The organism is Confluentibacter sediminis (assembly GCF_003258355.1).
In the GTDB taxonomy this organism is placed as follows: Bacteria; Bacteroidota; Bacteroidia; order Flavobacteriales; family Flavobacteriaceae; genus Confluentibacter; species Confluentibacter sediminis.
Genome location: NZ_QKPO01000016.1, coordinates 1 through 57,671 on the forward strand (window position 1 = coordinate 1; position 57,671 = coordinate 57,671).

The 57,671-nt window shown below is 32.3% G+C and carries 50 protein-coding genes and 2 tRNA genes (1 of these 52 running past the window's edge); 23 read left to right on the top strand and 29 right to left on the bottom strand.

Features of this window, described 5'->3' with window-relative positions; all coding sequences use genetic code 11:
* Window positions 1-121: 121 nt before the first annotated feature.
* The 3 genes from DKT72_RS14335 to DKT72_RS14345 form a co-directional block, all read right to left on the bottom strand.
* Window positions 122-196 (bottom strand) — tRNA-Pro (locus tag DKT72_RS14335).
* 22 nt (window positions 197-218) lie between these two features.
* Window positions 219-302 (bottom strand) — tRNA-Ser (locus DKT72_RS14340).
* A gap of 92 nt (window positions 303-394) precedes the next feature.
* Complete coding sequence (locus DKT72_RS14345; RefSeq protein ID WP_111309435.1) at window positions 395-2,443, bottom strand: HD family phosphohydrolase; 2,049 nt, start codon at window positions 2,441-2,443, stop codon at window positions 395-397.
* Between the two features lie 205 nt (window positions 2,444-2,648).
* Between DKT72_RS14345 and DKT72_RS14350 the strand changes: the two genes are divergently transcribed.
* Window positions 2,649-3,824 carry an acetyl-CoA C-acyltransferase gene (locus tag DKT72_RS14350; RefSeq protein WP_111309436.1) on the top strand — a complete coding sequence of 392 codons (1,176 nt, stop codon included), beginning with the start codon at window positions 2,649-2,651 and terminating at the stop codon, window positions 3,822-3,824.
* A gap of 118 nt (window positions 3,825-3,942) precedes the next feature.
* Window positions 3,943-4,692 carry a C40 family peptidase gene (locus tag DKT72_RS14355; RefSeq protein WP_111309437.1) on the top strand — a complete coding sequence of 250 codons (750 nt, stop codon included), beginning with the start codon at window positions 3,943-3,945 and terminating at the stop codon, window positions 4,690-4,692.
* A 6-nt stretch (window positions 4,693-4,698) separates the two neighbouring features.
* Here DKT72_RS14355 and nudK read toward each other — a convergent pair whose 3' ends face one another.
* Complete coding sequence (nudK, locus tag DKT72_RS14360) at window positions 4,699-5,283, bottom strand: GDP-mannose pyrophosphatase NudK (protein ID WP_111309438.1); 585 nt, start codon at window positions 5,281-5,283, stop codon at window positions 4,699-4,701.
* A gap of 206 nt (window positions 5,284-5,489) precedes the next feature.
* Between nudK and DKT72_RS14365 the strand changes: the two genes are divergently transcribed.
* Window positions 5,490-5,723, top strand: a complete 234-nt coding sequence (locus DKT72_RS14365; RefSeq protein WP_111309439.1) for a hypothetical protein — start codon at window positions 5,490-5,492, stop codon at window positions 5,721-5,723.
* 62 nt (window positions 5,724-5,785) lie between these two features.
* Here the strand turns inward: DKT72_RS14365 and ettA are convergent, their stop codons facing one another.
* Both ettA and DKT72_RS14375 read right to left on the bottom strand, forming a co-directional pair.
* Window positions 5,786-7,477, bottom strand: a complete 1,692-nt coding sequence (gene ettA, locus DKT72_RS14370) for an energy-dependent translational throttle protein EttA (protein ID WP_111309440.1) — start codon at window positions 7,475-7,477, stop codon at window positions 5,786-5,788.
* 34 nt (window positions 7,478-7,511) lie between these two features.
* Complete coding sequence (locus tag DKT72_RS14375; protein WP_111309441.1) at window positions 7,512-7,694, bottom strand: CAL67264 family membrane protein; 183 nt, start codon at window positions 7,692-7,694, stop codon at window positions 7,512-7,514.
* Between the two features lie 276 nt (window positions 7,695-7,970).
* On the opposite strand from DKT72_RS14375, the gene DKT72_RS18280 reads away from it, so the two are divergent.
* Window positions 7,971-8,114, top strand: coding sequence for a hypothetical protein (locus tag DKT72_RS18280; RefSeq protein WP_162623320.1), 144 nt, complete (start codon window positions 7,971-7,973; stop codon window positions 8,112-8,114).
* 114 nt (window positions 8,115-8,228) lie between these two features.
* Here DKT72_RS18280 and DKT72_RS14380 read toward each other — a convergent pair whose 3' ends face one another.
* From DKT72_RS14380 to DKT72_RS14395, 4 genes are all read right to left on the bottom strand, one after another.
* Window positions 8,229-8,951: a pirin family protein gene (locus DKT72_RS14380; RefSeq protein ID WP_111309442.1), complete on the bottom strand. Its 723-nt coding sequence runs from the start codon at window positions 8,949-8,951 to the stop codon at window positions 8,229-8,231.
* An 89-nt stretch (window positions 8,952-9,040) separates the two neighbouring features.
* Entirely contained in the window at window positions 9,041-9,478 is a 438-nt protein-coding gene (locus DKT72_RS14385; protein ID WP_111309443.1) for a MarR family winged helix-turn-helix transcriptional regulator, read from the bottom strand.
* 5 nt (window positions 9,479-9,483) lie between these two features.
* Entirely contained in the window at window positions 9,484-9,768 is a 285-nt protein-coding gene (locus tag DKT72_RS14390; protein WP_111309444.1) for a GNAT family N-acetyltransferase, read from the bottom strand.
* A gap of 2 nt (window positions 9,769-9,770) precedes the next feature.
* Window positions 9,771-10,301 carry an NADPH-dependent FMN reductase gene (locus DKT72_RS14395; protein ID WP_111309445.1) on the bottom strand — a complete coding sequence of 177 codons (531 nt, stop codon included), beginning with the start codon at window positions 10,299-10,301 and terminating at the stop codon, window positions 9,771-9,773.
* Window positions 10,302-10,481: 180 nt separating this feature from the next.
* On the opposite strand from DKT72_RS14395, the gene DKT72_RS14400 reads away from it, so the two are divergent.
* Window positions 10,482-12,110, top strand: a complete 1,629-nt coding sequence (locus DKT72_RS14400; RefSeq protein ID WP_111309446.1) for an acyl-CoA carboxylase subunit beta — start codon at window positions 10,482-10,484, stop codon at window positions 12,108-12,110.
* A 260-nt stretch (window positions 12,111-12,370) separates the two neighbouring features.
* Here DKT72_RS14400 and DKT72_RS14405 read toward each other — a convergent pair whose 3' ends face one another.
* Window positions 12,371-15,196, bottom strand: a complete 2,826-nt coding sequence (locus DKT72_RS14405; protein ID WP_111309447.1) for a TonB-dependent receptor — start codon at window positions 15,194-15,196, stop codon at window positions 12,371-12,373.
* Window positions 15,197-15,273: 77 nt separating this feature from the next.
* On the opposite strand from DKT72_RS14405, the gene DKT72_RS14410 reads away from it, so the two are divergent.
* On the top strand, window positions 15,274-15,657 hold the full coding sequence (locus DKT72_RS14410) for a transmembrane 220 family protein (RefSeq protein ID WP_111309448.1): 384 nt from the start codon (window positions 15,274-15,276) through the stop codon (window positions 15,655-15,657).
* Between the two features lie 31 nt (window positions 15,658-15,688).
* Here the strand turns inward: DKT72_RS14410 and DKT72_RS14415 are convergent, their stop codons facing one another.
* Window positions 15,689-18,031, bottom strand: a complete 2,343-nt coding sequence (locus tag DKT72_RS14415; RefSeq protein WP_111309449.1) for a VWA domain-containing protein — start codon at window positions 18,029-18,031, stop codon at window positions 15,689-15,691.
* 150 nt (window positions 18,032-18,181) lie between these two features.
* Complete coding sequence (locus tag DKT72_RS14420; RefSeq protein WP_111309450.1) at window positions 18,182-18,706, bottom strand: DUF8685 domain-containing protein; 525 nt, start codon at window positions 18,704-18,706, stop codon at window positions 18,182-18,184.
* 403 nt (window positions 18,707-19,109) lie between these two features.
* On the opposite strand from DKT72_RS14420, the gene DKT72_RS14425 reads away from it, so the two are divergent.
* From DKT72_RS14425 to DKT72_RS14460, 8 genes are all read left to right on the top strand, one after another.
* Window positions 19,110-19,478 carry a hypothetical protein gene (locus tag DKT72_RS14425; RefSeq protein WP_111309451.1) on the top strand — a complete coding sequence of 123 codons (369 nt, stop codon included), beginning with the start codon at window positions 19,110-19,112 and terminating at the stop codon, window positions 19,476-19,478.
* A gap of 168 nt (window positions 19,479-19,646) precedes the next feature.
* Entirely contained in the window at window positions 19,647-20,129 is a 483-nt protein-coding gene (locus tag DKT72_RS14430; protein ID WP_235841721.1) for a septal ring lytic transglycosylase RlpA family protein, read from the top strand.
* A 100-nt stretch (window positions 20,130-20,229) separates the two neighbouring features.
* Window positions 20,230-23,061, top strand: coding sequence for an excinuclease ABC subunit UvrA (uvrA, locus tag DKT72_RS14435; RefSeq protein ID WP_111309452.1), 2,832 nt, complete (start codon window positions 20,230-20,232; stop codon window positions 23,059-23,061).
* A gap of 43 nt (window positions 23,062-23,104) precedes the next feature.
* Window positions 23,105-23,794 (top strand): LOG family protein, encoded by a 690-nt coding sequence (locus tag DKT72_RS14440; RefSeq protein WP_111309453.1) that lies wholly within the window; start codon window positions 23,105-23,107, stop codon window positions 23,792-23,794.
* Between the two features lie 137 nt (window positions 23,795-23,931).
* On the top strand, window positions 23,932-26,760 hold the full coding sequence (locus tag DKT72_RS14445; protein WP_111309454.1) for a gluzincin family metallopeptidase: 2,829 nt from the start codon (window positions 23,932-23,934) through the stop codon (window positions 26,758-26,760).
* 170 nt (window positions 26,761-26,930) lie between these two features.
* Window positions 26,931-29,342 (top strand): alpha-ketoacid dehydrogenase subunit alpha/beta, encoded by a 2,412-nt coding sequence (locus DKT72_RS14450; protein ID WP_111309455.1) that lies wholly within the window; start codon window positions 26,931-26,933, stop codon window positions 29,340-29,342.
* Between the two features lie 80 nt (window positions 29,343-29,422).
* A complete protein-coding gene (locus DKT72_RS14455) occupies window positions 29,423-29,803 on the top strand; it encodes a DoxX family protein (RefSeq protein WP_111309456.1) in 381 nt (126 codons plus the stop codon).
* A 29-nt stretch (window positions 29,804-29,832) separates the two neighbouring features.
* Complete coding sequence (locus DKT72_RS14460; RefSeq protein WP_111309457.1) at window positions 29,833-30,303, top strand: hypothetical protein; 471 nt, start codon at window positions 29,833-29,835, stop codon at window positions 30,301-30,303.
* Here the strand turns inward: DKT72_RS14460 and DKT72_RS14465 are convergent.
* The 8 genes from DKT72_RS14465 to ung all read right to left on the bottom strand — a co-directional run bounded on the left by DKT72_RS14465 (window position 30,298) and on the right by ung (window position 38,405).
* On the bottom strand, window positions 30,298-31,386 hold the full coding sequence (locus DKT72_RS14465) for an AMP-binding protein (protein ID WP_317048444.1): 1,089 nt from the start codon (window positions 31,384-31,386) through the stop codon (window positions 30,298-30,300). The genes DKT72_RS14460 and DKT72_RS14465 overlap by 6 nt on opposite strands.
* Window positions 31,358-32,329, bottom strand: a complete 972-nt coding sequence (locus DKT72_RS14470; RefSeq protein ID WP_111309459.1) for a CPBP family intramembrane glutamic endopeptidase — start codon at window positions 32,327-32,329, stop codon at window positions 31,358-31,360. Before DKT72_RS14470 ends, DKT72_RS14465 begins: the two co-directional genes overlap by 29 nt.
* 5 nt (window positions 32,330-32,334) lie before the next feature.
* Window positions 32,335-33,372, bottom strand: a complete 1,038-nt coding sequence (locus DKT72_RS14475; RefSeq protein WP_111309460.1) for an o-succinylbenzoate synthase — start codon at window positions 33,370-33,372, stop codon at window positions 32,335-32,337.
* A complete protein-coding gene (locus tag DKT72_RS14480) occupies window positions 33,373-34,050 on the bottom strand; it encodes a metal-dependent hydrolase (protein ID WP_111309461.1) in 678 nt (225 codons plus the stop codon). It abuts the gene before it with no gap.
* 8 nt (window positions 34,051-34,058) lie between these two features.
* A complete protein-coding gene (locus tag DKT72_RS14485) occupies window positions 34,059-35,549 on the bottom strand; it encodes a hypothetical protein (RefSeq protein ID WP_111309462.1) in 1,491 nt (496 codons plus the stop codon).
* Window positions 35,550-35,561: 12 nt separating this feature from the next.
* Entirely contained in the window at window positions 35,562-36,470 is a 909-nt protein-coding gene (gene menA, locus DKT72_RS14490; protein WP_220628133.1) for a 1,4-dihydroxy-2-naphthoate octaprenyltransferase, read from the bottom strand.
* Window positions 36,471-37,310 (bottom strand): 1,4-dihydroxy-2-naphthoyl-CoA synthase, encoded by an 840-nt coding sequence (locus tag DKT72_RS14495; RefSeq protein ID WP_111309463.1) that lies wholly within the window; start codon window positions 37,308-37,310, stop codon window positions 36,471-36,473.
* 429 nt (window positions 37,311-37,739) lie between these two features.
* Window positions 37,740-38,405 (bottom strand): uracil-DNA glycosylase, encoded by a 666-nt coding sequence (ung, locus tag DKT72_RS14500; protein ID WP_111309464.1) that lies wholly within the window; start codon window positions 38,403-38,405, stop codon window positions 37,740-37,742.
* A gap of 63 nt (window positions 38,406-38,468) precedes the next feature.
* Between ung and DKT72_RS14505 the strand changes: the two genes are divergently transcribed.
* Both DKT72_RS14505 and DKT72_RS14510 read left to right on the top strand, forming a co-directional pair.
* Window positions 38,469-39,962 carry a YfcC family protein gene (locus DKT72_RS14505; protein WP_111309465.1) on the top strand — a complete coding sequence of 498 codons (1,494 nt, stop codon included), beginning with the start codon at window positions 38,469-38,471 and terminating at the stop codon, window positions 39,960-39,962.
* A gap of 10 nt (window positions 39,963-39,972) precedes the next feature.
* Complete coding sequence (locus DKT72_RS14510) at window positions 39,973-41,145, top strand: DUF418 domain-containing protein (RefSeq protein WP_111309466.1); 1,173 nt, start codon at window positions 39,973-39,975, stop codon at window positions 41,143-41,145.
* A 16-nt stretch (window positions 41,146-41,161) separates the two neighbouring features.
* Here DKT72_RS14510 and DKT72_RS14515 read toward each other — a convergent pair whose 3' ends face one another.
* A complete protein-coding gene (locus DKT72_RS14515; RefSeq protein ID WP_111309467.1) occupies window positions 41,162-42,043 on the bottom strand; it encodes an SMP-30/gluconolactonase/LRE family protein in 882 nt (293 codons plus the stop codon).
* A gap of 21 nt (window positions 42,044-42,064) precedes the next feature.
* Window positions 42,065-43,069, bottom strand: coding sequence for a DNA polymerase III subunit delta (holA, locus tag DKT72_RS14520; RefSeq protein ID WP_111309468.1), 1,005 nt, complete (start codon window positions 43,067-43,069; stop codon window positions 42,065-42,067).
* A gap of 106 nt (window positions 43,070-43,175) precedes the next feature.
* Here holA and DKT72_RS14525 point away from each other — a divergent pair, with 106 nt between their 5' ends.
* From DKT72_RS14525 to DKT72_RS14535, 3 genes are all read left to right on the top strand, one after another.
* Window positions 43,176-43,622 (top strand): type I restriction enzyme HsdR N-terminal domain-containing protein, encoded by a 447-nt coding sequence (locus DKT72_RS14525; protein WP_111309548.1) that lies wholly within the window; start codon window positions 43,176-43,178, stop codon window positions 43,620-43,622.
* On the top strand, window positions 43,619-44,617 hold the full coding sequence (locus DKT72_RS14530) for a glycosyltransferase family 2 protein (protein ID WP_111309469.1): 999 nt from the start codon (window positions 43,619-43,621) through the stop codon (window positions 44,615-44,617). The genes DKT72_RS14525 and DKT72_RS14530 overlap by 4 nt, the downstream gene beginning before the upstream one ends.
* Window positions 44,618-44,704: 87 nt before the next feature.
* Window positions 44,705-45,541 (top strand): OmpA/MotB family protein, encoded by an 837-nt coding sequence (locus DKT72_RS14535; RefSeq protein ID WP_111309470.1) that lies wholly within the window; start codon window positions 44,705-44,707, stop codon window positions 45,539-45,541.
* Between the two features lie 245 nt (window positions 45,542-45,786).
* Here the strand turns inward: DKT72_RS14535 and DKT72_RS18550 are convergent, their stop codons facing one another.
* Genes DKT72_RS18550 through DKT72_RS14550 form a run of 3 tightly spaced genes read right to left on the bottom strand, consistent with a single transcriptional unit; the run spans window position 45,787 to window position 48,905 of the window.
* Window positions 45,787-45,933: a VOC family protein gene (locus DKT72_RS18550; protein WP_235841723.1), complete on the bottom strand. Its 147-nt coding sequence runs from the start codon at window positions 45,931-45,933 to the stop codon at window positions 45,787-45,789.
* A gap of 18 nt (window positions 45,934-45,951) precedes the next feature.
* Window positions 45,952-46,572: an L-threonylcarbamoyladenylate synthase gene (locus DKT72_RS14545; RefSeq protein WP_111309471.1), complete on the bottom strand. Its 621-nt coding sequence runs from the start codon at window positions 46,570-46,572 to the stop codon at window positions 45,952-45,954.
* Window positions 46,572-48,905 (bottom strand): ATP-dependent helicase, encoded by a 2,334-nt coding sequence (locus DKT72_RS14550; protein WP_111309549.1) that lies wholly within the window; start codon window positions 48,903-48,905, stop codon window positions 46,572-46,574. The genes DKT72_RS14545 and DKT72_RS14550 overlap by 1 nt, the downstream gene beginning before the upstream one ends.
* Window positions 48,906-49,040: 135 nt before the next feature.
* On the opposite strand from DKT72_RS14550, the gene DKT72_RS14555 reads away from it, so the two are divergent.
* A complete protein-coding gene (locus tag DKT72_RS14555) occupies window positions 49,041-50,315 on the top strand; it encodes an amidohydrolase (protein ID WP_111309472.1) in 1,275 nt (424 codons plus the stop codon).
* 3 nt (window positions 50,316-50,318) lie between these two features.
* Here DKT72_RS14555 and DKT72_RS14560 read toward each other — a convergent pair whose 3' ends face one another.
* Complete coding sequence (locus DKT72_RS14560) at window positions 50,319-51,893, bottom strand: AsmA family protein (protein WP_111309473.1); 1,575 nt, start codon at window positions 51,891-51,893, stop codon at window positions 50,319-50,321.
* Between the two features lie 72 nt (window positions 51,894-51,965).
* Here DKT72_RS14560 and DKT72_RS14565 point away from each other — a divergent pair, with 72 nt between their 5' ends.
* Both DKT72_RS14565 and DKT72_RS14570 read left to right on the top strand, forming a co-directional pair.
* Window positions 51,966-53,525 (top strand): FMN-binding glutamate synthase family protein, encoded by a 1,560-nt coding sequence (locus DKT72_RS14565; RefSeq protein WP_111309474.1) that lies wholly within the window; start codon window positions 51,966-51,968, stop codon window positions 53,523-53,525.
* A 32-nt stretch (window positions 53,526-53,557) separates the two neighbouring features.
* Complete coding sequence (locus tag DKT72_RS14570) at window positions 53,558-54,079, top strand: DUF7935 family protein (protein WP_111309475.1); 522 nt, start codon at window positions 53,558-53,560, stop codon at window positions 54,077-54,079.
* On the opposite strand, the gene DKT72_RS14575 is transcribed toward DKT72_RS14570, so the two are convergent.
* Entirely contained in the window at window positions 54,076-54,993 is a 918-nt protein-coding gene (locus DKT72_RS14575; RefSeq protein WP_111309476.1) for a patatin-like phospholipase family protein, read from the bottom strand. The genes DKT72_RS14570 and DKT72_RS14575 overlap by 4 nt on opposite strands.
* Window positions 54,990-55,898, bottom strand: coding sequence for a patatin-like phospholipase family protein (locus DKT72_RS14580; RefSeq protein WP_111309477.1), 909 nt, complete (start codon window positions 55,896-55,898; stop codon window positions 54,990-54,992). Before DKT72_RS14580 ends, DKT72_RS14575 begins: the two co-directional genes overlap by 4 nt.
* A 170-nt stretch (window positions 55,899-56,068) precedes the next feature.
* On the opposite strand from DKT72_RS14580, the gene DKT72_RS14585 reads away from it, so the two are divergent.
* Window positions 56,069-57,671: the 5' end (the start) of a PKD domain-containing protein gene (locus DKT72_RS14585; protein WP_111309478.1), read on the top strand. 2,786 nt of this gene lie beyond the right edge of the window; only the first 1,603 of its 4,389 coding nucleotides appear in the window; its start codon is at window positions 56,069-56,071; the stop codon falls past the right edge of the window.

Here is a 57,671-nt window from a genome sequence, read left to right on the forward strand (position 1 = left end):
TTCACCGATTTGCACACCTTTTATATGATTTTAATTGGTTTCATTTGAAACCCTTAAAAACAAAAAAACACTGATAATCATACGATTAACAGTGTTTTAATACTTCCTATTTCTAGGTTCGTCGGGGTGGCAGGATTCGAACCTGCGACCTCCTGCTCCCAAAGCAGGCGCGATAACCGGGCTACGCTACACCCCGAAAATGATTATCTTCTTTTTTGCGGAGAGACAGGGACTCGAACCCTGGCGACACTTACGCGTCGACAGATTAGCAATCTGCTCCATTACCACTCTGGCACCTCTCCTAATATAAAAGAACTTCTGCAATAAAATTGCGGTTGCAAATGTAACGCATCATCTTTTACAACGCAACTATTTTTATTCTTTTTTTATACATCTATTCTGGATATTCAATTCGCAAATGATAAATGTTTGCTAACTTGTGCTTTAGCACTTTTTTTATAGATTCAATTTCTTTAAAAGTAATGTTTGCGTTCAAAAATTGATCGTCTTCAATTTGTTTATTAATAATGCTTTCAACAAAACTATCAATTTTAATGGATGTTGGATTCTTTAAACTTTTTGAAGCCGCTTCTACACTATCACACATCATTAGTATAGCTGTTTCTTTACTAAATGGTTTTGGTCCTGGATAACAAAAATCTGCTCTCTCTGCATGGTCGTTTATCTCTTTTTCTTTCATATAAAAATAATAAACAACACTAGTACCATGATGGGTTCTTATAAAATCCATAACCCTATCTGGAAGATTATACTTTCTGGCTATTTCTATACCATTTATAATATGATCGACTATCATTTGGGCACTTTCTTTTGGAGACAACTCATCATGTGGGTTAATCCCTGTAGTTTGATTTTCAGTAAAATATGTTGGATTTTTCATCTTACCTATATCATGGTACAATGCACCTACCCTAACCAACATGGCATTAGCTCCTATTTCACTAGCCGATGCTTCAGCCAAATTCGCAACACTTAAAGAATGATGGAAGGTCCCAGGAGCAACATTTGATAATTCTTTCAATAATTTTGAATTAGTATCAGACAATTCTAAAAGTGAAACATCTGAAACCAAACCAAATATTTTTTCATAAGCGTAAATGAGTGGTTGCACAAACAATGTAGCTAGTCCACATAAAATAAACCAAATAAATGTTTCCCAATTAATCGTTTCCACACTGCCTTCATGGATTACAAAAAAGGCAAAGTAGGCAATGATATAAATAAGTGTTATCTGTGCTACCGAAATAAATAAATTAGCACGCTTATATAATTCAGAAACCGTTAAAATAGTTACAATACCGGCAATAATTTGAAGAAACATATACTCATAACTATTGGGAACAATAGACCCTAATAGTAAAACTGTAATAACATGGGCAAACATACCCAATCTAGCATCAAAAAAAGCCTTGAAAACTAAGGGTAAAATACAAATAGGTACAACGTAAATATATTTAGAATTATAATTAACAACCATTGTGGTGAGCAATACCATTAAAAATATATTGAAAAAGATGAAGGTAACTTTTGTATTGTTTTCAAATATATCCAGTCTGTATTTTCTTAAAAACAAGAGCAACATTAAAAGTGCCAGCGAAACTAATAATGTGTAAGCAAATAGAATCCAGTTATAGTTGGATTTGGTCCATACTTGCGATTCGAACTCTGACTTTAAAGATTTTAGTATTTGGTATTTATCTCCTTCTATAACTTCTCCTTTGGAAATAATTAAAGTTTCTTTTTCTATACTACCTCTTGAATACGATATTTTATCAAGGTCATCTTTCAATGCTTTATCAGTGAAAGATTCATTAAAAGTTAAATTTGGTTCAACAAGATCAAAAAACAATGACACAAATACTGTTTTATAGGCATCTAAATTATGTTCTGAAAGTATTTTGCTTATAACAGATTTTACTTCGTCTTGCGTAATTAAATTTGAAAACTGTGTATTGTGCTTTTTAACCTGACCTTCTAGAATAACAGTAACTCTATCATCAGGGAAATTATAATTTTCATTTAAAATTCCAAAATGATATAATTCTTTAATAATTTCATTTCCTGCATTATATAAACTTTTTAACTTCGATTTTGATAAAGAATCTGAAATCGTTTTTTTAAATTCTACCTCAAATAAATCAACTACTTTCTTTTCAATAGCGGGATCTTCATTAAAATAAACAATGGAATGATCGATGATATTTTGCTTTTCAGTAGCTATTTCTTCATCGGATTTTTTAACAGCAAAATTGAATGGTGCATATAAATTTTCTGATTGCCACGGTTTTCCTTTTTCAAAATTATATTTAAATTTTCCACTTTTCGGAAAGAAATAAACAATTAAAAACGTAGTACATATAAATAATAATGCTTTGTAAATTAAAGAATGATTTCTGTATAATTTATTTATGAAGTCTTGCATTATAATTGTTAAGGTTTTTGTCTGTCACATATGACTTTATAATTGTCACACAGAATTCGCATAGCAAACATATAGCTTTTATAATTAAGCTCATTTCAAATGTAATAAATTCTAAGGCTTCTTTTAACTTTTATAATAGAGTAATCCATCTTATTTCTACTAAAAAATGATTAATTTCGTACTTGATAAGCTAAAAATTTGAATAATGATTAAAGATGTGGTTATTGTATCCGCTGTCAGAACACCAATTGGTAGTTTTATGGGGGCTTTATCGACTATTCCCGCTACGCAACTGGGCGCTATTGCTATAAAGGGAGCTTTAAATAAAATAAATTTAAAGCCAGAATTAATTGACGAAGTTTTAATGGGCAATGTGGTTCAGGCGGGCAATGGACAAGCTCCTGCTAGGCAAGCTGCTATACATGCTGGTATCCCAAATACAGTACCTTGCACTACTGTAAATAAAGTATGTGCTTCTGGCATGAAAGCCGTGATGCAAGCTGCACAAAGCATCGCCATAGGAGATAATAATATTGTTGTTGCAGGAGGCATGGAAAACATGAGTTTAATTCCACATTATTTATACGCTAGGACAGGCACCAAATTTGGACCGACATCTTTAATTGATGGCATGCAAAAAGACGGTTTGGTTGATGCCTACGACCAAAATGCCATGGGCGTTTGTGCAGATGCTTGCGCTATAAAATATGGATTTTCTCGGGAAGACCAAGATGCTTATGCCATACAATCTTATAAGCGATCTACTGACGCCTGGGAAGCAGGAAAATTTGATAATGAAATTGTGCACGTTGAAGTGCCTCAACGCCGAGGCGAACCTATAATTGTAAGCCAAGATGAAGAATTTACTAATGTTAGTTTAGATAAAATTCCATTATTACGCCCTGCATTTTCAAAAGATGGAACGGTTACAGCTGCCAATGCTTCAACAATAAATGACGGTGCTGGCGCCATGATTTTAATGAGTAAAGACAAAGCTAATGAGTTGGGTATTAAAATTTTAGCAACCATAAAAGGCTATACAGATGCTGCACATGAGCCAGAATGGTTTACAACGGCTCCCGCAAAAGCACTACCAAAAGCTTTAGATAAAGCTGGAATTACGATAAACGATGTAGATTTTTTTGAATTTAATGAAGCGTTTTCTGTAGTGGGTTTAGCCAACATGAAACTTTTAGGTCTTAACGATAAAAATGTTAATGTCAATGGTGGTGCTGTATCGTTAGGCCACCCGTTGGGATGTTCTGGGGTTAGAATTTTAATTACTTTACTAAATATATTAGAGCAAAATAATGCAAAAATTGGAGCTGCAGCGATTTGTAATGGTGGCGGTGGTGCTTCTGCTGTTATTATTGAGCGTTAATAATTTCTTTTTAATGATATACTTTTTAACACAATCTATGCTTTTTTCAAAATTAAATTTTCAAATTGCGCTGTCGTATCTAATAATCAATAATAAAATAGTTAATCGATATTAGTAAATGCAATACGGAGTTTGTAATTTAAGTGTAGTACCTTTAAGATTAGAACCTACAGATAAAAGCGAATTGGTTTCTCAATTGTTATATGGTGATTTTTTTAAGGTTTTGGAGCAACGTAAATTCTGGAGCAAAATTAGAGTTGCCTTTGATAATTATGAAGGTTGGATAGATAATAAACAATATAAAGATATTGATGAAAGTCAGTATACGTTTCTAAATACATCTGAACCCAAATTATCTATTGATTTGGTTGAATTCATTCAAGACGAAAATCATCAATTACATCCTATTTTACTAGGATCTTCATTAAATGGTTTATCTATTTTAAACCATAGCCATGATGGCAATACAATTGATGGTATTCTTTCAAAAAACAATTTAATTGAAACGGCCTTTTTATATTTAAATAGTCCGTATTTATGGGGTGGAAAAACACCTTTCGGGATAGATTGTTCTGGTTTTACACAAATGGTATACAAACTCAATGGCTACAAACTTTTACGAGATGCTTCTCAACAAGCGACACAAGGTGAAGCCTTAAGTTTTATTGAAGAAAGCGAACCTGGTGATTTAGCTTTTTTTGACAATAATGACGGTTTAATTGTTCATGTAGGCATTATTATGAATGACAATTACATCATCCATGCTCATGGTAAAGTAAGAATAGATCGCTTAGACCATTATGGCATTTATAATGTTGACAAAAAAGAACATACCCATAAATTAAGAGTTATTAAAAAGATTATTTAATTAATCTTATTCTAAAAGTTTGTGAAGCTGTGCATATTGTAATAAAACAATGGTTCTTGTATCAAATATCTCACCATGGTTTAGCATATCAATGGCTTTTTTAAAAGGCATTTCAAGCACTTCAATATCTTCATGCTCACTATCTAAACCTCCTCCTTCACTGACTTTCATAGCATCTGTATATTCACCAACAAAAAAATACATTTTTTCAGTCATAACACCAGGAGAACTGTAGGCTTCAAATACTTTTTTAACTTCTTTTATTCTATAGCCAACTTCTTCTTCAGTTTCTCTGATTATACATGCCTCTGGGTCATCTTTATCTAGCATACCGGCACAAACTTCAATGAGCATACCATCCTCATTATCATTCATATAAGTTGGCATTCTAAATTGCTTAATCAATATAATGGTTTGTTTTTCTTTATTATAAAGTAAAATACCTGCACCATCGCCTCTGTTATATACTTCTCTAGCTTGAGTTACCCACTTACCATTGCGTAGTTTATAATCGAAAGTTATTTTTTTTAAGATATAATAATTGTCGGAAAGTAATTTGCTTACTATATTTTTAATTCGTTTTGTAATCATTTAAAATTCCTGCTTTAGGGCTTTATAATTTTATTAGAATCCATTTATCACAAAAAATAAAAGAATGCTATTTTCCATTTTTAAATTTCGATAAAAATACCAAATCTAAAATTTGTAGGCTTAAAATCTCTCATTTAAATTCTTCCAACAACATATAAAAAAAGCATTATATTTGATTAATTATTATTGCAATTAATTTTTAACTCATGCGACATTATCACCAAATATCCTTTTTATTAATAGATGACAAGCAAATAGTTACTGTATTATCTATTGTTGTTGTGTTTTTTGCTATTGTATTGATTTTAGGAATTAGAAAATCATATAAGCTGAAAAAGGAAAATGAACAGCTTGATAAATTAAGTGAAGAATTAGCAAAGCAAGAAGAAAAATATAAAGATTTTACAGAAGGTCATATGTATGGCGGAGATGACAAATAAAGCTCTATAACAAAAAAGCCTGCAAAAAGCAGGCTTTTTTGTTGGTCAAATATAATTTATTTCTAACGAACCAATTTTTTATATTTAATGCGTGTCGGCATCAAATCGCCACCTAAACGTTTCTTTTTATTTTCTTCATATTCAGAAAAACCCCCTTCAAAAAAATACACTTGACTATCACCTTCAAATGCCAATATATGGGTGCATATTCTATCTAAAAACCAACGGTCGTGACTAATAACAACTGCACAACCTGCAAAGTTTTCCAATCCTTCTTCTAAAGCACGTAACGTATTCACATCAAGATCATTAGTAGGCTCGTCTAAAAGCAATACATTCCCTTCTTCCTTAAGTGTCATGGCTAAGTGCAATCGGTTACGTTCACCTCCAGAAAGCAATTTTACTTTTTTGTTTTGTTCACCTCCAGAAAAGTTAAACCTACTTAAATAAGCTCTTGAATTGACTTCTTTTCCTCCCATTAAAACGAGCTCTTGACCATCACTAAAGTTTTCCCAAATAGATTTTTCAGGATCTATATTAGAATGCTTTTGATCTACATAAGCTAGCTTGGCTGTTTCCCCTACTTTAAATTCACCTTTATCTGCAACTTCTTCTCCCATAATCATTCTGAAAATGGTCGTTTTACCTGCACCATTCGGACCAATAACACCAACTATTCCTGCTTGCGGTAATTTAAAGTTTAAATTTTCGTATAATAATTTATCATCATATGCCTTGCTGACGCCAATAGCTTCAATAACATTAGTACCTAGTCTTGGACCATTCGGAATATAAATCTCCAGTTTTTCGTCTAACTGTTTTTGGTCTTGGCTTAATAATTTGTCATAATTATTCAAACGTGCTTTTTGCTTGGTTTGTCTGCCTTTCGCACCTTGTCGAACCCATTCCAACTCACGCTCTAATGTTTTTTGACGCTTGGATGCCGTTTTACTTTCCTGAGCCAATCGTTTTGATTTTTGGTCTAACCAAGATGAATAATTCCCTTTCCAAGGAATGCCTTCTCCTCTATCTAATTCTAAAATCCAGCCAGCTACATTATCCAAAAAGTATCTATCGTGGGTCACAGCTATAACGGTTCCTTTGTATTCAGCTAGGTGTTGTTCTAACCAATGTACCGATTCTGCATCTAAATGGTTGGTTGGCTCATCTAACAATAATACATCTGGTTGTTGTAATAACAAACGACATAATGCAACTCGACGACGCTCACCACCAGATAAAACACCTATTTTTTTATCACCATCTGGAGTGCGCAATGCATCCATTGCTATTTCTAACTTAGTATCCAATTCCCAGGCACCAGCAGCATCAATTTGGTCTTGAAGTTCTGCTTGTCTGTTCATTAGTTTTTCCATTTTATCTGGGTTGGAATACACTTCTTCCAGACCAAACATATCATTTATTTTATTGTATTCATCAAGGATAGCAACCGTTTCAGCTGCTCCCTCACGAACTATTTCCATAACGGTTTTATTGTCATCTAATTTTGGTTCTTGCTCTAAATAACCAACGGTGTAATTAGGAAGAAAGGTGACATCTCCTTGATAATTTTTATCAATGCCAGCAATAATTTTTAGTAAAGTAGATTTTCCAGAACCATTTAGACCTAAAATCCCAATCTTAGCTCCATAAAAAAAACTTAGATAAATGTTTTTTAAAACTGGTGTATTAGCACCTTGAAAAGTCTTTGTAAGACCTGTCATTGAAAAGATTACTTTCTTATCGTCACTCATATTTGAATGTTATTTTATTTCGTTATTAATAGAATTATACTCTGCCTTTTAGAGCATTAAAAACCCATGCAATTGCAAAAAAACCTAACCCTACAGCAGCAAACCCCCAACCCGCAACATCATCATACCTAAAAGCTCCCATGCCTATAAGTAATAAACCAACCAAAATCATAATTGTTGTAGCCCAAGCAAGGACTGTATTTTTATTCATTGACATAATCAGATAATTAAAATTATAAAGAAGTTACAAATATCGTATTTTTAAACAAAAAAGCATCCTGTGAGGATGCTTAATTATAAGATTTTAAAATTGTCTATATTTGATGATTAACTATTTTAAATTCAGAGCTTCTATTCTCCCTATGTTTAATTTTAGAACATTTTGTGTTATTGTCGTATTCATTCACTAACTTTTATTCCCCTAAACCTTTCCTGTAATTCTATTGGTTTCCAAGCCATTTTTGAACACGTAATCAATCGTACTTTTTAATCTTTGCTCAGACAAAGCTATGGTTATAATAGTGATACCCCTCTAGAATCTGCATGGAAATTAATCTCTAGTTCTAACTTGGAATATTCGTTTATTAAGGATGAAGATGTAATAGATGATGAGTCTAATGAGTTTATTTCATCCTGAATCTCCGGCTTTTCTTTGTTTCTAGTTTCTTATTTTTTCCTTTATATCATTAAAACACACTGTGTGAAACAAAATAAAACAAAAGCATCCTGTTTAAGGATGCTTATAAATATTTTAAAATGTCATTGGCACTTCAATAAATAATAAGCTTGAGGCTTCTGATGCTTTGATTTCAAATGATTCTGTGTCTGAAATCCCTATAGCGTCTCTAGTTCCTAAAACATTTCCATTTATTAAAACATCTCCAAAAACCGTCATAACGTAAACCCCTTGGTTTTGACTTTTTAATGAGTATGTAAATGATGTATCTTTATCTAAATCTATTATAGATATAACGACGTTTTGATGTATTTTCAAACTTCCTTCATGGTTTTCGTCAATGGATGTAACCAAAGTTTGAAGCTTATTTTTTCTATCTTTTACATCGAACGATTTTTGGTCGTAACGCGGTTTAACATCTTGTTTATTGGGCATAATCCAAATTTGGAATAGTCCTAGATGTTCCTCAATTGAACCATTAATTTCTGAATGTTGAACACCTGTACCTGCACTCATAACTTGAACTTCTCCTGGTTTTACAGGTATCCATTCATCTGCCATGTTATCTTTATGCTTTAAGATACCTTTTAATGGAATGGTAATAATTTCCATATTATCATGGGGATGTGTACCAAACCCCATTTTGGGTGCAATAATATCATCATTTAGTACTCTTAATGCCCCAAAGTGCACTTTTTCAGGGTTATAAAAATTCGCAAAGCTAAATGAATGATTTGCTTGTAACCAACCATGATTTGCATAACCCCTACTATCTGCCCTATGAATTACTGTTTTCATTTTATTATTTTATTTTCTTTATTTCTACAAAAGTGGCCACCTATTTATTAATTGCTATTGCAATTATAGATTCCTGATTTCCTAAGAATTTATCGCATTTTATCAAGTAAATTACTTAACTGCTCTCCTTCTTCTTCACTTAAATTTTTGAGCAATTCTTTACTGAAATCTTCTGGAATAGATTCTAATAAATATTTGCCTTCATTTGTAATGGCTATTTTAACTACACGCCTGTCTCCAGAACAAGCTAATCTTTCAATATAATTTTTAGCACAAAGCTTATCCATTAAACGCGTGACGTTTGGTGAACGCTCTACCATTCTATCTTTTATAGTTTGAACATTTAAAGGCTCATTTGCTCCTTTTAATATTCTAAGGATGTTGTATTGCTGCGGAGAAATACCAAATGATTTAAAAAACTCATTTTGATAACTATTTATCCAGTTTGCTGTATATAAAATATTTAACAATGCTTTTGATCTGTTATTCTTGAATTTTGAATTAATATCTTTTGCTAAATCTCCCATGATTATTATTTATATAATACATCTGAATATTGTTGTGATTTCTTTTTGAATACTGCATTAGCAAAAGGACATAACGGATTAATTTTTATTCCTTTTATCCTAGCAAAATCAACTGCCGCATCAACAAGCTTATAACCAACACCTTGCCCTTTTAAAGCATCATTAACTTCTGTATGCTCAATAATAATATTTTGACCATCATTAACATATGTCATCAATGCTTCCTGTTTTCCGTCCACTTCAACAAAAAACTTTCCTTGTTTGCCGTTATCTTGTTGAGAAATTTGCATGCTTAAAGGGCTTTTTGAAATTGTTCTACAGCATTTTTTAATTGAGTATTGAAATCTTCGTTAGTAATCTTTCCGTTTGAAAAATTATTACTAAAAAAAGGTAGGGAAAAAGATTCAATAATATTGCCATCATGAAAAGGAAATCTACCCTTAGCTATTGCCAATGCCGTTGAACCTCCCATCCCTCCTGGTGATGTCGCCATTAAAAGCATGGGTTTATTATAAAACATTTTTCCTTCTATCCTTGTTAACCAATCAAATAAATTTTTAAATACCGTAGAATAGGTACCATTGTGTTCTGCTAAAGACAAAATAATACCGTCGGTATTTTTTAATATATCAAGAAACTTATAAGCATCATCCGGAATACCCTTTTCATTTTCTAAATCGATTCCATACAAAGGTAAATCGTAATCATTTAAATCTAGTATTGAAACGTTTACATTTTCAACCAAGCTAGATGCGTAAGTTGCTAAGTCCTTATTAATTGATTTTTTGCTGTTAGAACCAGCAAAAGCTATTATATTTTTCATATTTATTTATTTTAAATTCTGATACAAAGATAAAAATAATAATTTTATATTCCAAGGAATATATTTCCATGTAATATATTTTGAAGTTTTATTAAGAGCATAAAACATTATCTTTAAATAAAAGTTTGGTATTTCATAGGAAAAACAACTTTTGTACTTTAGCCACAAACAAACGAATACATGAATATAGACTTCAACAAAAACGAAGACCATAACAAACTTTTAGTGTCAGAACTTAACAATAGACTTACTAAAGTACATTTAGGTGGTGGAAAAGCTGCTTTAGAAAAGCAACATGAAAAAGGTAAAATGACGGTTCATGAGCGTGTTAATTATTTATTGGATTCTAATGCTAAATCTATAGAAATTGCTGCTTTTGCTGGTGAAGCTATGTATGAAGAACATGGCGGTTGTCCCTCTGGTGGTGTGGTTGTTAAAATAGGGTACATTAAAGGCAAACAATGTATTGTTGTCGCCAATGATGCTTCTGTAAAAGCGGGTGCTTGGTTTCCTATAACGGCAAAAAAAAATCTTCGTGCCCAAGAAATTGCTATAGAAAATAAATTACCTATTATTTATTTAGTGGATAGTGCTGGTGTTTATCTACCCATGCAAGAAGATATTTTTGCCGATAAAGAGCATTTTGGTCGTGTTTTTAGAAACAATGCTATTATGAGTAGCATGGGTATTACGCAAATTGCCGCCGTTATGGGCAGTTGTGTTGCTGGTGGAGCTTATTTACCTATAATGAGTGATGAAGCTCTGATTGTTGACAAAACAGGTAGTATTTTTTTAGCAGGAAGCTATTTAGTGAAAGCTGCCATAGGTGAACATATAGATAATGAAACATTAGGTGGTGCTACGACACATTGCGAGATTTCGGGGGTTACGGATTATAAAGCCAAAGATGATGCCGAAGCATTAGACACCATTAAGAATATCATTGATAAAATTGGGGATTATGACAAAGCTGGTTTTAATAGAGTTCATCCAGAAAAGCCTAAAGAAAACCCCGAAGATATTTATGGCATTTTACCGAAAAGCCGTGTGGAGCAATACGATATGTATGAAATCATAAAACGCTTAGTTGATAACTCTGAATTTGATGAATACAAAGCTGGCTACGGAAAAACGATTATAACATGTTATGCAAGAATGGATGGCTGGGCGGTTGGTATTGTTGCCAATCAGCGAAAACTTGTAAAAACCAAACAAGGCGAAATGCAATTTGGTGGTGTTATATATAATGATAGTGCCGACAAAGCAACGCGCTTTATAGCCAATTGCAATCAGAAAAAAATTCCATTAGTGTTTTTGCAAGATGTTACAGGTTTTATGGTTGGTAGCAAAAGTGAACATAGCGGAATTATTAAAGATGGCGCTAAAATGGTAAATGCTGTTAGTAATAGTGTCGTCCCAAAATTCACGATTATTATTGGAAATAGTTATGGCGCTGGTAATTATGCCATGTGTGGAAAAGCCTATGATCCAAGACTTATTGTGGCTTGGCCAAGTGCCGAACTGGCAGTAATGAGTGGGAATTCTGCAGCAAAAGTGTTGCTTCAAATTGAAAAAGCCTCACTTGATAAAAAAGGAGAAAAAATTACTCCCGAGAAAGAAGAAAAACTTTTTAATAAAATAAAAGATAGATATGATAATCAAGTATCCCCCTATTATGCTGCCGCCAGAATATGGACCGATGCCATTATTGATCCGCTAAACACCAGAAAATGGATTAGTATGGGTATTGAAGCTGCCAATCACGCTCCTATTGAAAAACCATTTAATTTAGGAGTATTGCAGGTGTAAAATAATAATTTGAATAAACAATAAAGGACGCCATAGGCGTCCTTTATTGTTTATAGTTGTTTTTACTCTCATCGTTTGGTAATGTCCAGGGAAAGCACAAACAATCCAGTATGTTCCTTAAGTACTTGGTGCTTGGAAATAAATTTTTCAGAGCTTTCCATACCTAAGATTCATGACTAGAATAACACTAAATCCGTACCTTATCCACATGGCTTTTTAGATGGTGCCTTTCATAAAAAACGACGTTAGATTATAGTCTGTTAAAATATATAATTGATTTTTAAAATAGCGCCTCTAGGCAATATAGGAACTACAACAAAACTAGCATCTGGGTTTGATTGAATAAATTCAGAAGTCACACCATTTGCATTGGCACCGAAACTATTAGCACCAAAGAAGTTTGCTAAGCCATCTGAATTAAACAAATTGGTTACCAGCACATTTGCCGACCAGTGTTTATTAATCTCATATCCTGTACCTAAATTAAAAACACTATAGGCTGGTAATTGAAACGCATTGGCCACATTACCTTCTCTCTGCCCCATAAACTGCCATTTTATAAATGCTGAAACTTTGTCTTTTTGATACTCACTACTTACATTCAACATAAGTTTTGGATTGAAAGCAAGCTGATTTCCCGAAAAATCTTGAATACCATCATCTGCAACATCAACAGTTCCTGAAGCATCATAAACAGTCCATTTAGTTGCTTTTGGATCTTGAATCACGCCATTAAAGCGAACGGTTAAATTATTAAATACTTGATACGCACTTTCCCATTCAATACCGATGGTTCGCGAAGTGTTTAATTGAATAGGGGTGTAAAATATAGTGCCATTATCTGAATCAAACTCAAAGTTAGTAACTCCAATATTTTTAAGTTGACTCCAAAAAACGGTACTTGTAAATGAAAAATCTTTTAAGCTGGATTTTAAACCTAATTCTAATTGATTGATCTTTTGAATTTCACCCTTACCATTAATTGGCACATTTGAGAAATTATTGAAATAATAATTTAACTCTGGGGCTTTATTTCCATGAGATATACGAGCAAAAAGAGACGAATTATCATGTATTTTATAATTTGCTCCCACTGAATAGGATGCATAATTGTAATTATAATCAAAAGTGTCTTGCTCTCCTGTGGATGCTAAAACCCCATTATCGTAAGCGGTATTGGTATCTCCATCAACTCCACCCGTTTGCGTAAATGGCGCAAATCTATCTTTACTACCGTTGTGATTTAAACGCTCTAAACGAAAACCTAAATCTATATGAAGTTTATCAGTAACTTTCCACTTATCATTAAAAAATGTAGCCAACTGGCTTACTTTAGCTTTCGAATTAACAAAGAATAAACCTCCATAATTACTAACACCATTAGCATCAGATAGCGCAATAATAGGCTCATTAGGATTTTCAAGGGTTACCTGTAACATTCTGGGATTAGGTTCATAAGTTACATAAGCGAAACTACCTTGAGTAAACAATGAAGTATCTGAGAAGCCTAACGCAAAGCCGGTTGTAAAATCATGCTTATCCCATTGTTTACGAAGTGTAAATTCATTCATAAACTCATCTGCCTTATTATCTTTAAACCAAGGAGAGGTTCCCATTATGGCATCATTAGGCAATCTTCCCTCTCCAATATATTGAACAGGGTCGCCCGACAAAATACCACTATTATCCAGTCTTGCTACTTCGGCACCAGATTGTGCATCACGAAATACTACTTGACCAATTGGAAACGTTGATCCACTCGTATCACTTATAAAATAGGCGGTTGGATCGTTTAAAGACACAAAGGCATTACTAATAGATGTTTGCCAATTCGCTTCTTTTAAAGATAATTTCATGTTGTTTTTAATAGACCAATCATTCCCTAAATCTTGTAATAACTCAAATCCAAAAGCCAAATCTTTCGCGTGAACGCCTTTTGAAGGGTCAAAACTATTGCTTCCCCCATTAGCAAGATTTCTACCATCTGGAATACTAGCACCAAATGCTGGCATCAATAATGATGTTGATCTGAAATCTTGACCAAAGGCTGCTTGTGGATTATCCCAATTAGTAGCTGCAACACCCGTCCAACGATTGGTGTAATCATCCAAAAACTTACCATAAAATTTAAAATAACCATGGCTGTTTTCTTTAATGACATTGTACTTAAACTGTCCTCCTTTACTGAAGGTGAAATCTGAGTTTCTCGCACCATCATCATACCTATAATGTCCACCAGCATTAAAAAACCAATTATTTCCTAAAGGTCCTCCCATAGTAGCATCAACTCTATATAATGGATTTCCTTCCCCTTGAATACCGCTTTGCAATTGAATTTCTCCACCAAATTCATTGCTTATCCCATGCGAAATAAAATTATAAATACCCCCTGGAGCATTCATTGCCGTTATAGATGCACTTCCACCTCTAATAGCTTCTATTCTTTTTGTAGTAAGATCTAACCGATGAAAAAGATCTGGTGAATAATAGGAATGTTGGATCAGACTAACAGGCAACCCATCTTCTTCTAATGAAATATAATACCATCCTGTATCATCTTCAGCTGACGCTGAAATACCTCTGCTATAAACTTTTGTAAATACTTCACCAGCGGAAGCATCAACAAAAGTTCCTGGAATAAGTTGTAGAGCATCCGCAGTACCTCTAGGAAAAATTTGATGTATTGTTTTTGAATCTATAGTTGAAACAGAGGTACTGGATTCTATTTTAGTCCGAGGTTCAAAATTACCCGTAACTACAACGGTTTGTAATTCCAATAGATCTTCCTGAAACGAATAATTTAGCGATACGTTTTCTTTACCAACTTCAATTTTATCCATTATTGATTTAAATCCAATATGGGTAAAGGTCACACTATAAGTACCCTCAGGTATTTTATCAAAAATAAAACCTCCTTTTTTATTTGTTGAAGTCGTATGGTTTCCTGGATTTAAAACGACGTTAACACCTTCTAAAACATGACCATTATTATCTTTAATAATACCATGTAGGCTAACTTGAGCAAAAACCGAGTTAACAATGAAAAACACAAAAATCCCTTGTAAAAAACTATAAATTCTAATCATTTAATAAAAATTGCAAATTAAAAATTGTAAAAATATATTTATTATATTTAAAACTTGCAATAATAAAAAAAATAGGTATGAAGGTCGCTACAAAGAGAAATAAATCTATAAAAATTAACATTATCCTATTTGTTATTTTCTTCCTGTTTGCTATCGTTCAATTAAATGATCCAGACCCTATTATTTGGTTTTCAATTTATGGCATTGTAGCTCTTGTATGCTTGGTTGCCAATTACAAAAAGATTTCTAAAATTTTATTATGGATATTAATTATTGGGTTATTGATATATTCTGTAAGCTACTTTCATTATTTTAAAGACTGGTTCAATATAGATCATAAAGAAGAGCTTTTTGGCGAAATGGTTTATGAAAAACCCTATTTGGAAGGCACTAGAGAATTTCTTGGATTATTAATGGCTATTGGAGCATTGGTATATCAGTTAAAAAGACCTTTAAAATAATAAAAAACGACCGTTTCAGGTCGCTTTTTTACTATAAATTTTCGTAAGAGGACACCAGCCGTATAAATTCTGCCCGATATCCATCTTTATCTTTACCTCTACCTAACTTTGCTAAAGAAATAACATCTTCAATTTTTGAATTATTGTGGTATTTTGATTGTCTTAATTGCATTCCAAACAAAGCAACTGCAGAAGCGAACCCTAAATCTTCTGAAGGAAGTCCAACTTCATCTTTTTGTATATGTATCATTTCTATACTTTTATCACCATCTGGTTTTTTGTATCTAAATTTAACGGTAAACAATTCATCAGAATAATTTTGAGTAACTTCTGGTTTGGTATATTTTAAATCTGCAACATCTTTTAGATAGCTGCTTTCAACACCTACAGGAATTATTTCATAAAGTGCTGTTACAGTATGTCCACTACCTAATTCGCCTGCATCTTTTGTGTCATCTATAAAATCTTCATCTTCTAACATTCTATTTTCATAACCAATAAGTCTGTATGCCTGTACTTTATTTGGGTTAAATTCTATTTGAATTTTTACATCTTTGGCAATAGTAAACAAAGTCCCACCGAATTCTTTTCCAAACACCTTTTGGGCTTCCTGCATATTGTCAATATACGCATGGTTACCATTTCCTTTATCTGCCAATGTTTCTAGCTTTGAATCTTTATAATTTCCATATCCAAACCCTAAAACAGATAAAAACACCCCAGACTTACGCTTTTCTTCGATTAACTTTTCCATGTCTTTGTCACTTGATACGCCCACATTAAAATCCCCATCTGTTGCAAGAATAACACGGTTATTACCATTCTTTTTAAAATTTTCTTCAGCTAGTTTATATGCCAAATTAATACCTGCACCACCAGCAGTTGAGCCACCAGCATTTAAATTATCTAAAGCCGATAGAATTTTCTCTTTGTTTTTTCCTGATGTTGGTTCTAAAACTACGCCTGCAGCACCAGCATACACTACAATGGACACTTTATCTTGTTCTCGAAGTTGATTGACCAACAATTTGAAAGCCGATTTTAATAATGGCAGTTTGTTTTGAGAGTCCATAGACCCAGAAACATCAATCAAAAATGTTAAGTTTGATGGTGGTAATTCATCCTTATCATAGGTTTTGCCTTGTAAACCAATCTTGACAATTTTTGTTGCAGCATTCCAAGGAGTTTTGGCAATTTCTGTATTAATTGAAAATGGATGTTCATCAGTGGGTTGTGGATAGTTATATTCGAAATAATTAATCATTTCTTCAATTTTAACTGCGCCTGGTTCGATGGTTTCTCCATTATTAATCATACGCCTTAAATTACTGTATGCAGCTTTATCTACATCAATAGAAAAGGTTGATAAGGGTGACAAGGACGTTCTTTCAAAATTATTTTCCTCTATAACAGCATAGCTTTCATCATTGTTTAATCTAAAATTCCCTTGATGTGTTGTAATTACAATACAACCATTATTTGCTATTTTTCCAAACTTTTGCTTTGCTTCTGTATTATCATATACAACTTTTCTATCAATATCTACTTCTGGTAAATTTTCAATTATATAATTGTTTTCTTTCTTTATTGGTGCTCCATCAACAATATATAATATTTCATTGTTAATATTTTTAGAATTATTTTTAGTAGAAATAAGTATGACACCACTTGCTGCTCTACTCCCATAAATTGAAGTAGCTGATGCATCTTTTAACACGTTTATATTTTGAATATTTTTTGGGTTTATTTTATCTAAATTATTATAAGGTGTAATAATGCCATCAACTACAACCAGTGGAGTTTGGTTATTATTTATAGAAGCCTGCCCTCTAATTAATATTTTATTGTTTTTGTTCTCATTAGCGTTGTTATTAGTAATATTTACACCGGCCACTCTTCCCTGCAAAGCATTAGTAACTGGTATTGTTGTTTGTATTTGTCCTGCTAATTGATTATGATAGGCTTTTTGCTTTTGGCTTTTCATTTGAGAAGCTGATTCTGCTCTGACCGATGTTACAGAACCAGTAAGATAACTTCTTCTTTGTGTTCCATAACCAACCACAACGACTTCATCTAAAGCTTGTTTAGAAGGCTCCAGAGAAACATTTATAGTATTAAGTTTTTCAACTTTTTTTTCTTTGGTTTCATAACCTAGACTGGAAAATACCAAAATATCGGAGTCTTTTGCTTTGATTTGATACAAACCATCAAAATTTGTAGTAGTACCTGTTGAAGTTCCTTTGATAACGACATTAACTCCTGGAAATGGTGTTCCATCCGTAGAATCTGTTACTCTTCCAACAATCAATTGTTCTTGAGCTGTTATTTGTAATGAAGAAATCAAAACAAATAAAAATGTGAATAATGTTTTCATAATAGTCGATTTAAAATGTTTAGCGTAAAACTAAATCCATCAACCTTATTATAAAACCAATAATGAGTGAAGTGCTCTTTTGGATGAGTAAAGCATAAAAAAAGGCTAAATTCAAATTCAGCCTTCATGATTCATCTTGTTATTAAAATTTTAACTTCCCTTCTGCCCAACAAATTGTTGGTTTTTAGATTTAAACAGAATATTAAAACTGGTTAAACTCCCATAAATTCTGGTAATATATTGCTGTAAATCTATTTTACTTTGTTCATCTAAATCACTGGCATTAATTCGCTGTTCCATAACTCGCAATCTGTCTCGAACCATCGTGATTTTATGAAAAAAAGTATCAATAGGCAGTTCGTAAGATTTTAAACTGGTATCTGCTGGTTCTAAAATCAGTTTTCCTCCTTTATATTTATCAGCAATGGTAACGACTTCACTAACATCACTCCATTTTTTAAGAATATCTACCAAACTACTTTCTATATCAAAAAAGCTCACGGTGTCTACATCGCCATCAGCGGCTTCAATCACTTCAAATTCACTATCTAAATCAATAGTTTCCAATCCATTTTCAATAAATGTCACCCAATAATGTTGAGCTGTTACATTGGTTACAACACCTTTTCCGTGTTCTGAATGGTTTATTCTAGAACCTATTCCTAATAATTTCATATTATTTCTTGTTAATCTGTCCTTTGCTTTATTAAAAGCACAATTATAATAAAACTTTAACTATTAATCATTTTTAATGAAATCAATTCTTAAAATAACTTGATGACACCTATAAATAATTCTTAATTTTCTGTTAAATACACCTCTTAAAAAAAAGATACAACCCCCTGTTTTTAATAGGGTATTATATAACTATTCACAAATAAAAAATACGTATGCTATTTTTAAAATACCACGGTAAAACAGATTAACAATTAAAGAGCAAATCATACCCCAAAACAGATGGGGTAAATCAAAATTCATATACAAATAATGTAAAAGTTAATTAATCTTAACGAAGTTGCCAATATCCTATATAGCATCTATTTTTATAGAAGAACAAACATTTTAAAACCTATAAATTATGAGAAAATTATGCTACTTATTATTTTTTGCTTTTGGACTTTCATTTGCAAATAATCAGCCATTAGAAAATCAAAACGAACCGAAGGTTGGTGACGTATTAATTATAAATCAACCCTCTGGAAGTAAATACAACTACATTTTTTTTCCAAAGTTAAATTTTATAGTTAAAAAAGGAGGTTTATCCAATTACAAAAGTGTACACGGAAATCATGTCATTGTAAAAGAAGTGGAAACAAAACCTAATGGCAAAACGTATGTTCATTTAGAGAAAAAAGACAATACAGATTTTTTCGGGTTTTTAAAAACGGTCAAAGCTAATTATGAAAAATCATTACATGCTGGTGAAATTTCCATAGTAAATGAATAATATTATTTTAATCAAATACTTATAGAAGCTACATGAACTATGTAGCTTCTTTTGTTTTAATATATAAAACCAAACATATAATAAAAAGATGAAGGCTTCGTTTTTAACCTAGTTTCGAACAATTTAAATATATTTAGCATTATTTTATCAATGAGTAAAATTAAAAACATGAGCTTTATTCTATTATTAATTAGACCAATAGGCTTTTTATGCTTACTTATTTTCACAACCAGTTTTTCTAGTGTATCCTCTAAAATAAACAAAATCAAAATATCGCAGTATGATACCATTATGAAAGATACTGTATTAATTGATACTATCGTTGTTGACTCCTCACTCACTAGATACACACCGTATAAGGAAAATGTGCATGCCTCTTACTACCACGACAAATTTAATGGGAGAAAAACGGCTAGTGGGGAAAAATTTGACAATAATTTATATACTGCTTCCCATAAAACATTAAAATTTGGAACTAAAATCAAGGTAACAAATACTGCTAATAACGAGTTTGTAATTGTCACGATAAACGATAGGGGACCTTTTATTAAAAATAGGGAAATTGATTTATCAAAAAAAGCCTTTATGGAAATTACAAAAAACAAATTAACTGGCTTTTTAATTGTAAATCTTGAAGTTTTGGAAGACTAACTCCTTTTTCTTGTTAGAAATAAATCTTCATATAAATTTAATAACTAAAATTGTACCTTTGCATTCCTGTCTACCGAACAGGCAGGTTTGCCTATAATTTATGAGCCAATTTGAGGATTTTATTGAAGTAAAAGGTGCTAGAGTACACAATCTTAAAAATATTGATGTATCCATTCCGCGCGAAAAATTGGTAGTTATTACCGGCTTATCTGGTAGTGGAAAATCGTCTCTGGCTTTTGACACTATTTATGCTGAAGGACAAAGACGTTATATAGAAACCTTCTCCGCTTATGCCAGACAGTTTCTGGGTGGTTTAGAACGTCCGGATGTTGATAAAATTGATGGTTTATCTCCCGTAATTGCCATCGAGCAAAAAACAACTAGTAAATCGCCACGTTCTACCGTTGGGACTATTACAGAGATTTACGATTTTCTTCGTTTATTATTTGCTCGTGCCAGTGATGCTTATAGTTATAACACGGGTGATAAAATGATAAGTTATACAGATGAGCAGATTAAAGAACTCATAGTCAATGATTTTAAAGATAAACGAATCAATATTTTGGCGCCTGTGGTTCGTTCCAGAAAAGGACATTACCGTGAATTATTTGAGCAAATAGCCAAACAAGGCTTTGTAAAAGTAAGAACAGATGGGGAAATAAAAGATATTACCAAAGGCATGATGCTTGATCGCTATAAAACGCATGATGTTGAAATTGTTATTGATAGATTAAAAATTGATGACTCCATAGATAACGACAAACGCCTAACAGAAAGCATCAATACAGCCATGTATCATGGTGAAGATGTTTTGATGGTGATAGACCAAGATACTAACGACGTCCGCTATTTTAGTAGAAATTTGATGTGTCCATCTTCTGGTATTTCATACCCCAATCCTGAGCCTAATAATTTTTCATTTAATTCCCCAAAAGGTGCTTGCGACCATTGTAATGGCATTGGTGAATTATATCAAGTGAACAGTCAAAAAATTATTCCAGATGACACTCTTTCTATCAAAAATGGTGCGCTAGCTCCCCATGGCCCAGAAAAAAACAGCTGGATATTTAAGCAATTGGAAATCATTGCCCAACGCTATAATTTTAAATTAAGTGATGCTTATAAAGACATTCCTCAACAAGCAAAACAAATTATTTTATATGGCGGAAACGAAAAGTTTTCAGTAGACAGTAAAACACTCGGGGTAACTCGCGATTATAAAATTGATTTTGAAGGTGTTGCTAATTTTATCGAAAACCAATACAAAACTGCAGAATCCACATCTTTAAAACGTTGGGCAAAAGAGTATATGGATAAAATTGTATGTCCAGTTTGTGAAGGTTCTAGATTAAAAAAAGAATCCCTTTATTTTAAAATAAATAATAAAAACATTGCTGAATTAGCAAATACAGACATCGTTGAATTAACAAGTTGGTTTAACGATTTACACCATCATCTGTCTGAAAAACAATTAAAAATTTCAGAAGAGGTTATTAAAGAAATTAAATCCAGACTGCAATTTTTACTAGATGTTGGCTTAGATTATTTATCGTTGAACAGAAGTTCCAAATCCTTATCTGGTGGTGAAGCCCAACGTATTCGTCTTGCCACCCAAATTGGTTCACAATTGGTTGGCGTACTTTACATTTTAGATGAGCCTAGTATTGGATTACATCAACGAGATAATGAGAAATTAATTAGTTCATTAGTAGCATTAAGAGATTTAGGAAATTCGGTTATTGTAGTCGAGCATGATAAAGATATGATTGAGCGTGCCGATTATGTGATTGATATTGGTCCCAAAGCTGGAAAATTTGGTGGAGAGATAATCAGTATTGGTACACCTAAAGAATTGTTAACACATCACACCCTTACTGCCGATTATTTAAATGGTACCAAACAAATAGAAATCCCTAAAAAAAGACGGGAAGGCAATGGGAAATTTATTGAACTAAAAGGATGCACAGGAAATAATTTAAAAAACATTTCAGTTAAATTCCCTTTGGGAAAAATGATTGGAGTTACGGGAGTTTCTGGTAGCGGAAAATCCACATTAATAAATGAAACCCTCTATCCTATTCTCAATGCACATTATTTTAATGGCGTAAAAAAACCCATGCCTTACAAAAGCATTAGTGGATTAGAGCATATTGATAAAGTGATTGACATCAACCAATCGCCTATTGGAAGAACCCCTAGAAGTAATCCTGTGACTTATACGGGCACTTTTAGTGAAATAAGAGCCCTTTTTGCTAAAGTACCCGAAGCCATGATTCGTGGGTATAAAGCGGGTCGTTTCAGTTTTAACGTCGCTGGCGGTCGTTGTGAAACGTGCCAAGGTGGCGGATTACGGGTTATTGAAATGAATTTCCTACCTGATGTTTATGTAGAATGTGAAACGTGCCAAGGCAAACGTTTTAATAGGGAAACTTTGGAGATTCGATATAAGGGGAAATCTATTAGTGATGTATTGAACATGACCATAAATGAAGCTGTTGATTTTTTTGAAAATATTCCTAAAATTCATAATAAACTTAAAACCATCAAAGATGTAGGATTAGGCTATATTACTTTAGGACAACAAAGTACCACGCTTTCAGGTGGAGAGGCTCAACGTATAAAACTGGCAACCGAGTTAAGTAAACGCGATACAGGAAATACTTTTTATATATTGGATGAACCCACAACGGGACTTCATTTTGAAGATATTAGAGTGTTAATGATTGTCCTTAACAAATTAGCCAATAAAGGAAATACGGTACTTATTATTGAGCATAATTTAGATGTTATTAAAACTGTTGACCATATTATAGATGTTGGTTATGAAGGTGGAAAAGGGGGCGGACAAATAATTGTGGAAGGCAAACCTGAAGACGTTGCTAAGCATAAAAAAAGTTATACAGCGAAATTTCTCAAAAAAGAATTAAATTAATCTTTATAGAACACAAAAGTTCAATAAATTAAACACCTATGATATGATAGAAGAAGGACATCATAAAAGATGGAATGAAATAAAAACAAACGACTCTTGGGCTATTTTTAAAATAATGGGAGAGTTTGTATCTGGTTTTGAAAAAATGAGTAAAATTGGGCCTTGTGTTTCCATTTTCGGTTCTGCAAGAACTAAATCTGAGAACCCGTATTACAAATTAGCAGAAAATATTGCAAAGCGAATTGTTGAAGCTGGTTATGGTGTCATTACCGGTGGTGGCCCCGGAATTATGGAAGCTGGTAATAAAGGAGCCCATCTGGCTGGTGGCACATCTGTTGGATTAAATATAGAACTCCCTTTTGAACAACATGACAATCCTTATATTGACTCTGATAAAAGCTTAGACTTCGATTATTTTTTTGTTCGTAAAGTGATGTTTGTAAAATATTCTCAAGGCTTTGTGGTGATGCCAGGTGGTTTTGGAACTTTAGATGAACTTTTTGAAGCCATTACTCTTATACAAACCCATAAAATTGAAAAATTTCCAATTATTTTAGTAGGAACAGAATTTTGGAAAGGATTATTTGATTGGATTAAGACAACCATTTTAGATGCTTTCGCAAACATAAGTGTGAAAGATTTAGATTTAATTCACTTGGTAGATACGGAGGATGAAGTAATAGCTATATTAGATAACTTTTATAAAGAATATAATTTAAGTCCTAACTTCTAAACCCTTTAATAACCTTTACATTTGCTTCTTACCTAAGCAAAACAATCAAGCAATATGAATTACAATGGTTTAATCAAGTAATTTACTATATTGCTGCGCCTATTTAAATACAAATCTTTTAATGTTGTTGCTATAAATTGAAATTACGTTTTTTAAGTTTTCTTTTTTCCATTTCATGTTTAACGGTTTTTGGTCAAAATAAGATTGATCTAAAAGCTGATTTTGATATGGAAATTGGTCAAATAAAAATATCGCAAACCATAACGTATCAGAACACCTCGCAAGACACCTTACAAAGTATTTATTTAAACGATTGGAATAAAAGCTATTCAACAAAAAAAACGGCTTTGGCAGAACGCTTGGCAGATGAATATATTAATGATTTTCATTTGGCCAAAAATGAAGAAAGAGGCTTTTCCGTAATAACATCCATTAAACAAAACAATCAAGATGTAGTTTATAATGAACTTAAAAATCAAATTGATGTTATAAAAGTTGATTTAATTTCCCCTTTAAAACCGAACGAAGCCTATACTATAACCCTTCAATATATTGTAAAAATCCCTAGTGATAAATTTACTAGTTATGGCATGACGCCTACTGGCGATGCAAACCTAAGATATTGGTATATAACACCTGCTGTTTATGATGGCAAATGGCATTATTATAGTAATAAAAACTTAGATGATTTATATATTCCAAAATCTGATATTACTTTAGAAATTGATTACCCAAAAGGCTATTATTTGACTTCAGAATTAGATGAATATGAAGTATCCCAAACTTCTGATAGACAAAAAGTTAAACTAAAAGGGCAAGATAGAATCAATAATAAACTATTTTTAAATAAACATAAGGTTTTTGAAACTATTGAAAATGAAAATTTGGGCTTAGTTACTAGCATCAATGACGAAGGTTTAAATCTTATTGAGAAGGTGTTAACCATAGAACGAGTTTCAAAATTTATTTTGAATAATCTGGGAGATTACCCTCATAAAAAACTTCTAATATCCGACATTGACATTCAAAAAGAACCTGTATATGGGCTAAATTTTTTACCAAATTTTATTCATCCCTATCCAGAAAGGTTTAATTATGAATTAAAATTATTAAAAATAGGCCTTCAAAATTATTTAGAAAATACATTATTAATTAACCCAAGAGAAGACCAATGGCTTTTAGATGGTGTCCAAATGTATTACATGATTAATTATATGGACGAAAATTACCCAGACATGAAATTTTTGGGTTCCATTGCTAATATTTGGGGTATTAGATCCTTTCATGCAGCCGATTTAAAATATAACGATAAATATAATTTAGCCTATATGCTTATGGCTAGAACCAATAGAGACCAGCCATTAACTATGGCTAAAGATTCGCTATTAAAATTCAACAAAAACATTGCCAACAAATACAAAGCGGGTATAGGCTTTAAATACCTTGATGATTTTGTAAATCATGATATTATAGATAATGCATTAAAATATTATTTAGCTAACACAAAACTCCAACCGACATCTCCGAAAGATTTTGAAACGTTTATAAAATCTAAAACCTCAAAAAATGTTGATTGGTTTTTTAATGATTATATAAATACTCGCGAAAAGGTTGATTATAAAATAAAAAATATACAAAAAAACAAAGATTCAGTCCAACTGACTATTAAAAACAAGAGGCATAACAATATGCCTATCTCATTATATGCCTTAAAGAATGACAGTATTATATCTAAAACTTGGGTTGAAAATATTGATAAAGAAAAAACCATTACCATACCAAGAAACGAAGCCAATAAATTAGTTTTAAATTATAATCAGGTGATTCCGGAATATAATTTAAGGGATAATTGGAAATCTTTAAAAGGTTTCTTTTTTAATAACAAACCTCTACAATTAAGGCTTTTTAAAGATATTGAAGACCCAAACTACAACCAGGTTTTTTTTATGCCATTATTAGAATTTAATAATATTTATGATGGCGTCACATTGGGTACTAAAGTATATAATGGCACATTATTAAGAAAATCATTTAATTACAAATTACAACCCAAGTATTCATTTAATTCTCAAGCCTTCACAGGTTCCGGATCGGTTTTTTATATTCATAATATCGAAAATAGCGACTTATACTATATGAGTTTTGGTTTAAGTGGTGCTTATAGCTCCTACGCTAATAATCTATTTGTTAGACAATTAATGCCAGCCATCTCTTTCTTTTTTAGAGAAGATGATGATTTTCGTTCAAACAAGAAAAAATCGCTGAAATTCAGATATATTGATATCCAAAGAGATAAAGACACTTCTAATTTGTTAAATGTTACCAAACCTAACTACAGCGTTTTTAATATTAATTTCATTAGTTCAAACGACAATTTAATTAATTTTAATAAATGGGTCGCTGATTTACAAATAGCAAAAACCTTTAGTAAAGTCTCATTTAATTATGAATATAGAAAGCTATTTGAAAGCAATCGTCAGCTTAATTTACGTTTTTATACGGGTGCTTTTATCAAGAACAAAAATGACAGTAACTCAAACTATTTTAGTTTCGCATTGGACAGACCTACAGATTATTTATTTGATTATAATTATTTAGGACGATCGGAAGCTACCGGTATTTTTAGTCAGCAATATATTGATGCCGAAGGTGGTTTTAAATCTAAATTAGACCCTGCTTTTGCAAATCAATGGATTTCAACAGTAAACACAAGTACAACGCTTTGGAAATACATTCTAGCTTATGGCGATTTAGGGGTTGTAAAGAATAAGTATCGCAGTGCTAAGTTTGTTTACGATTCTGGTATTAGAATTAATTTAGTCACCGATTATTTTGAAATTTATTTACCGGTATACTCTAATTTGGGTTGGGAAATTTCAGAACCTAATTATTCTCAAAGAATCAGATTTAAGTTTACAGTAGACCCGCAATCTTTACTTGGGCTATTTAGAAGACGCTGGTATTAAGTTTGTTAAAATTTTATTGATTTTTAAACAAATCAATTCATTTGATGAATTGTTTAACACCTTTTCAACATTTCATTATTTTTTTTAATAGAATCGATACTAAAGAAAGATTTTAGAATTGTTAGTGCCACAAAAATTAGTTAAATTCGCAGAAGCGAAATTTCACTCATATGGATACCATTCCAGATTTAAAAAATAATATATCCTTCGACGATTTTAAAACTGAAGTTTTAAATGATTACAAAATAGCGGTAACCAGTAGAGAATGTAGTTTACTGGGGAGGAGAGAAGTATTAACAGGTAAAGCTAAATTTGGGATTTTTGGAGATGGTAAAGAAGTGCCACAATTGGCAATGGCAAAAGCCTTTAAAAAAGGGGATTGGCGTTCTGGTTACTATCGTGACCAAACGTTTATGATGGCTTTAGGCGAATTATCCATAGAACAATTTTTTGCTGGCCTATATGCCAACACCAATTTAGAATTGGAGCCTATGTCTGCCGGCCGTCAAATGGGAGGACACTTTGTAACCCATAGTATTGATGAAAATGGAAATTGGAAAGATCTTACAAAACAATACAATTCCAGTGCAGATATTTCACCAACTGCTGCGCAAATGCCAAGGTTACTTGGTTTAGCTCAAGCTTCAAAAATTTACAAAGAGCTTAAAGATATTAATGCTACCAATTTCTCTGTAAATGGAAATGAAGTCGCTTGGGGAACCATTGGAAATGCTAGTACAAGCGAAGGTCTCTTTTTTGAAACTATAAATGCCGCTGGAGTTTTACAAGTTCCTATGGTAATAAGTGTATGGGATGATGAATATGGGATTTCCGTTCATGCCAAATATCAAACTACTAAAGAAAATATTTCAGAAATCTTAAAAGGGTTTCAACGAGATAAAAAAAATAACGGCTTTGAAATATTAAGAGTAAAAGGTTGGGATTATGCCAATTGTATGGAAACATATCAAGAAGCCTCCGTTATAGCAAGAGATGAGCACGTTCCTGTTCTCATACATGTTCAAGAATTAACACAGCCTCAAGGGCATTCTACATCTGGATCCCATGAACGTTATAAAGATAGCAACAGACTCTCTTGGGAAGCTGAATTCGATTGCAATAAAAAAATGCGAGAATGGATTATAGAAAGTGGTATTGCAACTAACGAGGTACTTACAAGTATTGAACGAACCATTAAAAGGGACGTAAAAGAAGGTCGGAAAAATGCTTGGGATATTTTTTTAAGGCCTATTCAAAAAGAACAACAAGAACTAATTTCTATACTAAAAAGTGTCGCTACGAATAGTTCTAACCAGGTTTTTATATCAAAAATAAAAGACTCTTTACTTTCAATTGGCGAACCAACTAGAAAAGATTTATTATCGAGTGCCAGAAAGGCATTGCGCTACACAATTGGAGAAAACAACACTGAAAAACAACAACTTAACACTTGGATTAATAATTATTTCCATTTTGCACAGCCTAAATTCAGTTCTCATTTATATTGTGAAACCAACAAATCTGCATTACGTGTTACGGAAGCAAAACCTAGTTACAGTAATGATTCGGAACTTGTAGATGCCAGAATTATTATTAGAGATAATTTTGATGCTATTTTAAAAAAATATCCAGAGGTATTGATTTTTGGTGAAGACACTGGTCATATTGGCGATGTTAATCAAGGTTTAGAAGGCTTACAAGAAAAATACGGTGAACATCGTGTTACAGATACAGGGATTAGAGAAGCTACCATCATTGGTCAAGGTATTGGATTGGCTTTAAGAGGACTACGTCCAATTGCCGAAATCCAATATTTAGATTACCTTTTATATGCCTTACAAATTATTAGTGATGATCTAGCGTCACTTCATTATAGAACGAAAGGACGCCAAAAAGCTCCATTGATTATACGAACTCGAGGACATAGATTAGAAGGCATATGGCATTCTGGTTCTCAAATGGGTGGTATTTTAAATTTAATACGAGGAATTTACGTATTAGTACCAAGAAACATGACTAAAGCTGCAGGTTTTTATAATACATTGCTACAAAGTGATGATCCTGCTTTAGTCGTAGAATGTTTAAATGGTTACCGACTTAAAGAAAGTAAACCTGATAATTTAGGTAATTTTAAAACGCCTATTGGTGTTGTTGAAACCATAAAAGAAGGTGCAGATATTACCTTAGTTTCATATGGTTCCACACTTCGAATAGTTGAGCAAACTGCTAAAGATTTATTAACAGTTGGTATCGATGCCGAAGTTATAGATATACAATCGTTGATCCCTTTTGATATCAATCATGACATTGTAAAAAGTATTGCAAAAACAAATAGGGTCATAGTCATAGATGAAGATGTACCTGGTGGTGCTTCAGCTTATATATTAAATGAGATTTTAAATACACAAAATGCCTATCAGTATTTAGATAGCCAACCAAAAACTTTAACCGCAAAGGCACACAGACCGGCATTTGGAAATGATGGTGATTATTTCTCTAAACCTTCTGCGGAAGATATTTTTGAAGCTGTTTATCAAGTGATGCACGAATCCAATCCTGAAGATTTCCCAAAATTGAGATAGAGAAACAATCAATTGAATATTTTTCTACCAATTATGAGATATTTTTATATATTTTTATCATTATTCAATTCTAAAACAATATGAAAAAAGATGTTACCGATTTAGCTTTATTAATCCTACGTTTAGGAGCTGGAGGATTAATGCTTACACATGGAATTCCTAAAATAAACATGCTATTTGCGAGCCCAATTCAATTTGCTGATCCTATTGGTGTTGGTGATACATTATCATTGATATTTGCTTTAATAGGCGAAGTTATTGCCCCTATTCTTATAATCATTGGATTTAAAACAAAATTAGCTGCGATTCCGTCCGTAATAACCATGGCTGTGGCTGCTTTTATAGTTCATGCTAATGATGACATAGCCACTAAAGAAAAAGCATTACTATATTTAATTTGTTTTGTAACTCTTCTTCTAGCCGGAGCAGGCAAATATTCTATAGATGGAATGAAAAAATAATTCCAGAAAACTGGATATAAATATTATAAATGAAGGCAATTCCCCTGAAAGATATTAAGCAAGAATTAAGTCATCTTTCTTCCAATGAATTACAGGAGATTTGTCTTTGTTTGTCAAGATTCAAAAAAGAAAATAAAGAACTCCTCTCCTACCTTTTATTTGAATCCTCTAATGAAGAAGCTTATATTGAAAGTGTTAAAAATCACATAGATGAAGGTTTTGAAACTATAAATATTGATAGTTACTTCTATATAAGAAAAAGTATTAGAAAAATACTAAACCAAACTAAAAAGTACATTCGCTATTCACAAAAAAAAGAAACCGAAATAGAGTTGCTGCTTTATTTTTGTAAAAAGATGAAAACATTCAAACCTAGTATTAAAAACAGTTTGCAACTTGAAAACATCTACAAACGTCAAATAATCCTTATTAAAAAGATAATTAGCTCTTTACATGAAGATTTACAATACGACTATAATTTGGCTATTGAAGATTTATAAATTTAACATCGCCAATGTTTTTTTACGCTGAATTTTACCAAAGCCCGTTTCACTGAATTTTTCTAAATTATAAACCGCTTTTGGTTTTTCAAATTTTTCAAGACCATCAAAAACCGACGGATTCAATTCATTCGTTTTATCTTCTACAACCAAAATCAATTTTTCACCTAAAACTTCGTCTGGTTGAGAAGCTATAATATACCGTTTCTGTATGATGCCAGCCAGTTTGTTCTCTATTTGTTCTGGAAACACTTTAACCCCACCTGTATTAACCACGTTATCGTAACGTCCTACCCATTCAAATTCATTTTTAGAATGAATTTCAACAACATCATTTGTAACTATTTTCTCGTTCGAAATATAGGGTACCTCTACAACTAAACACTGTCTTTCATCTTGTGATATAGAGATACTTGGCAATAATCTAAAATGTTGTTGCTTATTACTTTGTCCTTGAGGAAAATTATTTAATTGCTTTAAAGCAAAATGACTCACCGTCTCAGTCATGCCATATGTTTCAAAAATTTTGGCAGGATGGTTTGCTATGGCTTCTTTTAAAGAATTGGTAACCTTTGCACCACCAACAATAATAGTTTTAATATTATGAGTTCTCTCAAGTGTATTTCGTAACTGCATCGGCGTCATAGCACAAAAATCATAATGACGGTTCTTATTGAAATAAGGTTCTGATGTTGGATTAACTATATCTAACTCTAAACCTAAAATCATGGCCCTAATCAACATCATTTTGCCAGAAATGTAATTAGATGGCAAACAATGTAGGGCTTTATTACCTGGTCTTAAATTAAAAAAATCCCCAGTGGCAATGGCAGAATTCACCATAGCTTGCTTATGTACTTTAATGGTTTTTGGTTTTCCAGTAGAACCAGACGTTTTAATGATGATATAATCCTTTTTATCCAGCCAATCCATTAAAAAATGACCGAAAATTTCCTCATAATGTTCACCTTCTTTAATGAAACTATATGCTACATCATAAAGATCGTCAAAATGGTAATTACCGGAATTAAGTTTAAATTTTAAATGTACTTTATCAAAGGTTGGAGTTGTTTTCATCATCATGTATTCCTATTCTATTTATTGTTTCAATTTCAGGTACTAAAATAGTTCCAAATAATCTATCTTTCCAATTTTTCCAGCCATATTTTTTTGCCATTATTAAAAGAATTATGGGATATACGACAAAAACAGGTAAAATAATCTCTAATATAGAATTCGTAGCTTCTTCAGATGTATAAATGAAAATAGCATCGGTTTGTAATGCAGACCAACTTGAGGTTACTAGAATAGCTGCTAATAAATTGTTTCCAAAATGAAATCCTAATGCCAGCTCCAAACCATCATCCATCAATGTCATAATACCAAGTAATAATCCTGTTCCTATATAAAATACCATAGTAATAAGCCCAATTTCAGCGACTTCTGGATTTGCCCCATGCATAACACCAAATAATACAGATGTGAGTATTAACGGAAACCATTTATTCCTTACATAAAAACCAAGATGTTGCATCAAATACCCTCTAAATAAATACTCCTCGAGACCAATTTGAACAGGAAATAATAAAAGACTTATAATAAGCAGTATTGTAAACTTTACAGGATCAAATTGAAGTTTAATTAAATCAGGGTCTGCATAATAACTTATCGAAAAAGTAACTAATGTTATTATTACTATTAAAGAAAAAGAAAAAGCAACCCGACTCCAATCAACTTTATCCCTAGCTGTTGTTAATGATAATATACTTCTTTGATGAAGAAATTTAACCAATATGAATAACAATCCAAGTAAAATCGCAAAAGGAGCTAAATTAACGGCCAGCCAAAAATTCTTACTTGGCACTAACTCTAGTAACTTTTTTTGTTCTTCAACGATGTCTATATCCCCACCGAAAAAAATAAAAAAAACAATATTGCCAATAAAAATACCAGAAACTAAAAAGACTGTTAAAAAAAACATCCAAGTTTCATTTTTACCTTTAAATGCTTGTTGAATATAGTTCATATATTTTATAAATTAAATGTCCACTGTTTTAAGTTATCGTATTGCAATGTACCATTTTTAACCAATAATGGCGATTCAAAATTATTGGTAAATAAACCTCCTGTACCCAAGCCTTGTGGCACCTTACTATATTTAGTATAAGTATATTGGGCAATAGCATTTAAACCTACATTACTTTCTAAAGCACTCGTTATCCACCAACCAATATTTAACCTTTCAGCTATTTCAATCCATTCATCACAACCTTTAAAACCACCTACCAAACTAGGCTTTAAAATGATGTATTGTGGCTTTATGGTTTGTAATAAATATTCTTTTTGAATTGGATGAAAGACCCCTATTAACTCCTCATCAAGTGCTATTGACAACGGTGTTTCTTTACACAATACTGCCATCTTTTCTATTTGACCTTGTTTTATAGGTTGTTCGATGGAATGCAAATCGAATTCAGATAATATTTTTAATTTTTCTAAAGCTTCCAAAGGTTGAAAAGCGCCATTTGCATCTACACGCAATTCTATATTTTTTGAAGTAAATTCTTTTCTGATAGATTTTATAAGGTTGATTTCTGTTTGAAAATCGATGGCTCCAATTTTCATCTTAATACATCTGAATCCTGCTTCTATTTTTTCTTTAATTTGTTGTTTCATGAAACCTTCGGAACCCATCCAAATTAATCCGTTTATTGAAATGGAATCTTGGCTTCTAGTAAAATCTGATGGAAACAATTCATATTCATTTTCGGAAGTTAAAGACTTAAAAGCCATCTCCAAACCAAATTGAATACTTGGAAATTCGATTAATTCCGCTAAAAGAATTTCTAAACCTAAATGGATATTATGACATGCCCATCTTAATTTTTTCTCATAATCTGGTCTGTCATCTATAGATAAACCTCTAAAAACACCACATTCCCCAACTCCTTGCTTTTCTTGATCCTGAAGAATTAGGAACCAAGTTTCTTTGCTTTTAAGAATGCCTCGAGAGGTACCGCTAGGTTGTTTAAAATTTAAAATATATTTCTTACAGGAAGCTGTTATCATTTATAGCTCAATACTTTCACCAATCTCTAAAAGCATTAAGTCTTTCCCTTTTTCAAAAAAGGTTTGCTTTGCTTCATCATGATTGATTTCAATATATCCAAACGTATCAAAATGACACCCCAAAACTTTATCACATTGCACAAAATCACTGGCTAACATAGCATCTTTTATTCCCATGGTAAAATTATCGCCTATGGGCAAAATAGCTAAATCTAATTTTGTTTGTAGCGGAATGAGTTTCATATCAAAAGTTAAAGCTGTATCGCCTGCAATGTAGATATTTTTGTGTTCGCCTTCAATGACGAAACCTCCAGGTTGCCCACCATAACGACCATCTGGAAATGACGATGTGTGAATCGCATTTACATATTTTACGTTGCCAAACTCAAAATCCCATTGGCCACCGTGATTCATAGGGTGACCTTCAATACCAAGTTTTTCAAAATGAGTTACAATTTCAAAATTGGATATCACTATAGCACCCGTTCTTTTTGCAATCGATTCTACATCAAGAATATGATCTTGATGCGCATGCGTTACCAAAATATAATCGGCATGTAATTCGTTTATATTGATGTGTGATGCTTTAGGATTTCCTGTTATAAATGGATCTACAAGTATGTTTACATCATTAACCTTGATGCCTAAACTAGCGTGTCCGTAAAATGTTATTTTCATGTCAAACTTTACTCTAAAATTAAAAACCTTTTTTTTCCTTCATCATGACCTATCGTGATGAAACGATTTTCCTTAAAGATACCAAAATATGGTGAATAATATGTTTTGTTCTTATTATCTTGTATTTTATCATAAGAAACATCCCCTTCAGAATTATAAACGATATCATAAAGAGATGAAGATTCAAATAGACCTTTAGATACTTTTACCCGACCATCTTCTTTTTCTATTAGGTTTTTTCCTGAATTTAAAACAACATGCAATTGTTCATCTTTTATAAAAGCATTATATGATGGAGCTGTTGCTCTTTTAAAAATACTTCTTCCCCATTCTAGTTCGCCTTCTTTATTAAGTTTAATTGCCAATACATCATCATAATGATATACGGTTTGCCAATAACCTCCATTCATACCCATAGAAACATACACAGATGTCACAAAATATTCCTCTGCTAATAAATAAGTGTTACCAAAACTATCTTTCAATACATGATCCACATAAAAATTTGATAGTTCTTTATCTTTCTTTTTATCAGCAACTGCTGTACTGTACAAATCGTTATAAACTTTCTCTGGTAAATTATGCGATTTTGTTTGTAATATTTCCATAAGCTCCGCATTAACATCGAACAAAATGAGGCCTTTGATGTTACTTACATTTTTCTGCGAATAAAATCCCAATAATCTAATTTTATCTTCTTGCCCGGATATTACTAATGAACGTATATGAGTGTTATCATTAAAATTTAAACTTAAAGTATTTATAGATGTTTGAGTAAGCTTATTTAGAATAAAATTATAATTATTTTTATTTTCCTTTTTTTCTGATCGTCCTTCTAAGAATAGTTTCCCTAAAGTATAGACAGTTGCTGAGTCATCAATATAAACATCGTTAGGTTCATAAAATTTCTCGGTGTTTTCTTGATATTTTTTCTCGTATAATAATACTAAATCTTTTGAATTGTAAACATGAACCGTGTAAGAACTGGCATTCTTTTTAATATCATCCGTTAATATTGTAAAATATTGCCCATTAGGAGACATGGCAAATGCCGTTTGTCTTTTATTTGCCCCAGAGAATATCTTTTGATTATTCTCTACATTGGTTTTAAAAAGCTCTGTTTTTTTATGAGTAGCGTCATTGATATTGAATTCATAACAATATAATATGCGTTCTTTTTTTGAGGGAGAGTATACAGTAAAAATCTTAATTGTATTTTCAAAAAACAACTCTCCACAAAAATCTTCATTTTTTGGCTTTTCAATTTCAATCCCATTTAGCCTTATTAAAGATGGATTAAAAATATCAAAAAGTAAATTCCTTTTACTATCTCTAACAACTCCCATTAAATTTGAATTGGACAGATGCATCGACAAAACCTCATTCGCTCTAACATCATCCTTGAAATCAACGCTTTCTGTAATGTTAAGCTTGGTTTGTTGTTGGCAAAAACAAGTAATAATTGTTAATAAAGCAATTGATAAAAAAAAAGGTTTCATAAATTTTAAAGATTAAAAATCTAACAAATGACCTATTCCCATAAGGATAGCCAATAGAAATGTTGTTAGTGCCAGTTTTTTTAATTCACTATCCAAAAGCATTGTATTTACGTTCTTATATACTGTTATAAAATGCTTAATTAATGGGATATAAGCTATTATAAAAATTAAATTATAGATTGAGGTATAATATAATAGTCCGAAAAGTAACGACAAAAAAATAGCTAGAACAATTAAAGTTAAATGATAAACTTTTGCCTTAGCTGCTCCAAACCTAACAGCTAGAGTAATTTTATTCGATTTCTCATCGGAAACCATATCCCGCATATTATTCAGGTTTAAAACTCCTACGCTTAAAAGTCCAATAACACAAGCCGGTAAAAATACCACATGGTCTATTTGTTTGGCATACAAAACATAACCTCCAATAACACTTACCAACCCAAAAAAAAGAAATACAAATACATCTCCTAATCCATTATATCCATAGGCATTTTCACCTACCGTATAGCGTATAGCTGCTACTATGGACGCAATACCTAATAAAAAGAAAATCAAGGTTAATAAAAAATGGTTTACCCCAAATGCCGAAAAAATAAGCATGAATGCTAACACTATTGATATCAAAATACATGTTTTTATAGCACTAAACATACTTTCTGGAGATATTTCACCACTTTGTATGGCACGTTCGGGACCTATTCTATCACTATTGTCCGTTCCTTTAACACCATCTCCATAGTCATTTGCGAGATTTGATAATATTTGAAAGCTTATCGTTGTTAAAATAGCTAAAATAAAGATATTCCATTTAAAAAACCCATTGTATTCAGCTAAAGAGGATGCTATAATAATGCCTGAAATAGATAACGGAAGCGTTCTTAAACGCATTGCAGAAATCCAAAGCTTAATATTTTTCATTTACGGAATCCATTTTTTTTCAAAGTTAGGCTTTCGTTTTTCTAAAAAAGCATTTCGACCTTCCTTTGCTTCGTCTGTCATATAAGCCAAACGTGTTGCCTCACCTGCAAATACTTGTTGTCCAACCATCCCATCGTCGGTAAGATTCATAGCAAACTTAAGCATTTTTATAGATGTGGGAGATTTAGCTAATATGTCTTGAGCCCATTGATATGCGGTTTCTTCTAACTCGTTATGAGGAATAACAGCATTTACCATGCCCATATCGAAAGCTTCTTGAGCGGAATAATTTCTTCCTAAAAAAAATATTTCCCTTGCTTTTTTTTGTCCAACCATTTTAGCCAAATAAGCAGAACCATATCCCCCATCAAAACTTGTAACATCGGCATCTGTCTGTTTAAAAATAGCATGTTCTTTACTCGCCAAAGTTAAATCGCAAACGACATGCAAGCTATGTCCTCCACCAACAGCCCAACCTGGTACCACCGCAATTACTGCTTTTGGCATAAAGCGAATTAAACGTTGAACTTCCAAAATATTTAGACGATGATACCCGTCTTCACCAACATAACCTTGATGACCTCTGGCTTTTTGATCTCCACCTGAACAGAAACTCCAAATACCATCTTTAGTTGAAGGGCCTTCAGCAGATAATAAAACAACACCTATATTGACGTCTTCACCTGCATCATAAAATGCTTCGTATAATTCACTAGTTGTTTTTGGTCTAAAAGCATTACGTACATTTGGTCGGTTAAATGCTATTCGTGCTACACCATTACATTTTTGATAGGTAATATCTTCGTATTCTTTTACAGTTTTCCAATTAATTTGTTCCATATTTATTATTTAAGCCAAAAATAAACTATATTTTCTTTTCACTACAAGTTTGTTAATAATATTGCTTATTGAGAAAAAAAACTAGGTTTTCTGAAAAATCAAAAAAAATATTAGATAGTTCCATATAGATAAAGCCTTATTTTATTGAAAAATCAAGGTGTTTTTTTTCTTAATTCTAAAAAAAAATAAAATACTTACAAGTAAGTATAGGTTTGTAGTATATTATAGCTTATTTTTGCATCATATTTGTTTTTTATCTAAAATAATTGTAATTTGTCGAACAATAAACCCCAATGCCTATGTTATTTACAATCACAATCTCCCTCTCCGTATTGGTCGTTATTAACTTATTACTACTAAAGTTTAGTTGTAATAAAATCACAAAGCAGAAACAGGAAATTAAGAAAACTGTTGTTTTAAATCCAAGTCTTACCATTGAACAGGATTCTGACAGGCTTGCTCCAACAGGGAGTTAGTTTTACTAAAATGCTTGTTTCCAAACCAGTAACCTCTATTGGCACTTAATGGAGATGGGTGTCCTGAAGTCAAAATTTTATGTTTATTTTGATTAATATATTTCACTTTTTGTTTAGCATAACCTCCCCACAGTAGAAATATTACACCCTCTTTTTTATCACTTATTAATTTAATAACATGATCTGTAAAGGTTTCCCATCCCTTGTTTTGATGGCTGCCAGCTTGATTAGCTCTTACAGTTAGAGTGGCGTTCAATAACAACACTCCCTGCTCTGCCCAACGCATTAAATTACCACTTTTCGGATAAGAAATTCCTAAATCCTGTTCAATCTCCTTAAAAATATTAATAAGAGATGGTGGGTGACTTACACCATCATTAACCGAGAAACAAAGACCATTAGCCTGTCCTACCCCATGATAAGGGTCTTGACCGATAATCACAACCTTAACAGCATCAAAATGGCAAGCATTAAAAGCATTGAATATTTGTTTTCCTGGAGGAAAACATTGGTTGTTGACATATTCATTTTTAACAAAACTTACTAAATCTTTAAAATAAGATTTTTCAAATTCATCATTCAAATAAGTTTTCCAACTATCGTGTATATCTACATTCATATGTTTAATTTAATAAGCGAACTAAAATAATATTATCTTTATTCATATTAAAACTTATTGAGATTGAAAAAAATAAAATTCCCTACAGCACAAAGTGTATTATTAATTATTGCTGGCGCAGTAGCTCTATTAACTTGGTTTGTACCTGCTGGTAAATATGATTCTTTAAGTTATAACAAAATAGATAATACCTTTTCTATTAAAAGCATTGAAGAGACTAAAATATTGCCTGCAAATCAGTCAACTTTAGACGAATTAAGTATAAAAATTCCTTTAGAAAAATTCACAAGTGGTGATATCTGGAAACCGATTGGCGTACCCAATTCTTACAAACAATTGCAATCACAACCGCAAGGAATTGTCGCGTTTATTAAATCACCTATTAAAGGGATTATCGAAGCAGCCGATATTATTTTCCTTGTTTTATTTATTGGCGGGCTTATAGGTGTTATGAATATTACAGGAGCATTTGAAGCAGGCATAGCATGGTTAGCAAAAGTTCTTAAAGGAAGAGAATATTGGCTTATTATTTCTGTTACAACATTAATAGCAATTGGTGGAACAACTTTTGGTTTGGCTGAAGAAACCATAGCTTTTTACCCAATTCTGATACCTATTTTTTTAGCAGCTAAATATGATGCTATGGTACCTCTTGCTTGCATATATTTAGGGTCATCTGTAGGAACAACATATTCTACAACAAACCCTTTTAGTGCTATTATTGCATCAGATGCAGCTGGCATAAATTGGACAACAGGACTAACCAATAGAATAATTATGTTGTCTCTAGGAATCCTCATTTGTGTATTATATATTCTTCGGTATGCACGGGCTGTAAAAAAAGACCCTTCCAAATCAATTATTTTTAATCAAAAAGAGGAAATTGAACAACATTTTGGCAACAACACACACTCACATATAGTACTGTCATCAAGACTTCGATTAATTTTATTTGTCTTCATCATGTGTTTTGTTGTTATGATTTATGGCGTATCCCAACTTGAATGGTGGTTTATTGAAATGACCACTGTGTTTTTTGTAGGTAGTATATTGATTGGCATCATAGCAAGAATTAGGGAATATACATTTGTAGAGACTTTTGTTAAAGGAGCGAGTGAATTACTAGGGGTTGCCTTAATCATTGGTATTGCAAGGGGCATTACCGTGTTAATGGACGATGGATTAATAAGTGATACCATGCTTTATTACGCAAGTAACGTCACAAATGGTATGAATAAAGGATTATTTATTAATGCCATGCTTTTTATTTATAGCGGACTGTCTTTTTTTATTCCATCATCTTCAGGAATGGCCGTGCTAACCATGCCCATAATGTCCCCTTTAGCAGATGGGGTTGGTATCGGTAGAGAAGCCATTGTAAATGCTTATCAATACGGGATGGGATTATTTGCTTTTATAAGTCCTACTGGCATAATATTAGCCTCGTTAGCTATCGTGAAAATCGGTTATGATAAATGGTTAAAATTTGTCATGCCTTTAGTTATTATTTTAACTATTTTCACCATGTTAATGCTAACTATTTCCGTTTATATATAATTTAATTACAATGATTGAAAGTGAAAGTAAATTAAGAATTGGTGTTATTGATGCAATTCGTGGCTTTTGTCTAGTGTCCATTATGCTCCTCCACAATCTCGAGCATTTTGATTTTTATTACAAACCTAAATTTCTGCCTGATTGGATGGTAAGTTTAGATACAATAATTTGGGACATACTATTTTTTCTTTTCAGCGGAAAGTCTTATGCCATATTTGCTTTTCTATTTGGGTTTACTTTCTATATTCAACTTAATAATCAAGAAAAGAGAGGCAATGATTTTAGATTGCGATTTTTTTGGCGGCTAGTTCTTTTATTTTGCTTTGGATTTATTAATTCTGCGTTTTATCAAGGAGATATATTATCCATATATGCTTTTGTAGGCTTATTTTTAATTCCTTTTGCAAAAACCAATTCTAAAATTATTTTCTTAATTGCATGCATTCTTTTTTTACAACCTTATGAATTATTTCAACTATACAAAGCCTTCCAAAACCCCAATTTACAAATTCCAAACCCTGAATCTTGGATCTATTTTGGTAAAATGGAAGATTATATTACAGGAGATTCATTCTTTAACACTATTAAAGGAAATTTAACTAATGGAAGAAAAGCTGTTTGGCTTTGGTCTTTTGAAAATGGTCGCTTTTTCCATATCCTTTCCTTATTCATGTTTGGTATGATAGCAGGAAGGAAACAACTGTTTACTTGGACAGATAAAAACAAACTGTTTTGGAAAAAAGTTTTTTATATATCAAGCATATTATTTATTCCTCTATTTATTATTCAGAAATCAGTTATAAAATTAATAGAAAGTAAAGCTATACGAACTTCATTGGAAAACATTGAAACGTCATGGACCAATATAACTTTCATGCTCATTTTAATTTCGGGTTTTATACTGCTTTTCCATAACAAACATGTCCATAGCAAACTCAATGTTTTTTCTCCTTTAGGCAAAATGAGTCTCTCTAATTACGTTTTACAATCATTACTTGGCGCTTGTATTTATTACGGATTTGGACTAGGACTGTACAAATATACCGGAGCTACTTTCAGCCTAATAATTGGTATTTTGAGCTCTATTCTCTTATTGTTTTTTTGTAAATGGTGGCTTAAAACCCATAAAAGAGGGCCGCTAGAAACTATATGGCATAAAGCAACGTGGGTATTTTCAAAATAATAAGCCTGGCACAACCTTAGTTAATCTTATAAGCAACCACTGTATTTCCATAAAATGTGGGAACAAGTAATATATTATCTTTAGGTATAAAAGATATATCCGCAGAGTTTAATTTATCTGCTCTAGTGTCTAACAATTTAATTGCTTGGGTATTCACCTTACTTTTATCTGCAAAAAACAGTTCTCCTTGAAAAGCAGAGAGAATATAACCTTGCTCAATAGCCACAATACCATCGCCTCCTCTTACACCTGTTGACAATACCGTTTTTTCTTTTGTCACCTTGTCTATTGCTATGAGTTCTCCTTTACTAGATGAAAGGATAAGAACTCTATTCGCTTCCACTAAAATACCATTGGGATAAAAGCCTTTTAAATCTAACCACAAAGATGATTTACCATCTACTAGTTTAAAAATTTTCTCATCTTGTGAATCGGTTACATAAATATCTCCATTCAAATCTATGTCTAAATCATTAAGAAAAACGGCCTTTTCAATCGTATGCTTTTTAACAATAGAACCTGTCTCCAAATCAATTTCTACAACTTCATTTATATCATCAACAAACAATTTTCCATTATAAAAATTAAGTCCTTTTGGTGCATTTATACCCGTAACCCATTTTTGGTTGATTATTTCCCCCTCTTTTCCAAGCAAAGCAATATAGCCATCTCCATCCTTTTTATTAGGTGGCATTTCTCCGATATTTGAAACGTATATAATATCTTTTTCAGGATTGTACCTAACGGCTTCAGATGTTTTAAGTACGTTATCCGTTTCCCACAATTTCGTTAATGTTATTTCAGTATTAGAATTTCCCTTAGGCTTCACATGTTTATCAATTTGAAAAGCAAGTGAAATAATAATACCGAAAACACCCAAAATCTTTACGTATTTCATTTTAAGAAATGTATTAAAAAACTAAGCTATTATTTTTACTAATAGCTCTTTAAGCAAATCAGACTGAGGAACCGCATTAGCACCAACCCCTTTGCTTTTGACATCAAACTCACGCAAAACCGAAATAATATGGCTTACTTTTTTCATGGGGTAATTTCTGGCAGCATTCGTATAATCGTTCACAAAATAGGGATTGATTTTTAAAGCGGAAGCAACACTTCTAGGAGATTTATCGTTTAAACCATGAAAATTCAGTAATTGTGAAAAAAAGTTGAATAACAATGATACGGTTACTACCATGGGGTTGTCCTTTGGATTTTCTCCAAAATAATGAACAATTTTATGTGCCTTCAAAAGATTCCTTTCTCCTATGGCCTTTTGCAGTTCAAAATTATTGTAATCTTTACTAATACCAATGTTTTGTTCAATAGCCTCAGGCGTAATATCGCTTCCTTTTGGTAAAACAATTTGAAGTTTTTCTAATTCATTATTTATTTTACTCAAATCTGTTCCCAAAAACTCCACAAGCATTTGAGCCGCTTTGGGAGAAATTGTATAATTCTTAGCAGATAACACCCTACGAATCCAATCTGCTACCTGATTTTCATAAAGTTTTTTGCTTTCATAGATTATACCAATTTTATTAACCGCTTTATACAACGCTTTACGTTTATCTATCTTTTTATATTTATAATTAACGACTAAAACCGTAGTAGGTTGTGGATTTGCAGCATAACTGGCCAAACTTTCGATGGTTCTAGATAAATCCTGTGCTTCTTTAACTATAATCACTTGACGTTCTGCCATCATAGGGTAACGTTTTGCATTGCTAACAATATCTTCAATAGTAATATCTCTTCCATACAAAACCATTTGGTTGAAACCCTTTTCTTCTTCACTCAAAACATTTTTTTCAATGAATTCTGAAATTCTATCAATATAATACGGTTCCTCTCCCATTAAAAAATAGATAGGTTTTATATTGCCATTCTTAATATCGGTCACTAATTGCTTTACGTCGTCCAAATCTGAGAAATTTCAAAAAATTATAACTATCAAATTTCAAAAAACAAGCCTTGCTTTTGTTATTTGATTATTGAAGATTAACTTTGGAAAAATATTAAACACGGTTTTGCAACAACTCAATTTTCCAAAGTTTTCGTTTCGATTCAAAAATAGCGAAAATAAAATTTCTATTTTCGACGTGATACGTAAAAAGTTTGTGGTTTTACAACCCGAAGAATGGGTGAGGCAACATTGTGTCCATTATTTAATCCATGAAAAAAAATACCCAATAGCTTTAATTAATGTTGAAAAAGAATTAAAAATCAATAATTTAAAGAAGCGCTACGATATAGTGGTTTTTAATAGTGACGGCAGTATTTTCATTATAGTCGAATGTAAAGCACATACCATACCTATCGCACAATCTACATTCGACCAAATTGCTCAATATAATCTTGCTTTAAATGCGTCCTATTTAATGGTTACAAACGGATTAAATCATTATTATTGCCAAATGGATTTTGAAAATGAGCGTTATAATTTTTTAAAAGAGATACCTGTTTACAACGAATGAATATAGCCATCGTGATATTGAATTGGAACGGGAAAAAGCTTTTAGAAGAGTTTTTACCCTCGGTTATTGCTTATTCAAAAGAAGCAAGCCTATATATAGCGGATAATGCTTCAACAGATGACTCCATGTCGTTTATAAGTTCCAATTACCCTGATGTTAAAATCATAAAAAATTCTATAAATGGTGGTTATGCAAAAGGTTACAATAATGCTTTAAAACACATTGAAGCAGATGTTTTTTGTTTGTTGAATAGTGATGTGGAAGTCACTAAATACTGGTTGAATCCCATTATTGATATTTTTGAAAAAGAACCTAACACATCTATAATTCAACCTAAAATTTTAGATTACAAAAACAAAGATCGCTTTGAATATGCCGGGGCTGCGGGTGGTTTTATTGATAAATATGGTTATCCTTATTGTAGAGGAAGGATATTCGACACCATTGAAAAAGATGAAGGGCAATATGATAATAACATAGATATATTTTGGGCATCTGGAGCTTGCTTTTTTGTACGGAGTAAAGTCTTTAATGAATTAAATGGTTTTGATGAGCATTTTTTTGCCCATATGGAAGAAATAGATTTTTGTTGGCGAGCTAAAAATTTAGACTATGATATAAAATATGTACATCAATCTAAAATATATCATTTGGGAGGTGCCACACTTTCAAATGTAAATCCAAAAAAAACATATTTGAATTTTAGAAATAGTTTATTTACAATAACCAAAAATGCCAAAGGTCCATTATTATCAATTATTTTAGCACGACTTATACTTGATGGTATAGCGGGAATAAAATTTTTATTGGAATTTAAACCTAAACATACTCTAGCTATTTTAAAGGCTCATTTTAGTTTTTACTGGTATTTACCCCACTACTTAAAACAACGAAAATTTATAAAAAATAAAATTAAATATTATACCAAAACATCTATAGTAGTCGATTATTTCGTAAATAATAATAAAACCTATAAAACGTTTATAAGTTACTAGTAAAAGTTTTGTTAAAATGATGCATTATGCTCATTTTTCCTTATTTTTGCTATAATAATTTTAGAAAATTAATCCTTAAGAATAATTATGAAAAAAATCCTATTACTTAGTTTGTCAGCAATGTTATTATTAAGTTCTTGTGTGTCAAAAAAGCAATTCACAGACCTACAAGCTAAACAAAAAGAAACTCAAGATTTACTTAATTCTGCAACTGTAAAATTAAATTCTTGTTTAGAAGAAAAAGCTTCATCTTCTGCTAGAGCAACAGCACTTGAAGAACAAATTGCTGACTTACGCAAAGCAAACGACAACTTAACAGTATTATCGTCTAAAGGTGCTAGCAATATTGAAAAAACACTTGAAAGCATCAAAGAAAAAGACATGAAAATCACCCGTTTACAAGATGCTTTAACTAAAAAAGACAGTATTACACTTGCTGTAGTAACTAGCTTAAAACGTGAAGTAGGCATAAATGATCCAGATATTGAAATCAATGTTGAAAAAGGCGTTGTATTTATTTCCATCGCTGATAAATTATTATTCCAAAGTGGTAGCTACAATGTAACCACAAGAGCTAAAGAAGTATTAGCTAAAGTTGCTAAAGTTGTAAACAGCAAACCAGATTTTGAATGTATGGTTGAAGGTCATACTGATAATGTACCTTACCAAAGTGGTGTATTATTAGACAACTGGGATTTAAGTGTGAAACGTTCTACTTCTATCATCAGGGTTTTACAAGGTCTTGGTGTAAATCCAAAACAACTTATCGCTGCTGGACGTGCTGATTATGTGCCTTTAGTAGATAATGATACTGCTGAAAACAGAGCTAAAAACAGACGTACTCGTATTGTTGTATTACCTAAAATTGACCAGTTCTATGATATGGTTGAAAAAGAAATGAAAAATCTTTCTGTTCAAAAATAATTAGAATTTAAAATTATAGAAGAAAGCTCAACTGAAAAGTTGGGCTTTTTTTATTTATCTGACCAAACGGCAAGTTCATTACCTGATGGATCTAAAAAATGAAATCTTTTCCCGCCCGGAAACGAAAAAATATCTTTTGATACTTTCCCTCCGAATTCAACAATATCGTTCTTAACTAAATCCAGATTTTCGTGATATAGCACTATTAAAACACCGTTTACTATTTTTGAAGTAGATTTTTCAAATCATCCGTCCATTCCGCTTTCAGAAAAAGCTATATAATTAGGGCCATAATCCGTGAAAATCCAATTAAAACATTTGCTGTAAAACGTTTTGATTACTTCAAGATTTTCAGCTTTAAATTCTATATAGTTTATTTGATTATTCTTCATTATTATAAAAACGATTAATTAAAATATCTCCAAACTCCCTTTCCCTTCTCTAACAACAATTGGTTCATCTTCGGATAAATCAATAACCGTAGATGCTTGATTATCTCCATAACCACCATCTATTACTAAATCCACCAAATGATCCCACTTTTCTAAAATAAGTTCTGGGTCGGTAGTATACTCCAAAACCTCATCTTCATCACGAATGGAGGTTGAAATTATAGGATTTCCTAAAAGCTTTACAATCTCTATAGCTATGTTATTATTGGGCACTCTAATCCCCACCGTTTTCTTCTTTTTAAAAGGATTTGGCAAATTATTTGAACCTGGCAAAATAAAGGTGTAAGGCCCAGGAAGTGCCCGTTTTAATATCTTAAAGGTGGTACTATCTATTTGTTTTACATAATCGCTTAAATGACTTAAATCATGACACACAAAAGAAAAATTAGCTTTTTCAAGTTTTATTCCCTTAATTCTTGCAATACGTTCCAATGCTTTTAAATTGGTAATGTCACAGCCTAAACCATATACCGTATCTGTTGGATAAATAATAAGTCCGCCTCGTTTTAAAATAGCCACAACCTTTTCAATCTCTTTCGGATTGGGATTTTCTTCGTATATTCTAATAAACTCTGCCATTATCCTATCACTTCTAGTTTAGCAAAACGTAATAATAGTTTTTTTACGCCACCGTGTTGAAAATTGATTTCTGCTTTTACATCTGCCCCTGCCCCTTCAATTTTTAGAACTTCACCTGTACCAAAACGAATATGCTTAACCAAATTGCCAACTACTAATTTACTATCAAACAAATTGACATTATCGTTGCTTTGCGCAACTGGTTTTAAATTTTTAGGCGTGGTTACTTGAAACTTTTGTGGTTCTGGTCTAGAATCACCATTCTTTTTAAATACGGCCTGTTTTGCGGGCTTAAATCTTATTTTATTAGGTTCAACATCTCCAAAAATATCTGAGCTAAGCATAGGATTAAACCGTCGTTCTTCTATCGGTGTCAAAATTTCTAAATAAGCATCATCTATTTCTTCAATAAAGCGACTGGGTTCAGAATCTACTAATTTTCCCCAACGGTATCTAGAAAGGGCGTAGGTTAAATAAGCTTGCTTTTCTGCTCTTGTTAAAGCCACGTAAAATAATCTTCGCTCCTCTTCCAGTTCACTTCGTGTATTCATACTCATAGCACTTGGGAATAAATCTTCTTCCAAGCCTACAATAAACACATTTGGGAATTCTAAACCTTTAGCCAAGTGAATTGTCATTAACGCCACATGGTTGGCATCCCCTTTATCAGCATCTAAATCGGTTGCTAAAGCGACATCTTCTAAAAACTCTGCTAAAGACCCTGTGGTATCTGCCACTTCTTTTTGACCTTCCACAAAATCCTTCATACCATTTAAAAGCTCCTCGATGTTTTCCATTCTGGTGACCCCTTCAGGCGTACCATCTTTTTTAAACTCGTTTATTAAACCACTGGTTCTAGTAACATAGTCAGCCAACTCAAACACATCGGCCGTTTGATTTAATACCTGATAACTTTCAATAAGTGTCACGAAATCCTGAAGTTTGTTTTTTGTTCCAGAATTTATATTAATCTCTACTTTATCAATATTTTTAAGAACTTCAAAAATACTTCTGTTATAACCATTTGCGGCCACCACCAGTCTATCTATAGTCGTTTGCCCAATACCACGAGGGGGAAAATTAATAATTCTCACCAAAGCCTCTTCATCTGCTGGGTTAATAACCAATCGTAAATACGACAATACATCTTTTATTTCTTTTCTCTGGTAAAAAGATGTGCCTCCATAAATTCTATAAGGGATGTCTCGTTTTCTCAAAGCCTCTTCAATGGCACGAGACTGTGAATTGGTTCTATATAAAATAGCAAAATCACTATTATTCAACTGATGATTCATTTTCTCTTCAAAAATAGTGCTCGCCACATAACGCCCTTCATCAGCATCTGTTAAAGACCGATTTACTTTTATTTTCGCACCTTCATCATTTGCTGTCCACACGACTTTATCTAATTTGGTCTGGTTTTTATCAATGATTGAATTAGCAGCCTCTACAATATTTTTGGTAGACCGGTAATTTTGTTCCAATCGAAAGACTTTTACATCATCATAATCTTTCTGGAAATTCAAAATATTATTGATATTCGCTCCTCGGAAGGCATAAATACTTTGCGCATCATCCCCTACTACACATATATTCTGAAATCTATCGGATAGTGCTCTTACAATTAAGTACTGGGAATGATTGGTATCTTGGTACTCATCCACCAAAATATATTTAAACCTATTTTGGTATTTCATCAATACGTCCGGAAACCGAGTCAGTAGTTCATTGGTTTTCAATAATAAATCATCAAAATCCATGGCACCCGCTTTAAAACATCTGTTTACGTATTCTTTATAAATATCGCCCAAACGTGGACGTCTTGCCATGGTATCTGCTTCAATTAACTCTGGATTTTGAAAATAGGCTCGAACGGTAATTAAACTATTTTTATAGGATGAAATTCTGGACCGTACTTGTTTGTATTTATAAATATCCTTATCAAGATTCATTTCTTTGATGATGGAAGCAATCAGACGGTCTGAATCTTGCGTATCATAAATCGTAAAATTGCTTGGATAACCTAATTTATCTGCTTCACTACGTAAAATTTTGGCGAAAACGGAGTGAAATGTTCCCATCCATAGGTTTTTAGCTTCACTAGCTCCAACAATAGTCGCAATTCGTTCTTTCATCTCTTTTGCGGCTTTGTTGGTAAATGTGAGAGCTAAGATGTTGAAAGAGTCAACACCCTGATTCATCAAATAAGCAATTCTAAATGTAAGCACACGCGTTTTGCCAGAACCCGCACCTGCAATAATAATCATGGGACCATCTTTTTGCAAAGTAGGCTCTAATTGTGCTTCGTTTAACTGACTTAAATACTTCTCCAATTTTATGTAATTTAAAGATGTGAAATTAACCATTGTTTATCTTTTTATTAAACCGTTTTATTAATAATTATAAACAATTAATCTTATTTATTGTTCTGGTTTATTTTGAATATATTTAAACTTCAAAAATATACCATGAAATATCTTTTACCTCTTTTTATTTTCTTAGGAAGTTTAAATATCATTGCTCAACAAGATTTAAATCAACAATTTATAGATATTGAATCTAAAGTTATTGAATGGCGACGCCATTTTCATCAATATCCTGAACTTTCCAATAGAGAATTTAAAACTGCTGAAAAAATAGCCGCTCATTTAAAATCTTTAGGAATTGAAGTACAAACTGGAATTGCACATACGGGTGTTATAGGTATTTTAAAAGGAAATAATCCTGGAAAAGTAATCGCTTTAAGGGCTGACATGGATGCGCTTCCAGTAACAGAGAGAAATGATCTTCCTTTTAAATCGGATGTTAAAACGACTTTTCTTGAAACCGAAACGGGCGTTATGCATGCCTGCGGTCATGATACCCACATAGCTATTTTAATGGGTGTCGCTGAAATTTTATCAAAAAATAAAGATAAAATAAATGGGACAGTAAAATTCATCTTTCAACCTGCAGAAGAAGGTGCCCCACCAGGAGAAGAAGGTGGTGCTAAACTTATGATAAAAGAAGGTGTTTTAGAAAATCCTAAAGTAGATGCTATTTTTGGGTTGCATATTAATTCCGAAACACCAATAGGGACGATAAAGTATAAAAGAGAAGGTATTATGGCCGCTGTGGAAAGATTTGTTATTAACGTAAAAGGTAAACAAACACACGGGTCTCAGCCATGGTCAGGCGTAGATCCTATTTTTATTTCAGCAAAAATTATTGATGGTTTTCAAAGTATTATTAGTCGAGAATCTAATTTATTAGTCGAACCCGCTGTTATAACTGTTGGAAAAATAACAAGTGGAACACGTTTTAATATCATTCCTGAAACCGCTGAACTTATTGGAACCGTAAGAACTTTGGATCCAAAAATGAAAGCATTGATTATTAGACGCATGACGGAAATGACCCAAACCCTTGCTAAAGCCTACGGAGGTGAAGCAACAATTGAATTTCAAAACCAGACTGCTATTACTTATAATGATGCAACACTTGTCGATAAGATGCTACCGAGTCTTAAAAAGACCGCTGGTGAAAACAAGGTTGTTATCATGAAAGCAACTACTGGCGGGGAAGATTTTTCTTTTTTTCAAGAAGTTGTGCCTGGATTTTTTTTCTTTTTAGGTGGTATGAATCCTCAAACAACAGAAGCATTCCCTCATCATACACCTGATTTTATGATAGATGAAAGAGGTTTACTTTTAGGGGTTAAAACACTAACCAACATGACCATTGATTACTTAAACCTTAAATAGAAATCATTTAGTCTTCTCTTTACCATCACCTGTCATGGCATTCAATAACGCAGGTTTTATATTTAGCCACAAATAGTTAAATACAGACTTTGTTTTATCTCTTTCTACATCTTTTGCGCTACCAAATCTAAATTCATTTGATGTATCCTTACTATCTTTAGAAACAAATAGGTTAATGATTCCCGATAAAAATTTATTTTTTTCTTTACCATTTTGTTGCAACATAATAACTTCAAAATCATCGTATTGTAATTTTAAATCTATGAGCGACGTATTATCTGTTCCATTAATTGTAAAATAGGTTTTATTTATTTGACCATTCAATTTTAAATTAAGATTAGGCTCCATAAATTGATTCATGTGGTTTGCATCCAGCGTTCCTATTTCTGCTTTAAAAATAAATTCATCATTTATATCATTCACATCAAAACTCCAATCAACATTTAAAGGCGCATCCTCCATAAAAAAAGCTTCAATATGTGCCGAAGTTTTGTTATCGCTTTTATAAGTATTACCTACATTATTGATTTTTGCATTTAATTTTGAAAAGACCAAATCACCTCCTTTAGTCTCTTCTTTTACTTTTTCTGTATAAATGATATGAGCATTTTTCAAAAGAACCGTATTTAAAGTAAGATTAAAATCCAAATCTCTTAACGATTTACTATACAAGGGTTTACTACTTAAATCATCTGCAACTAATTTATCACGATAAACCTTAAAATTAGGGTGATAAACATTGACTTGATTACTTTCAAAATAGAATACAGAATCGTTTTTAATCCCAAAGTCTGGTTTTTCAACTAGCAGAGAATCCACGGTTAAATCAAAATAATCTCTCTCAACAGAAATGTGTTTAGACAATGCTTCTTTAGAATACTTTGTCTTAATGGACAAGTCCTTAATTTTATAAAAATCCATATTGAAATCAGCATGCTTTAAAAATAAATTATCATAATCATTAAGTTTATAAAACAGATTGTTATATGTTAAATAATAATCTTTAAATGTTATAGGAATTTTATGCTTAAGATTCGATTTTTTAACTGAAATGGTATTTACTTTAAAATTTACGTCTTCAGATTTTAACAACAAAGAATCGTTAGAGACATTAAAAACCTGAACATTCCCATTCACTATTTCGATAGTTTCAATATCAATATTTTTTTTAAAATCATCTTTATATGAGTTTTGAGAAGACTTCAAACTCACTAACTCATTGTGATTATAAATCACCTTAGGGTCATTTAATAAAATATCTTCTACACTAATTTTATCATTAAAAAAGTAATCCCAATAACTTAAATTACTAATCGCTATTTTTTTTAATTCAATTTCAGCAGTGATATTATGGGTTGCTTTTCCGTAAATAAATATGTGGGGATTTATAAGCGCTACACTTCCCGTTAAAGTATTAACATGAATGTCCTGATATTGAATTTTTACAGTTTTTGAAAGGTTATCTAACCCATTTTTTAGTTTGTTTTTGATAAAAAAATTAAGACATAAAATACCTATAACCAAAACAATAGCTACAGATATACCTATAATCAAACCTTTTTTTAATTTTTTGTCCATATCATAAAGATAACCTTTCAATATCTTTACAACAACAATTTATGAATATCTTTGCATTTTAATTTTTTTTTAATGGACAACTTTTTAGATTTTATTTCAGGTATTTCTTGGTGGATGTGGATAGGATTGGCTTTAATCTTAATAGCTATCAGGGACATTTTCATCCAAAGGAAACATACCATCAGTCATAACTTTCCAATTGTTGGACATTTCAGATATATGTTAGAAAAAATTGGCCCCGAATTAAGACAATATTTGGTAGCAAGCAATAGAGATGAATTGCCATTTAACAGAATAGAGCGTGGTTGGATTTATGCTTCTGCAAAAAAAGAAAACAATTACGAAGGCTTTGGCACCGATAGAGATATTTTTGCACACCAACATATATTTATAAACAACGCCATGATGCCTTATGTTATTGATAAAAATCATCCAAATAGCATTGACAAAAGCTTTTTGCCTTGCGCTAAAGTTATGGGCGAATTTAATAAACGTAAAAAACCATTCAGGCCCGCATCGGTTGTCAATGTGTCTGCAATGAGTTTTGGTTCCCTTTCAGCAAAAGCAGTAGAATCTTTAAACAAAGGCGTTAAAATAGCGGGTGCTTATCACAATACAGGTGAAGGTGGTTTGTCTTCATACCATAAACACGGTGGTAATGTCATTTTCCAAATTGGAACCGGGTATTTTGGAGTACGCAATAAAGAAGGTGGTTTTTCAATGGAAAAACTAATGGCATTGGTTGATGACAATCCTTTTATAAAGGCCATAGAAATAAAACTATCTCAAGGTGCTAAACCAGGAAAAGGTGGTGTCCTGCCTGGAGCAAAAATAACCCAAGAATTAGCAGACATTCGTGGTGTTGAAATCGGCAAAGATGTTATATCGCCACCCAACCATAGTGCGTTTTCCAATGTTCCTGAATTGGTTGATTTCATTGAAGCTATTGCCGAAAAAACAGGCTTACCTGTGGGTATAAAAGCAGCCATTGGTAAATTAGGGCAATGGGAAGAATTGGCCGATATCATGTTAAAAACAAATAAAGGTCCGGATTTTATAACCATTGACGGCGGTGAAGGTGGTACGGGAGCAGCACCACCAAGTTTTGCAGACCATGTATCTTTGCCATGGGTTTATGGTTTTAGTGATTTATATAAAATATTTAAAAATAAAGGGTTAACCGAACGTATTGTTTTTATTGGTAGTGGAAAACTTGGTTTTCCTGCTAAAGCCGCTATGGCATTTGCCATGGGAGCAGATTGCATTAATGTGGCTAGAGAAGCCATGATGAGTATTGGCTGCATTCAAGCACAAGTATGCCATACCAATCGTTGCCCTAGTGGTGTAGCAACACAAAGTAAATGGCTTCAAAATGGTATCGACCCTACTTTAAAATCTGAACGTTTGGCTCAGTATTTCAAAACATTCAGAAAAGAATTTATAGAAATTACGCATGCAGCAGGCTACGAACATCCGTGTCAGTTTAATATGGACGATATAGAAATAAATGTAGATGACCACAATCTTTCAAAAGAATTAAGCAAAACTTATAATTATGATAAAACACCTGTTCCGTTCACAAATATGCAGGCATTAAAAGATTGCTTATATTTAGGAGGTCAATCAAATTAATTTTAAACTTTTTAACTTAAATAATATTTTTTATGGATTCTGAAAGAGTAATTGATATGTTTCTATTTGCTGTTCCCTCGTTAATTACAGGATTGATAGCTTACTATTTTTTTAAAGAACATACCAAAAATGAAGACGGCAGAAGACGCTTTTTATTAAAAAAAGAATTACAGACAAATGCCTTACCAACACGACTCCAAGCTTATGAGCGGTTAACTCTTTTTTTAGAAAGAATATCCCCAAGCAGACTTCTAATCAGAGTATCTCCAAATAATTTAAATAAAGAAGATTACGAAGCTTTACTTATACAAACTATTGAACAAGAATTAGAACACAATTTAACCCAACAAATTTATGTGAGCGAGAAATGTTGGAACATTATTTCGGCTGCTAAAAATGCCACCATTCAATTGATTAGAAAAGCCAGTTTATTGGAAAAAACAACGACTGCAGATAAATTAAGAGAAGTCATTTTAACCGAAATGATGGAAAGACGTGCACCAAGTGACGCAGCACTTTCTTTAATTAAAGAAGAAATTGCTGAAATATTTTAGAGCTTTTCATTCCTTAATTCGTTAAACCGTCCTTGCGCACACTTTTCTTTAGCATAATCAAATCCTTGTTGCCACCAAGTCATCATCAAGCCTTTATTAAAAACTAAAGAGTTTTCTGTAAGTTTAGATGGCGTATAATACAAATTGAGTTTCACATTTTTATTTTTAGCCGCAAGCTTACCTATGGTAATGTCGCTACTTTCAACCCTATCCAATAAATGTCCAAATAAATTGAGCATCAGTGAAAACGGATTCTTGCCTAACACCTTATTGTACTCCATGTTTTCGGATTCCAGAATAATAGCATCAACTTCTGTAGCACCTCGCTGAATAGCTTCCCTAATGGGCACAACGCAACCAAAAGCACCATCTGCATATTCATAACCATCTACGGTTGCTAAGGACATAAAAGGAATGTAATTGCAAGAAATCCATATCCAATTGCAGAATTCATCATACGTACAATCTTTAATGGATTTATACTCGATTCTATTTTTAGATAAATTAGAAACAGTCACAACAACATCCTCTTTGGTTAATTGGATTAAATGATATTCTTCTTCAGTAAAATTCCGTTTTAAATAACGCAATAGGGCTTTGCTTTCCCCAAAAGTCCGTTTTCTTTTTGCAAACTGGATAAGGGTATTTAAAAAGTTAATGGAAACAAATTCCCTACCTTCTTTTTTACGCTGTATAAAGGGATTGATATTAAAAATATTACTTTGCTTTACATTGGTAAAGACTTTATGGATTTTCTCTATTTTACCTGCTGCCAAATGTGGTATAATCAAACTACCCGTAGAAGTACCTAAAAACAAATCGTATTCCCTGCCCTCTTCTTCTATTAAATATTGGGCAACACCACCTGCATAAGCACCTTTACTACCGCCTCCCGAAATTACTAATGCTCTCATTCTGTTTTTAAAGGGCTTACTTGTTCGTTTTTATATTTGGCATAATCCATACCACTTTGCCACCATTTTGTCATTTTCTCTTTTTCGAAAATTAAGGAATTCGTTGTTAACACCGTAGGAGTGTAATAAAAATTTATAATGGCATTTTGGTTACTGGCAGCAAACTTACCTATTTTAATATTTTGAGTTTCTATTCTATCTAGCATAAATGAAAAAATATTAGTTAGTAATGAAAACGGATTTAATGAAGGCATCCTATTTAACTGAGTGACTTCCGTTTGTAAAATTATAGCATCTACCTCAGTGGCCCCTCTTTTTATAGCTTCTTCAATGGGTACCATATTTCCTAATCCGCCATCGGCATACTCACATCCGTTTTTCTTAACCAAAGACATAAAGGGCGTATAATTACATGAGATCCATACCCAATCGCAAAACTCATCATAATCAAAATCCTTAATAGATTTATATTCTACCTGATTTAAAGATAAATTCGATACCGTGACCACCACCTCTTTATTACTCGCCTTTAATTTATCAAATTCGCCTTCAGTTAAGGTTTTTTTAATCAGTGTTTTTAAGTTATAGCTCTCTCCAAAAGTCTTGCTGCCTTTGAATATGTTTTTAAGAACTTTTAAATGATGGATTCCTATGGTTTCTATACCCCCTTTTTTCTTTTTAATTAAAAATGGACAACTGCTAAAAATAGAGTCTTGGGTTACACTCGTATAAACTTCTTTTATTTTCTCCACATGTTTTAAAGCCAAGTGAGACACCAATAAACTACCCGTAGAAGTACCTATGAAAATATCGTAATCATTTCTTTTGTTCTCAATAAGATACTGTGCAACACCTCCTGCAAAAGCGCCTTTACTCCCTCCTCCTGAAATAACTAATGCTTTCATTTTAATTCAAAATTATTAAATACCAATATCACTTTTAGGGCTTTTAACTTAAAGATTCAACATCAAGTCATTTCCAACTTAACGAAATTAACATCTTTTTGATAAATATATTTTATTCAACGTGTATAAAATATTACTTTAGGCTCGTCAACTATAACCAAACAAAATCTATGAGGAAAAATTATTTTCTAGTCCCTGTCTTTTCCTTATTGGTTTTGGCTTCAATCTATGGATACGGCAAAATAGCAAATTCCCATTCAATAAAAGATAAAAATAAAAACTCATCCCAAAATAAATCAATTAAAATTACTGAATTAATCACTTTAAAAGCTAATGCCCCATTAGTAGATTTTAATTTCAGTAATAATGGCACATGCTCTGGAACTCTTATAACATTCACTCCTACAGTCACTGGAGATGCTCCTTTTACATATTTATGGGATTTTGGTGATGGCAATACCTCTGCTAACAGCAATCCTACACATATATATAATGCTTTAGGGTGTGGGTCTAGAACGTTTAATGTCACATTAACTGTTAAGGATGCTAATGGAGTAAGTTCCTCTATTTCAAAATCTGTTTCGGTACAAGAAAAACCAGATTTAAAGTTTATAGATTTAAATGCCGCAAGTGGAAGCCCCTCTTTTGAACGATGTGGTGACAATAATTCCAATCCGCAGTATACCATCAACGTAGGAAATAATTCTCCGTCATCAACATGTATTACCTCTTATAACATTGAATGGGGAGATGGCAGTTCTGAAACGAATGTAACATTTCCTAAAACGCATACGTATGACAAATTAGGATCGTACAATATGACCATTACTGGAATAGGTAATAGCGGATGCAATAATTCAATAACTTACGTAGTAAAAAATTCAAATAATCCCATTGGAGCTCTTATAGCCCCTGGAAATACGACTAATTTTTGTATCCCAGTTCCCTCTATGCCTTTTGCTATTGGATCGTGGGCTTCCAATCCTTCGGACACTAGATATTTAGTTAACTATGGAGATGGCACCGTTGCAAGTTATACCCAATCTCAATTAGAAAATTCCCCTTATTATAACCCTGGAAACCCACCAGCATCGCAGGATTTTCCTATCCCACACACTTTTACCAGATTTAATTGTCCAAGCGGCAATACAGTCAGCTTGACAATAACTACTTCTTGTGGTAGCACCTATTTAACCGCAGGACCAATCATCATTTTGGATGTTCCGGTAATTAGTTTCAATGTAAACAATATTGTATGCGCCAACACCTATGTGCAATTTAATAACACAACTATTGCTGGATACACAAACGATTGTAGCACATATAATGTGTATACATGGGATTTTGGAGACGGGACAACGCCTTCAAGAGAGGTCAATCCAAGTCATGTCTATACTACTCCTGGAAGTTATACTATTAGATTATCTGCGGAAACTCCTTGCGGTATTGGAACTTCAGTGACCAAAACCATTTGTGTAGAACCCATATTACAACCAAACTTTACTTTTGCAAATGCATGTGCGTCTACACCATTACAGATTAACAATACTACAGATACTAGCAAAAGTTGTGGCGCAGAAACTTACCTATGGGAAATTATATCCTATTCTGATGCTTATTGTGGTGAAGAACCAGAACGTTGGAACTTTGCAAATGGTACTAATAGGAATTCAAAAAATCCATTTATATCTTTCATAACGCCCGGTATTTATAATCTGAGATTAACAACGAGAAACTCATGTGGAATCGACCGCTCTATAACAAAACGCATTG

Bases quoted from the DNA above. Each gene is read 5' to 3' on its own strand.
- DKT72_RS14345 (WP_111309435.1), bottom strand. From the start codon at position 2,443: ATGCAAGACTTCATAAATAAATTATACAGAAATCATTCTTTAATTTAC.
- DKT72_RS14350 (WP_111309436.1), top strand. From the start codon at position 2,649: ATGATTAAAGATGTGGTTATTGTATCCGCTGTCAGAACACCAATTGGT.
- DKT72_RS14355 (WP_111309437.1), top strand. From the start codon at position 3,943: ATGCAATACGGAGTTTGTAATTTAAGTGTAGTACCTTTAAGATTAGAA.
- nudK (WP_111309438.1), bottom strand. From the start codon at position 5,283: ATGATTACAAAACGAATTAAAAATATAGTAAGCAAATTACTTTCCGAC.
- DKT72_RS14365 (WP_111309439.1), top strand. From the start codon at position 5,490: ATGCGACATTATCACCAAATATCCTTTTTATTAATAGATGACAAGCAA.
- ettA (WP_111309440.1), bottom strand. From the start codon at position 7,477: ATGAGTGACGATAAGAAAGTAATCTTTTCAATGACAGGTCTTACAAAG.
- DKT72_RS14375 (WP_111309441.1), bottom strand. From the start codon at position 7,694: ATGTCAATGAATAAAAATACAGTCCTTGCTTGGGCTACAACAATTATG.
- DKT72_RS14380 (WP_111309442.1), bottom strand. From the start codon at position 8,951: ATGAAAACAGTAATTCATAGGGCAGATAGTAGGGGTTATGCAAATCAT.
- DKT72_RS14385 (WP_111309443.1), bottom strand. From the start codon at position 9,478: ATGGGAGATTTAGCAAAAGATATTAATTCAAAATTCAAGAATAACAGA.
- DKT72_RS14390 (WP_111309444.1), bottom strand. From the start codon at position 9,768: ATGCAAATTTCTCAACAAGATAACGGCAAACAAGGAAAGTTTTTTGTT.
- DKT72_RS14395 (WP_111309445.1), bottom strand. From the start codon at position 10,301: ATGAAAAATATAATAGCTTTTGCTGGTTCTAACAGCAAAAAATCAATT.
- DKT72_RS14400 (WP_111309446.1), top strand. From the start codon at position 10,482: ATGAATATAGACTTCAACAAAAACGAAGACCATAACAAACTTTTAGTG.
- DKT72_RS14405 (WP_111309447.1), bottom strand. From the start codon at position 15,196: ATGATTAGAATTTATAGTTTTTTACAAGGGATTTTTGTGTTTTTCATT.
- DKT72_RS14410 (WP_111309448.1), top strand. From the start codon at position 15,274: ATGAAGGTCGCTACAAAGAGAAATAAATCTATAAAAATTAACATTATC.
- DKT72_RS14415 (WP_111309449.1), bottom strand. From the start codon at position 18,031: ATGAAAACATTATTCACATTTTTATTTGTTTTGATTTCTTCATTACAA.
- DKT72_RS14420 (WP_111309450.1), bottom strand. From the start codon at position 18,706: ATGAAATTATTAGGAATAGGTTCTAGAATAAACCATTCAGAACACGGA.
- DKT72_RS14425 (WP_111309451.1), top strand. From the start codon at position 19,110: ATGAGAAAATTATGCTACTTATTATTTTTTGCTTTTGGACTTTCATTT.
- DKT72_RS14430 (WP_235841721.1), top strand. From the start codon at position 19,647: ATGAGCTTTATTCTATTATTAATTAGACCAATAGGCTTTTTATGCTTA.
- uvrA (WP_111309452.1), top strand. From the start codon at position 20,230: ATGAGCCAATTTGAGGATTTTATTGAAGTAAAAGGTGCTAGAGTACAC.
- DKT72_RS14440 (WP_111309453.1), top strand. From the start codon at position 23,105: ATGATAGAAGAAGGACATCATAAAAGATGGAATGAAATAAAAACAAAC.
- DKT72_RS14450 (WP_111309455.1), top strand. From the start codon at position 26,931: ATGGATACCATTCCAGATTTAAAAAATAATATATCCTTCGACGATTTT.
- DKT72_RS14455 (WP_111309456.1), top strand. From the start codon at position 29,423: ATGAAAAAAGATGTTACCGATTTAGCTTTATTAATCCTACGTTTAGGA.
- DKT72_RS14460 (WP_111309457.1), top strand. From the start codon at position 29,833: ATGAAGGCAATTCCCCTGAAAGATATTAAGCAAGAATTAAGTCATCTT.
- DKT72_RS14465 (WP_317048444.1), bottom strand. From the start codon at position 31,386: ATGATGATGAAAACAACTCCAACCTTTGATAAAGTACATTTAAAATTT.
- DKT72_RS14470 (WP_111309459.1), bottom strand. From the start codon at position 32,329: ATGAACTATATTCAACAAGCATTTAAAGGTAAAAATGAAACTTGGATG.
- DKT72_RS14475 (WP_111309460.1), bottom strand. From the start codon at position 33,372: ATGATAACAGCTTCCTGTAAGAAATATATTTTAAATTTTAAACAACCT.
- DKT72_RS14480 (WP_111309461.1), bottom strand. From the start codon at position 34,050: ATGAAAATAACATTTTACGGACACGCTAGTTTAGGCATCAAGGTTAAT.
- DKT72_RS14485 (WP_111309462.1), bottom strand. From the start codon at position 35,549: ATGAAACCTTTTTTTTTATCAATTGCTTTATTAACAATTATTACTTGT.
- menA (WP_220628133.1), bottom strand. From the start codon at position 36,470: ATGAAAAATATTAAGCTTTGGATTTCTGCAATGCGTTTAAGAACGCTT.
- DKT72_RS14495 (WP_111309463.1), bottom strand. From the start codon at position 37,310: ATGGAACAAATTAATTGGAAAACTGTAAAAGAATACGAAGATATTACC.
- ung (WP_111309464.1), bottom strand. From the start codon at position 38,405: ATGAATGTAGATATACACGATAGTTGGAAAACTTATTTGAATGATGAA.
- DKT72_RS14510 (WP_111309466.1), top strand. From the start codon at position 39,973: ATGATTGAAAGTGAAAGTAAATTAAGAATTGGTGTTATTGATGCAATT.
- DKT72_RS14515 (WP_111309467.1), bottom strand. From the start codon at position 42,043: ATGAAATACGTAAAGATTTTGGGTGTTTTCGGTATTATTATTTCACTT.
- DKT72_RS14530 (WP_111309469.1), top strand. From the start codon at position 43,619: ATGAATATAGCCATCGTGATATTGAATTGGAACGGGAAAAAGCTTTTA.
- DKT72_RS14535 (WP_111309470.1), top strand. From the start codon at position 44,705: ATGAAAAAAATCCTATTACTTAGTTTGTCAGCAATGTTATTATTAAGT.
- DKT72_RS18550 (WP_235841723.1), bottom strand. From the start codon at position 45,933: ATGAAGAATAATCAAATAAACTATATAGAATTTAAAGCTGAAAATCTT.
- DKT72_RS14545 (WP_111309471.1), bottom strand. From the start codon at position 46,572: ATGGCAGAGTTTATTAGAATATACGAAGAAAATCCCAATCCGAAAGAG.
- DKT72_RS14555 (WP_111309472.1), top strand. From the start codon at position 49,041: ATGAAATATCTTTTACCTCTTTTTATTTTCTTAGGAAGTTTAAATATC.
- DKT72_RS14560 (WP_111309473.1), bottom strand. From the start codon at position 51,893: ATGGACAAAAAATTAAAAAAAGGTTTGATTATAGGTATATCTGTAGCT.
- DKT72_RS14565 (WP_111309474.1), top strand. From the start codon at position 51,966: ATGGACAACTTTTTAGATTTTATTTCAGGTATTTCTTGGTGGATGTGG.
- DKT72_RS14570 (WP_111309475.1), top strand. From the start codon at position 53,558: ATGGATTCTGAAAGAGTAATTGATATGTTTCTATTTGCTGTTCCCTCG.
- DKT72_RS14575 (WP_111309476.1), bottom strand. From the start codon at position 54,993: ATGAGAGCATTAGTAATTTCGGGAGGCGGTAGTAAAGGTGCTTATGCA.
- DKT72_RS14580 (WP_111309477.1), bottom strand. From the start codon at position 55,898: ATGAAAGCATTAGTTATTTCAGGAGGAGGGAGTAAAGGCGCTTTTGCA.